Source organism: Rahnella sp. P4_A8 (genome assembly GCF_056402435.1).
Genome location: NZ_JBFUHK010000001.1, coordinates 115,344 through 173,014, shown reverse-complemented (window position 1 = coordinate 173,014; position 57,671 = coordinate 115,344). Strand labels below are relative to the sequence as shown.

The 57,671-nt window shown below is 55.2% G+C and carries 47 protein-coding genes (2 of these 47 cut by a window edge); 30 read left to right on the top strand and 17 right to left on the bottom strand.

The annotated features are described in order from the left end of the window. The 4 genes from AC1DUO_RS00750 to araC all read left to right on the top strand — a co-directional run. Positions 1–374, top strand: partial view of an arabinose ABC transporter substrate-binding protein gene (locus AC1DUO_RS00750; RefSeq protein WP_013575452.1) — the 3' end only. It extends 613 nt beyond the left edge of the window; 374 of the gene's 987 nt are visible here — the last part of the coding sequence; its start codon lies off the left edge, out of view; its stop codon occupies positions 372–374. A 251-nt stretch (positions 375–625) separates the two neighbouring features. Further along, a complete protein-coding gene (araG, locus tag AC1DUO_RS00745) occupies positions 626–2,212 on the top strand; it encodes an L-arabinose ABC transporter ATP-binding protein AraG (RefSeq protein WP_477986190.1) in 1,587 nt (528 codons plus the stop codon). Positions 2,213–2,230: 18 nt separating this feature from the next. Next, complete coding sequence (gene araH, locus AC1DUO_RS00740; protein ID WP_013575455.1) at positions 2,231–3,235, top strand: L-arabinose ABC transporter permease AraH; 1,005 nt, start codon at positions 2,231–2,233, stop codon at positions 3,233–3,235. Between the two features lie 176 nt (positions 3,236–3,411). After that, the gene (gene araC, locus AC1DUO_RS00735) at positions 3,412–4,347 is read left to right on the top strand and encodes an arabinose operon transcriptional regulator AraC (RefSeq protein WP_013575456.1); all 936 of its coding nucleotides are present in this window, start codon (positions 3,412–3,414) and stop codon (positions 4,345–4,347) included. A gap of 185 nt (positions 4,348–4,532) precedes the next feature. Here the strand turns inward: araC and uxuA are convergent, their stop codons facing one another. Further along, entirely contained in the window at positions 4,533–5,717 is a 1,185-nt protein-coding gene (gene uxuA, locus AC1DUO_RS00730; RefSeq protein ID WP_013575457.1) for a mannonate dehydratase, read from the bottom strand. 205 nt (positions 5,718–5,922) lie between these two features. On the opposite strand from uxuA, the gene AC1DUO_RS00725 reads away from it, so the two are divergent. Beyond that, positions 5,923–6,621: a FadR/GntR family transcriptional regulator gene (locus AC1DUO_RS00725; protein WP_013575458.1), complete on the top strand. Its 699-nt coding sequence runs from the start codon at positions 5,923–5,925 to the stop codon at positions 6,619–6,621. 174 nt (positions 6,622–6,795) lie between these two features. Here the strand turns inward: AC1DUO_RS00725 and bcsG are convergent, their stop codons facing one another. The 3 genes from bcsG to bcsE are packed head-to-tail and all read right to left on the bottom strand — an operon-like array spanning position 6,796 to position 10,276. Further along, positions 6,796–8,442: a cellulose biosynthesis protein BcsG gene (bcsG, locus tag AC1DUO_RS00720; protein ID WP_013575459.1), complete on the bottom strand. Its 1,647-nt coding sequence runs from the start codon at positions 8,440–8,442 to the stop codon at positions 6,796–6,798. Then, positions 8,439–8,672: a cellulose biosynthesis protein BcsF gene (bcsF, locus tag AC1DUO_RS00715; protein ID WP_013575460.1), complete on the bottom strand. Its 234-nt coding sequence runs from the start codon at positions 8,670–8,672 to the stop codon at positions 8,439–8,441. Before bcsF ends, bcsG begins: the two co-directional genes overlap by 4 nt. Before the next feature lie 5 nt (positions 8,673–8,677). Then, positions 8,678–10,276: a cellulose biosynthesis protein BcsE gene (gene bcsE / locus AC1DUO_RS00710; RefSeq protein ID WP_379670819.1), complete on the bottom strand. Its 1,599-nt coding sequence runs from the start codon at positions 10,274–10,276 to the stop codon at positions 8,678–8,680. Positions 10,277–10,478: 202 nt separating this feature from the next. Here bcsE and bcsR point away from each other — a divergent pair, with 202 nt between their 5' ends. From bcsR to AC1DUO_RS00685, 5 genes are read left to right on the top strand one after another with little or no spacing between them, the layout of a single operon-like run. Beyond that, entirely contained in the window at positions 10,479–10,679 is a 201-nt protein-coding gene (gene bcsR / locus AC1DUO_RS00705) for a cellulose biosynthesis protein BcsR (RefSeq protein WP_013575462.1), read from the top strand. Position 10,680: 1 nt separating this feature from the next. After that, positions 10,681–11,424 carry a cellulose biosynthesis protein BcsQ gene (bcsQ, locus tag AC1DUO_RS00700; RefSeq protein ID WP_477986184.1) on the top strand — a complete coding sequence of 248 codons (744 nt, stop codon included), beginning with the start codon at positions 10,681–10,683 and terminating at the stop codon, positions 11,422–11,424. Beyond that, positions 11,421–14,036 carry a UDP-forming cellulose synthase catalytic subunit gene (bcsA, locus tag AC1DUO_RS00695; RefSeq protein WP_477986182.1) on the top strand — a complete coding sequence of 872 codons (2,616 nt, stop codon included), beginning with the start codon at positions 11,421–11,423 and terminating at the stop codon, positions 14,034–14,036. The genes bcsQ and bcsA overlap by 4 nt, the downstream gene beginning before the upstream one ends. Further along, entirely contained in the window at positions 14,033–16,372 is a 2,340-nt protein-coding gene (gene bcsB, locus AC1DUO_RS00690; protein ID WP_448311518.1) for a cellulose biosynthesis cyclic di-GMP-binding regulatory protein BcsB, read from the top strand. The genes bcsA and bcsB overlap by 4 nt, the downstream gene beginning before the upstream one ends. Positions 16,373–16,376: 4 nt before the next feature. Next, positions 16,377–19,667, top strand: coding sequence for a cellulose synthase subunit BcsC-related outer membrane protein (locus AC1DUO_RS00685; protein WP_477986181.1), 3,291 nt, complete (start codon positions 16,377–16,379; stop codon positions 19,665–19,667). Between the two features lie 623 nt (positions 19,668–20,290). Here the strand turns inward: AC1DUO_RS00685 and hutG are convergent. From hutG to hutC, 3 genes are all read right to left on the bottom strand, one after another. Beyond that, on the bottom strand, positions 20,291–21,127 hold the full coding sequence (gene hutG, locus AC1DUO_RS00680) for an N-formylglutamate deformylase (RefSeq protein WP_121019356.1): 837 nt from the start codon (positions 21,125–21,127) through the stop codon (positions 20,291–20,293). Next, complete coding sequence (gene hutI, locus AC1DUO_RS00675; RefSeq protein ID WP_013575468.1) at positions 21,124–22,386, bottom strand: imidazolonepropionase; 1,263 nt, start codon at positions 22,384–22,386, stop codon at positions 21,124–21,126. Before hutI ends, hutG begins: the two co-directional genes overlap by 4 nt. A 170-nt stretch (positions 22,387–22,556) precedes the next feature. Next, positions 22,557–23,375 carry a histidine utilization repressor gene (gene hutC / locus AC1DUO_RS00670; RefSeq protein WP_013575469.1) on the bottom strand — a complete coding sequence of 273 codons (819 nt, stop codon included), beginning with the start codon at positions 23,373–23,375 and terminating at the stop codon, positions 22,557–22,559. A gap of 250 nt (positions 23,376–23,625) precedes the next feature. On the opposite strand from hutC, the gene AC1DUO_RS00665 reads away from it, so the two are divergent. The 10 genes from AC1DUO_RS00665 (at position 23,626) to AC1DUO_RS00620 (ending at position 35,569) form a co-directional block, all read left to right on the top strand. Then, positions 23,626–24,999 (top strand): formimidoylglutamate deiminase, encoded by a 1,374-nt coding sequence (locus tag AC1DUO_RS00665; RefSeq protein ID WP_013575470.1) that lies wholly within the window; start codon positions 23,626–23,628, stop codon positions 24,997–24,999. Beyond that, positions 24,996–25,577, top strand: coding sequence for a HutD/Ves family protein (locus AC1DUO_RS00660; protein WP_217192439.1), 582 nt, complete (start codon positions 24,996–24,998; stop codon positions 25,575–25,577). The genes AC1DUO_RS00665 and AC1DUO_RS00660 overlap by 4 nt, the downstream gene beginning before the upstream one ends. Before the next feature lie 247 nt (positions 25,578–25,824). Then, positions 25,825–26,805 (top strand): ABC transporter substrate-binding protein, encoded by a 981-nt coding sequence (locus AC1DUO_RS00655; RefSeq protein ID WP_013575472.1) that lies wholly within the window; start codon positions 25,825–25,827, stop codon positions 26,803–26,805. Between the two features lie 17 nt (positions 26,806–26,822). After that, positions 26,823–27,704 carry an ABC transporter permease gene (locus AC1DUO_RS00650; RefSeq protein ID WP_013575473.1) on the top strand — a complete coding sequence of 294 codons (882 nt, stop codon included), beginning with the start codon at positions 26,823–26,825 and terminating at the stop codon, positions 27,702–27,704. Next, positions 27,704–28,489, top strand: a complete 786-nt coding sequence (locus AC1DUO_RS00645; RefSeq protein ID WP_013575474.1) for an ABC transporter ATP-binding protein — start codon at positions 27,704–27,706, stop codon at positions 28,487–28,489. The genes AC1DUO_RS00650 and AC1DUO_RS00645 overlap by 1 nt, the downstream gene beginning before the upstream one ends. A 123-nt stretch (positions 28,490–28,612) precedes the next feature. Continuing rightward, on the top strand, positions 28,613–30,163 hold the full coding sequence (gene hutH / locus AC1DUO_RS00640; RefSeq protein ID WP_217192438.1) for a histidine ammonia-lyase: 1,551 nt from the start codon (positions 28,613–28,615) through the stop codon (positions 30,161–30,163). A gap of 57 nt (positions 30,164–30,220) precedes the next feature. After that, entirely contained in the window at positions 30,221–31,909 is a 1,689-nt protein-coding gene (hutU, locus tag AC1DUO_RS00635) for a urocanate hydratase (protein WP_015689922.1), read from the top strand. 174 nt (positions 31,910–32,083) lie between these two features. Then, entirely contained in the window at positions 32,084–33,250 is a 1,167-nt protein-coding gene (gene hisC / locus AC1DUO_RS00630; RefSeq protein ID WP_119261619.1) for a histidinol-phosphate transaminase, read from the top strand. After that, complete coding sequence (locus tag AC1DUO_RS00625) at positions 33,247–34,398, top strand: alpha-hydroxy acid oxidase (RefSeq protein WP_013575478.1); 1,152 nt, start codon at positions 33,247–33,249, stop codon at positions 34,396–34,398. Before hisC ends, AC1DUO_RS00625 begins: the two co-directional genes overlap by 4 nt. A 76-nt stretch (positions 34,399–34,474) precedes the next feature. Beyond that, positions 34,475–35,569: an iron-containing alcohol dehydrogenase family protein gene (locus AC1DUO_RS00620; RefSeq protein WP_477986174.1), complete on the top strand. Its 1,095-nt coding sequence runs from the start codon at positions 34,475–34,477 to the stop codon at positions 35,567–35,569. Between the two features lie 232 nt (positions 35,570–35,801). On the opposite strand, the gene AC1DUO_RS00615 is transcribed toward AC1DUO_RS00620, so the two are convergent. The 7 genes from AC1DUO_RS00615 to AC1DUO_RS00585 all read right to left on the bottom strand — a co-directional run bounded on the left by AC1DUO_RS00615 (position 35,802) and on the right by AC1DUO_RS00585 (position 43,092). Continuing rightward, on the bottom strand, positions 35,802–36,572 hold the full coding sequence (locus AC1DUO_RS00615) for an SDR family NAD(P)-dependent oxidoreductase (RefSeq protein ID WP_121019351.1): 771 nt from the start codon (positions 36,570–36,572) through the stop codon (positions 35,802–35,804). Continuing rightward, positions 36,572–37,894, bottom strand: a complete 1,323-nt coding sequence (locus AC1DUO_RS00610) for a hypothetical protein (RefSeq protein ID WP_013575481.1) — start codon at positions 37,892–37,894, stop codon at positions 36,572–36,574. The genes AC1DUO_RS00615 and AC1DUO_RS00610 overlap by 1 nt, the downstream gene beginning before the upstream one ends. A gap of 2 nt (positions 37,895–37,896) precedes the next feature. Continuing rightward, on the bottom strand, positions 37,897–39,237 hold the full coding sequence (gene hisD / locus AC1DUO_RS00605; RefSeq protein ID WP_013575482.1) for a histidinol dehydrogenase: 1,341 nt from the start codon (positions 39,235–39,237) through the stop codon (positions 37,897–37,899). Positions 39,238–39,253: 16 nt separating this feature from the next. Beyond that, entirely contained in the window at positions 39,254–40,024 is a 771-nt protein-coding gene (locus AC1DUO_RS00600) for an ABC transporter ATP-binding protein (RefSeq protein ID WP_121019350.1), read from the bottom strand. Then, positions 40,024–40,833, bottom strand: a complete 810-nt coding sequence (locus AC1DUO_RS00595; RefSeq protein ID WP_013575484.1) for an ABC transporter permease — start codon at positions 40,831–40,833, stop codon at positions 40,024–40,026. The genes AC1DUO_RS00600 and AC1DUO_RS00595 overlap by 1 nt, the downstream gene beginning before the upstream one ends. After that, the gene (locus AC1DUO_RS00590) at positions 40,830–41,837 is read right to left on the bottom strand and encodes an ABC transporter substrate-binding protein (RefSeq protein WP_013575485.1); all 1,008 of its coding nucleotides are present in this window, start codon (positions 41,835–41,837) and stop codon (positions 40,830–40,832) included. Before AC1DUO_RS00590 ends, AC1DUO_RS00595 begins: the two co-directional genes overlap by 4 nt. 274 nt (positions 41,838–42,111) lie before the next feature. Beyond that, entirely contained in the window at positions 42,112–43,092 is a 981-nt protein-coding gene (locus AC1DUO_RS00585) for a LysR family transcriptional regulator (RefSeq protein ID WP_013575486.1), read from the bottom strand. Positions 43,093–43,281: 189 nt separating this feature from the next. On the opposite strand from AC1DUO_RS00585, the gene argH reads away from it, so the two are divergent. The 9 genes from argH (at position 43,282) to AC1DUO_RS00540 (ending at position 52,632) form a co-directional block, all read left to right on the top strand. Continuing rightward, complete coding sequence (gene argH, locus AC1DUO_RS00580; RefSeq protein ID WP_121019348.1) at positions 43,282–44,709, top strand: argininosuccinate lyase; 1,428 nt, start codon at positions 43,282–43,284, stop codon at positions 44,707–44,709. Between the two features lie 18 nt (positions 44,710–44,727). Beyond that, positions 44,728–45,600, top strand: a complete 873-nt coding sequence (locus AC1DUO_RS00575; protein ID WP_013575488.1) for an amino acid ABC transporter permease — start codon at positions 44,728–44,730, stop codon at positions 45,598–45,600. Between the two features lie 13 nt (positions 45,601–45,613). After that, entirely contained in the window at positions 45,614–46,378 is a 765-nt protein-coding gene (locus AC1DUO_RS00570) for an amino acid ABC transporter ATP-binding protein (protein WP_013575489.1), read from the top strand. 38 nt (positions 46,379–46,416) lie between these two features. Then, on the top strand, positions 46,417–47,238 hold the full coding sequence (locus AC1DUO_RS00565; RefSeq protein WP_013575490.1) for an ABC transporter substrate-binding protein: 822 nt from the start codon (positions 46,417–46,419) through the stop codon (positions 47,236–47,238). 21 nt (positions 47,239–47,259) lie between these two features. Beyond that, positions 47,260–48,114 (top strand): polysaccharide deacetylase family protein, encoded by an 855-nt coding sequence (locus AC1DUO_RS00560; RefSeq protein ID WP_126124879.1) that lies wholly within the window; start codon positions 47,260–47,262, stop codon positions 48,112–48,114. After that, positions 48,107–49,009, top strand: coding sequence for a polysaccharide deacetylase family protein (locus AC1DUO_RS00555; RefSeq protein WP_314522991.1), 903 nt, complete (start codon positions 48,107–48,109; stop codon positions 49,007–49,009). The genes AC1DUO_RS00560 and AC1DUO_RS00555 overlap by 8 nt, the downstream gene beginning before the upstream one ends. Continuing rightward, positions 49,002–50,357, top strand: coding sequence for an MmgE/PrpD family protein (locus AC1DUO_RS00550; RefSeq protein ID WP_126124881.1), 1,356 nt, complete (start codon positions 49,002–49,004; stop codon positions 50,355–50,357). The genes AC1DUO_RS00555 and AC1DUO_RS00550 overlap by 8 nt, the downstream gene beginning before the upstream one ends. 129 nt (positions 50,358–50,486) lie before the next feature. After that, positions 50,487–51,533: an oxidoreductase gene (locus AC1DUO_RS00545; RefSeq protein ID WP_013575494.1), complete on the top strand. Its 1,047-nt coding sequence runs from the start codon at positions 50,487–50,489 to the stop codon at positions 51,531–51,533. A gap of 79 nt (positions 51,534–51,612) precedes the next feature. Then, positions 51,613–52,632 (top strand): bile acid:sodium symporter family protein, encoded by a 1,020-nt coding sequence (locus tag AC1DUO_RS00540; protein ID WP_013575495.1) that lies wholly within the window; start codon positions 51,613–51,615, stop codon positions 52,630–52,632. A 64-nt stretch (positions 52,633–52,696) separates the two neighbouring features. On the opposite strand, the gene add is transcribed toward AC1DUO_RS00540, so the two are convergent. The 3 genes from add to malX all read right to left on the bottom strand — a co-directional run bounded on the left by add (position 52,697) and on the right by malX (position 56,751). Continuing rightward, positions 52,697–53,695 carry an adenosine deaminase gene (add, locus tag AC1DUO_RS00535; RefSeq protein WP_013575496.1) on the bottom strand — a complete coding sequence of 333 codons (999 nt, stop codon included), beginning with the start codon at positions 53,693–53,695 and terminating at the stop codon, positions 52,697–52,699. A 207-nt stretch (positions 53,696–53,902) separates the two neighbouring features. Further along, complete coding sequence (locus AC1DUO_RS00530) at positions 53,903–55,078, bottom strand: MalY/PatB family protein (RefSeq protein WP_119261627.1); 1,176 nt, start codon at positions 55,076–55,078, stop codon at positions 53,903–53,905. Positions 55,079–55,137: 59 nt separating this feature from the next. Next, on the bottom strand, positions 55,138–56,751 hold the full coding sequence (gene malX, locus AC1DUO_RS00525; protein WP_119261628.1) for a maltose/glucose-specific PTS transporter subunit IIBC: 1,614 nt from the start codon (positions 56,749–56,751) through the stop codon (positions 55,138–55,140). Positions 56,752–57,005: 254 nt separating this feature from the next. Between malX and malI the strand changes: the two genes are divergently transcribed. Beyond that, on the top strand, positions 57,006–57,671 hold the 5' portion of the coding sequence (malI, locus tag AC1DUO_RS00520) for a Mal regulon transcriptional regulator MalI (protein ID WP_119261629.1). Its footprint extends 366 nt past the window's final position; 666 of the gene's 1,032 nt are visible here — the first part of the coding sequence; the start codon lies at positions 57,006–57,008; the stop codon falls past the right edge of the window.

Below are 57,671 nucleotides of genomic sequence, written 5' to 3'. Positions count from 1 at the left end.
GCGCACTGGATGCCGGTAACTCCCTGCTGGTGCAACATCCTGAAGTGAAAAACTGGCTGATCATCGGCATGAACGACAACACCGTATTGGGTGGCGTGCGTGCAACCGAAGGTCAGGGCTTTAAAGCGGCTAACGTGATCGGCATCGGCATCAACGGTGTGGATGCAGTGAATGAGTTGTCAAAAAGCGCCCAGACTGGCTTCTACGGTTCCCTGTTACCTAGCCCGGATATCCACGGTTACAAAAGTATTCAGATGCTGAATGAATGGGTTACCAAAGGCGTTGAACCACCGAAATTTACCGAAGTGACGGATGTTGTCCTGATTACCCGCGACAACTTCAAAGAAGAGCTGAAGAAAAAAGGTCTTATGTGATCTTCAGATGTGGTTGAAACAAGCAATACCCCTAAATAATTCGAGTTGCAGGAAGGCGGCAAGTGAGCGAGTCCCGATGAGCTTACATAAGTAAGTGATTCGGGTGAGTAAGCGTAGCCAACGCATCTGCGACTTGAAGTATGAAGGGGAGAGACGCTGCTGCAGAACGGACGACAGTTTTAAATAGTTTGAACTGTTTTCTGCTTTGCAGTGGCGTGCATCCATACTTACTCAACTTCCAGGTAGCCACTATGACTCAGCAATCTTTCGATAATAAGACGCCTTTGCTGACACCGTCACTGACGGAGTTTGATGCGGCCAGGCCGTATCTGGAATTCCATGACATTGGCAAAACTTTTCCGGGCGTGAAAGCGCTGGACGGTATTTCATTCAATTGTTACGCCGGACAAATTCATGCGCTGATGGGCGAAAACGGAGCGGGGAAATCCACCCTGCTGAAGATCCTCAGCGGGAACTATCAGCCTTCCCAGGGCAATATTCATATCAAAGGCCAGCCGGTCGCGTTCAGCCATACCACGGATGCGCTCGATGCCGGTGTGGCGATCATTTATCAGGAACTCCATCTGGTGCCGGAAATGACGGTAGCAGAGAACATTTATCTCGGGCAGTTGCCGAGCAAACACGGTTTTGTAAACCGTAAATTGCTGCGTTACGAAGCCAAACTTCAGCTTGAACATCTCGGGCTGGATATCGACCCCGATACACCGCTGAAATATCTCTCCATCGGCCAGTGGCAGATGGTGGAAATTGCCAAGGCGCTGGCGCGCAATGCCAAAATTATTGCATTCGATGAACCTACCAGTTCGCTTTCTGCACGCGAAATTGAAAAATTGTTCCGTGTTATCCGTGAGTTACGGGCGGAAGGGCGTGTGATTTTATATGTCTCACACCGTATGGAAGAGATCTTTGCATTAAGTGACGCCGTCACCGTTTTCAAAGACGGACGTTACGTTCGCACCTTTGACGACATGACACAGGTGGATAACAGCAAGCTGGTGCAGGCGATGGTTGGCCGTAATCTCGATGACATTTACGGTTACGCGCCGCGTCCGCACGGCGAAATTCGCCTTGAACTGGATGAGGTGAAAGCACCGGGCGTGAGAACGCCGGTCAGCCTGACGGTACGTCAGGGCGAAATCGTCGGCCTGTTCGGGCTGGTGGGTGCAGGGCGCAGTGAGCTGATGAAAGGATTATTTGGTGGTACGCGTATTACCGGCGGTACCGTCCGGCTGGACGGTGTAGCGCTGAATATTCGTAAACCGGCAGATGCGATCCGCCAGGGCATCATGTTGTGTCCGGAAGACCGCAAAGCTGACGGCATTATTCCTGTGCACTCGGTGCGCGACAACATCAACATCAGCGCCCGTCGCAAAACGGTGAAGGCAGGGTGCCTGATCAACAACGCCTGGGAAGCGAAAAATGCGCGTAAACATATCGATGCGCTGAATATCAAAACCCCCAGCGACCAGCAACTGATCATGAACCTTTCAGGGGGCAATCAGCAAAAAGCCATTCTGGGCCGCTGGTTGTCGGAAGAAATGAAAGTCATTTTGCTGGATGAACCAACGCGGGGTATCGACGTTGGCGCCAAGCATGAAATTTATAATGTGATTTATTCACTGGCAAAACAAGGCATTGCGGTGCTGTTTGCGTCCAGTGATTTACCGGAAGTGCTGGGTCTGGCCGACAGGGTGGTGGTGATGCGCGAAGGCGCAATCTCCGGCGAACTGTTGCATGACGACGCCACCGAAGAAAAAGCGCTGGGTCTCGCTATGTTGCGCACGCCAGTTCTTGATTCTGCCCATGACGCTGCCTGACTGAGGAGCAAAAATATTATGTCGAGTATGACAACCAATTCAGCCAAACCGGATCAACCTTCAGCAGCCTCACGCGGCGGCCAGGGTCTGATGCGTATCTGGGACAGTTACGGCATGTTAGTGGTGTTCGCCGTGCTGTTTATCGCCTGTACCATTTTCGTGCCAAACTTCAGTTCTTTCATCAACATGAAAGGGTTGGGGCTGGCGATTTCGATGTCCGGCATGGTGGCCTGCGGGATGCTGTTCTGTCTGGCTTCCGGTGACTTCGATCTGTCTGTTGCATCGGTGATTGCCTGTGCGGGCGTTACCACCGCCGTGGTGATCAACATGACCGAAAGCCTGTGGATCGGCGTTGCTGCCGGTTTACTGCTCGGGATGCTGACCGGTTTGCTCAACGGTTTTGTTATCGCCCGTCTGAAAATCAATGCGCTGATCACCACGCTTGCCACTATGCAGATTGTGCGCGGTCTTGCGTACATCATTTCTGACGGTAAAGCGGTGGGCATCGAAGACGAACGTTTCTTCACCCTCGGTTATGCCAACTGGCTGGGGCTGCCTGCACCTATCTGGCTGACGGTCGGCTGTCTGATCATCTTTGGTCTGTTGCTGAACAAAACCACCTTCGGGCGTAACACGCTGGCGATTGGCGGTAATGAAGATGCGGCGCGTCTGGCCGGTGTGCCGGTGGTGCGTACGAAAATCATCATCTTCGTGCTGTCCGGGCTGGTATCAGCGGCGGCGGGGATCATTCTGGCGTCACGTATGACCAGCGGCCAGCCGATGACCTCACTGGGCTTCGAGTTGATCGTTATCTCTGCCTGCGTATTGGGTGGCGTTTCCCTGAAAGGCGGTATCGGTAAAATTTCCTATGTGGTTTCCGGGATCCTCATTCTGGGTACCGTGGAAAATGCCATGAACCTGCTGAACATTTCTCCGTTCTCGCAATATGTGGTTCGTGGCTTGATCCTGCTGGCGGCAGTTATCTTCGACCGCTACAAACAGAAAGCGAAAAAGACCGTTTAATCTGGTTTTGTGATAACGCTTTCACGCAATCATCACGCGGCATTTAACGCTATTACGGGTTAAATGCCGAAAAAACGCGTGGTTGTTCACAATTTAGCAACCTTTACTGGCAGCGTTTTCACTGCCGATTAGAATAGATGAAAAGTCCATAGTCCAGTGAAGTTTCAGGAGGTTCGATGTATCACCGTATGATTCAGGATCAGCAGCAAAATCCGCTGTTACCGGGTTACAGTTTCAATGCCTATCTGGTCGCCGGTATGACACCTATCCTTGCTGACGGGCCACTGGATTTCGCCATCGACCGTCCGGGTGGAATGAAAGGCTACATTCTTAATTTGACGGTGAAGGGGCAGGGTAAAGTCTTCGACGGCGAAGACACGTTCTACTGCAATCCCGGTGATCTGCTGTTATTCCCACCGAAAGCCCGCCATCTTTACAGTCGTTCTGCCAACGCCGACTCCTGGTATCATCGCTGGGTGTATTTCCGCCCGCGCGCCTACTGGGCAGACTGGCTGGAATGGCACACCAAAACCCGCGATGTCGGGCGTCTTTCTTTACCGAATAATACCTTGTTGCTGGAATTTGACCGTCTGTTTGCCAACATCGAACAAACGCAAAAATCGGGGCGACGTTTTTGCGAAGAGCTGGGGATGAATCTGCTGGAACGTCTGTTGCTGCGAGCCATGGAAGAAGATCCGCAGAGTCCGCAGAAAATCATGGACCCACGTGTCATCGAAGCCTGCCAGTTTATTACCGGCAATCTGGCGGGTGAGCTGCGTATCGATGAAGTCGCGCGCCATGTTTGCCTCTCACCATCGCGGCTGGCGCATTTATTCCGCGAACAGGTCGGGATCAACATCCTGCGCTGGCGCGAAGATCAGCGGGTGATCCGCGCCAAACTTTTATTACAGACGACGCAGGAATCCATCGCGACGATTGGTCGTGTGGTGGGGTATGACGATCAGTTGTATTTCTCGCGAGTCTTCCGTAAACGGGTGGGGGTCAGCCCGAGTGATTTCCGCCGCCGGAGTGTGGAGATTAACTATCCGGCCAAGCCGTATAAATCACATCCGTGGCCTGAGCATGAAAATGCCGTGGCGTATCATTTTTGAGTTTTTGCCTTGCTCTTCTCCCATAGCAGGGGAAAGTCAAAGCACTGAACTGCTCCCTCCCCTGCGAAGGGGAGGGTTGGGGTGGGGTATTAAGGTCAAATAAATAAGTTGAAGTTTGCTTTGGTATAGGTGTTAGCCTTTAAAACCCCCTCCCGTCCTCCCCCTTCGCAGGGGGAGGTGCAAAATTATTGATTAAAAAAACTCTGTTTCAAAGCCCGCTCCACACCCCGCAGTTCTGCCAGTCCCCGCAGACGTCCAATCGCCGAATACCCCGGATTGGTTTTCTTATGCAAATCATCCAGCATCTGATGGCCGTGATCCGGACGCATCGGGATAGCGCGCAGATTGCCAGCGCGGCGACGTGTTTGTTCTTCCGTCAGAATCGCTTTGATAACCGCCACCATATCCACATCACCATCTAAATGATCGGCTTCATGGAAGCTTTCCGGCACGTCTTCGCGCTGGGTGGCGCGCAGATGGATGAAGTGCACGCGGTCGGCGTAAGTGGTCATCATTTTCACCAGGTCATTATCTTCACGCACGCCGTAAGAACCGGTGCAGAAGCAAAAACCGTTGTGGATACTGTCGACCGTTTCTTTCAACCACTGCATATCTTCAATGGTGGAGATAATACGCGGCAGGCCGAGAATAGGGCGCGGTGGATCGTCCGGGTGAACTGCCAGACTTAAACCGCATTGCTCGGCAACCGGCACAATGCTGCGCAGGAAATGCGCCATGTTTTCGCGCAGTTTGGCTTTGTCGATACCGTCGTAAGTCGCCAGACGCGCACGGAACTGATCCAGCGTGTAGCCTTCTTCCGCACCCGGTAAACCGGCAATGATGTTAGACACCAGCTGATCTTTCTCCGCCTGCGTCATCGCCGCAAAGTATTCGGCTGCCTGTTTTTGCTCATCCGCGCTGTAATAAGACGTCGCGCCTTCGCGTTTCAGCAGATGCAATTCAAAGGCCGCAAATGCGATATGGTCAAAGCGCAGGGCGCGTGAACCGTCCGGCAGCAGATAGCCGAGGTCCGTGCGTGTCCAGTCGAGAACCGGCATGAAGTTATAGCAGACCGTATAGATGCCGCATTCCGCCAGATTACGGATAGATTGCTGATAGTTAGCAATGTGCTTTTCAACATCTCCGCTGCGGGTTTTGATTTCCTCATGCACCGGAATGCTTTCCACTACGGACCACACCAGACCTTTGGCTTCAATTATCGCCTTACGTTTCTTTATCTCTTCTACCGGCCAGACTTCACCGTTAGGAATATGGTGCAGGGCGGTAACCACGCCGGTTGCGCCAGCCTGACGCACATCATCAAGTGAAACCGGATCGTTCGGGCCGTACCAACGCCATGTCTGTTCCATGTGTTTTCCTTAAAATTGTTAACTGACTGTCTGAATGTAGTTGACGCAGGGCCGGTGATAAGTTCAATCTTAATGCGCGGTCTGGTCAGGTGGTCAGGTGGTCTGCTGGTCAGGCCATCAGACCGACATATGATTCAGCATCAAACCGAACATTAATGTGACCGGGATAACAGATCTGGGATTCAGCATGAACACGGAGAAAATAATGGCATTACCCACCCTTAAAGTTGAACGGCTGTATCGCCAGATTTCTAATGTATTGATTAACTGCATTAATACCGGACAGTTTGCCCCGGGCGCGATGATCCCGTCTGAACGGGATTTGTCTAAACAACTTGGCGTCAGTCGTTCATCTATCCGTGAGGCATTGATTGCGCTGGAGATCACCGGCTGGGTGGAAATCCGTACCGGCAACGGCGTGTACGTCAGCGACCCGTTGCCGCAGGCCACACCTGCGGTGCAAACGGTAAGTACCGAAGAGGAATTCAGCCTGCAATCGCTGGTGAAAGCGCGTCAGGTTTATGAATCTATGACAGCAGAACTGGCGGCGATTAACGGCACCGACGAACAGCGTGAAAAACTGAGAGCTATCGCCCGGGAATTAAACGAACTGAATGCTAATAACGACGCTTTTCTCGAAGCTGACCGCCGTTTCCATATGATGATCAGCGAAATGACCGGCAACGAAGTGCTGCACGATATGATGGGATATTTGTGGGATAAACGTCGTTCACGTCGGTTTATGCGTCTGGAGAGTCATTACACCGAAGTGGATTTTGCCCGTGAAATGAATGCCGATCATCAGGGGATTTTAGACGCGATTCTGGCGCAGGATGGCGCAGGGGCGAAGGCAAGAATGAGCCGGCATTTACAGCATGTGTATGACCAGTTATTTGCGGAATAAATGCAGAAAGACGGACAACTCCCTCCCCTGCGAAGGGGAGGGTTGGGGTGGGGTATTAAGGTCAAAATCTAAACCTGAGGTTTACTCTTACCCGGTTCTAGCCCTTAAAACCCCCTCCCGTCCTCCCCCTTCGCAGGGGGAGGAGCAAACCAAAACCTTGCTTACCGGTTTCATTCAGCTCGGATACGGCACCCATCCCCCGCCATTCAGGCGAATATAGATTTTCCCCTGATATTCCATCACCACTGAGTTCTCATTTTCAGATACCAGCGGCGTTTGTGGCAGGTTCGAACCGAAGGTTTTCCAGTCCATCGTCGGGCTGGTAAACACTTTGCCATCGACTGCGCGGGCGACCATTTCTGAAATCGCCTGATAGCTGCTCTGGCCGTCAATTTTCATTGGTGATGGCGCGTGCGGTGCCTGCATCCCAAAGAATTTCACCCCGACAGGAATGTGGGTAATGCCCGGACTCGGGATATCACGCAGACCCGAGATTTGCATCTTGTCGCCCACCAGCGCGGCGCCGTGTTCAGGCACCACCACCAGCATCACTTTGCGGCCGGATTTATCCAGCTGATCCATAAAGATATTCAGCTGATTCAGCAGAGTTTGCGCACGGTTATGATAATCAGCGCCCTTATTGCTGCCCACGTAACGGTTGCCGTCATGCAGCGGAATCAGGTTAAAGAAGGTTGCGGTGCGTGCGGTACCGGCTTTCTCCTGATTCTCCAGCCAGCGGGAGAACAGTTGTCCGTCGTTGAAAATCGGTGAGCCATCAAAGGACGTCAGCTCATAACCCAGACCGGCCTGGGACATCAGCGGAACTTTCATGTCAGCATCATCACGCAGGTTACCGATGTAATTACCGAACACACCCGTATGGTCCATTGCCAGCTGAGGCGTGAAGCCCAGACGCGCGAGATCGTCAAACAGATAACACTGCTGACCGGCAGGCTGATACAAATCATGATGCGATGTCTGACCGCAACTGGCGCGCAGCAGACGGATGGATGCCGGGCCGCTGTAGGCTGTGGCTGAATTGAAATTGCTGAACACAAAATCAAAACGCGACCACAGCGGTGAATTCGAAAGATTCACGGCGTCCAGATCTGACCAGGCCAGCGAACAGATGTTGATCACCAGCAGGTCAAACGGCTGTGCATCGGCAGGAAGTGCGTCGGGGAACTTCGTCGCCTTACGCCGTTCGTTTTGGTAGAACTGCTCTAAATAAGCGTTCAGGTTGGCATTGGTTGGCGGGCCGTTCACGGTGTTATCAGTGGCTGATGGCGCAACGGTCACTGGTGTCGTTACGGCATTTTGGGCGATAGCCGGTGGCGGCGAATGTGCGAAAAACGGTGTGATCAGCCCGCTGAGGTTAAGCCACAGCAGCGCAATGACGGTAAACGTGGTCAGCCGGATCCACTGGGATATAAACAGATAACCGACCAGCAAAGCGAAACCGATGGCAATCCACTGCCAGTTGATAAAGCGATCGGCCAGTTCGAGCAGATAACTGAAACTGAAGCCTGCTACGTCCGCCCCCTGATTGACAATTGAACGCCAGCCGGGCAGCCAGGTATCGTGATACAGCAACGCCAGCCCGAAAGGCAGGGCAATCCACTGTCTCCAGCGGTGCAGGCGCAGCGAACGTAACGGGAATAGCAACACGGCGGCAAAGACGACATTGCTCAGGGCATCAAAATTCAGATAACCCTGTGAAAGCAGAACAAATTTGAGTAAAAAATAATAGTTCCAGGCACCGAGGCCGCGCCAGGATTGCCAGATCCGCAAACGCGGCGAAGAAGATTGCGATTCGTTCATAGTGAAGTTTTGGATTTTCCTGTAGCCGCAGAAGTTTCAGGCAAAGTAGCGGAGCGTTTGCGGTTCTTATTGATGCTGCTGATGGTCATGGGGGTTAAATAACGCGGCGACAGAAATCGCGTCGCAAAGCGGTTTTTCCAGCGCGGCAAACGGCTACGCAGGGCATATCCCAGCGGGATAAAAATCACCGCCGCCAGAATAAAGATTTCGATAATATCCTGAATATCCATCTCTTTTACTCCTGCGCCTGAATAACTGGCGTATCGCTCACGGCCAGCGTGATGGGAACGGGCTGATGAACCTGGGCACGTTTTAAAGGTTCAGTTTTATGCGCCACAAAAGGCTGCGCTTCAGACACCGGATTTGCCATCGGCGGCCTGGCGGCCAGACGCAAAACTTCCGTGCGGATATCCAGCTCCTGACTCCAGAACGTCTGGCTGGTGAACACTTCTTTGACCGGCAGATTAAACAGAAACGCCAGCACATTTTCGACGTCGCTGACCTGACAGTTCGACAGGAAAAGATACAGATGACGTCCGGTAACGGTCAGAATATCGCCGTCGCGGCGCAGCGAACACAAAGACATCGCCTGCTGCGGGCTGATCCCGGCGGCAGGGCGCAGCGAAATTAAAATGCCCCGGGATTCCGTCGCCAGCGCGGCGTGATTCCAGATATCGTGCATGACTTCGCAGAAAACCGGCAGTGGCAGATAACCCTTATGATGCGTGGGCAGGCGGCTGTCGAGCAGCAGCCCGATATCATCCGGCACATGGCGGGTATAAGTGAGATTTTGCAGGTCATCGAGCAAGGTCAGAAAGTTGGAGAGGCGCGCTGCTTGTGGCACAACCAGATTCGCACCACAGGCCTGGAGCAGACGCTGATCGACATAGCGCAAAGAAGAATTCATTTCGCGCACGACAATTTTTAAACCATTGCCACGCTGCATGCGTAAACGATGAACCTGACGGGCCAGCACTTCCACTTCGTCATTACCGGTGAGGGCGAAAATGACCGTCGCCGATCGCGCATGTGCCGCGCGCTCGCTCAGCGCCTCATTATCATCGAACAGGAACCAGCGTTCTGAAAGTGCAGGTGCGCCTTCAAGCACTGAGCGTTCGGCCAGCAGCATCCACTGATCATCGCCGGTTTGTTCGGAAACAGCGGCAGAGGCGTTCTTTTGAATTTCCCAGCCGGTCAGGCGGCGCGTCAGTGGATAAAGCGTATTAGCTTCTGCCCCCAAATTGTCATGCCACCAGGAAACGCCCCACTGGTTCGGTTCAACATCTGTTTTCAAATCCGCAAGACCGCATATATTGCGATGGTATAAATGAAGCTGAGTTTTAACCGCATTAATACCGGCTCCATAGCAGATAATAAGGATAGTTGCACCTTTATTATTGACACATGCGCTCATTTCACTCAGCCAGCGGACCCATTGTTTATCATTTACTGCCTGCCAGGTACTGACCGGAAGTAATAGAATCATTAATGAGGCTGAGTGAGCAGGCAAACGATTAATATCCGCTGCAAGAGAGAGAAATGCTTTCTTCCCATTCGCTAACAGGTAATAAAACGTTTTTTTCTGATATTTTTTTAAATAAGTGAGAAGGATATCATCGTCAGATAGCCTGTTTTCTTGTGCAGTGCAAATTAAATTGTGCTGTGGGAAAAAAACGTTGACCGGAACTTCACCTTGCTGAGCCTCAACCGTTTGTCCGCAAAGATGATAAGCGGCTTCCTGACTTTCGGTGTTAACCCAGTAAAGCCCCTGAGCCTGCATCCGGGCTAATCCATTCCAGAATTGCTTCATGCCCAATGAAAAGGAGAGTGCCATATAGTTAATCTGCTTGTATCGTTTTTGATTAAAAGTCTGCTTGGGACACACTGAGAAATGTGAGTATAATAAATTCTATCATTGCTACATTAAATAATCATAATACTTCACAATAATGTTTGATACTAAAAAGCCCAGACAGGTAAGCGCATTTTGGCTGTCGTGGTATCAGTATTTAGATTGAAGCGGGGAGAAAGAATCGGTGGGAGCCAATATTGTAGACCCGGAGGAATCCGAACCGACGAAAGATGATGATTTCTTTGCACTGAGTCACCTTTTTTCTTTGTCAGAATTAAATTATGTCGATATAGCCCGTAAAGAAAAGATTCCGCAACTAATGTCCCGCTGGCCGCTACTGGCTGAGCTGGCGCAATACGGTGAACGCGGCGCGGAGAAAAAATAATATGGCTGTCATTGCCTTACAGGGAATTCGTGGCGGTACGGGCACCACTTCAGTCACGGCTGCGCTGGCCTGGGGTCTTGCGCAATTAAATGAAAAGGTTCTGGTCATCGACTTTTCACCGGAAAACTTACTGCGATTGCACTTTGGTATGCCTTTCGCTCAGGCTCGCGGATGGCGCTATGCGCACAATACAGGAGAGCCGTGGCAAAACTCCGCACTGCGTTACCACTCTCATCTTGATTTCCTGCCTTACGGGCATGCCACGACCGGCGACGCCAGTCAGCCGGATTTTGACTGGCAAAAGGCGATCACTCAGCTTAAAAATACCGGCGTATATGACTGGATCCTGATCGACTCTCCGGCAGCCGATCCGCTTACCGCGCAAAAAATTGCCGACAGTACGGTAGTGCTTCTCCACGCCGATACCCAGTCACACACCCGTTTACATCAGTATGTGCTGCCAGCCAACGGGCGCTATCTGCTCAATCAGTTCATTCCTTCCAGTCAGTTACAGCAGGATATTTTGCTGTTATGGCAGGAAACTTTACCCGTTTTGATTCCGGTGATTTTACACCGCGACGAAGCCATGGCGGAGTCACTGGCGGCGAAACAACCGGCAGGGGAATGGAATAGTAACAGTAAAATCAGTCGCGAAATTAACACGCTGGCGAACTGGTTCCTGCTGCATTTGCGCCATTCAGGGGATGTGCATAGCCAGACAATGGGGTGGAGTCCGGAAAAATGAACCGCGTGCTCAACCTGTTTCTGGTGCCGCCGGTAGTTTTCGAATTACAAAACCGCTACCGGTACTATCGCGCCAGCCACTCCTCACGGACCGCCGCTGGCGTAATGATTTTCTGCGTGGCGCTTAGCTGGCTGTTTTTGCGTTTTGAATCCCCAGTCTGGCAGCGTGTTAAAGCACAACGCACCCGCTGGTATCCGCAGATTTCGCCGTCGCGCCCGCGTCTGGCCGATCCGCTGCGCTATATCGTGCAAAGCCTGTGGTTGCTGATCATCCTGCCTGCTGAAAGCCGGCGCGGACGTGTGATTCACACCCGCTGGCCACAGCAGTTGCGCAAAAAAGTCCATTTGTGGCTCGAATTATTGCCTGAACAGGTCACACACAGTCCGCTGGAAATTAAGGTCACGCGCCGTATCGGCAAAATGAGCCGTCTCGGTAAACGTATTCTGGTCTGGATGACCGCACTGGTGGCGCTCACCCTGGCGATGTTCTGTATTTCTCAGCCTTTTAGTTACATCGCACAGTTCGTCTTCGTGGTGCTGCTGTGGAGCATTGCGATGATTATTCGCCGTATTCCGGGCCGCTTCCCGGCGCTGATGATGATCGTGTTGTCGCTGACCATTTCCTGCCGTTATTTATGGTGGCGCTACACCTCAACGCTGAACTGGGAAGATCCGCTGAGTCTGATTTGCGGCCTGCTTCTGTTAGGTGCCGAAACCTATTCCTGGACGGTGCTGGTGCTGGGCTATATCCAGACCCTCTGGCCGCTCAACCGTAAACCGGTGCCGATGCCTGCGGATGTCTCGACGTGGCCGACGGTGGATCTGCTGATCCCGACGTATAACGAAGATCTCAGCGTCGTGAAACCGACGCTGTACGCCGCGCTGGGTCTCGACTGGCCCCGGGACAAACTGACCATTTATCTGCTTGATGACGGCAACCGGCAGGAATTCGCCGATTTTGCCCATGAAATTGGTGTGAAATACATCGCCCGTGAAACGCGTGAAAATGCCAAAGCGGGCAACATCAATAACGCACTGAAACAGGCGAAAAGCCAGCTTGTGGCGATTTTTGACTGCGACCACGTGCCGACCCGTTCTTTCCTGCAACTGACGGTCGGCTGGTTCTTTAAAGATAAAAAACTCAGCATGTTGCAAACGCCGCACCACTTTTTCTCGCCCGATCCGTTCGAACGTAATCTGGGCCGTATGCGCCGCACGCCAAACGAAGGCGAACTGTTTTACGGACTGGTGCAGGACGGCAACGACCTGTGGGATGCCAGTTTCTTCTGTGGATCCTGCGCCGTATTGCGCCGCGATGTGCTTGATGAAATCGGCGGTATCGCCGTAGAAACGGTCACTGAAGATGCGCACACGTCTCTGCGGATGCACCGCCACGGTTACACGTCGGCGTATATTCGTATTCCGCAGGCGGCGGGGCTGGCGACAGAAAGCCTCTCTGCTCACATCAGCCAGCGGATCCGCTGGGCGCGCGGCATGGTACAGATATTCCGCCTCGACAATCCGATGTTTGGTAAAGGGCTGAAGCTGGCGCAACGGTTGTGTTACGCCAACGCCATGTTGCATTTTCTGGCCGGTATTCCGCGCCTGATCTTCCTCACAGCGCCCCTGGCGTTTCTGCTGCTGCATGCTTACATCATTTATGCACCGGCCGTTGCCATCGCACTGTATGTCTTGCCGCACATGATCCATGCCAGCCTGACCAATTCCCGCGTACAGGGCAAATACCGCCATTCGTTCTGGAATGAAATCTACGAAACCGTGCTGGCCTGGTATATCGCCAGGCCAACCACCGTGGCGTTGTTTAATCCGCATGCCGGGGCTTTCAACGTCACGGCCAAAGGCGGCCTGAATAAGCACGCTTACGTTGACTGGAAAATCAGCCGCCCGTATCAGATCCTGATGTTGCTCAATCTGGCCGGTTTATTCTTCGGTGCTTACCGCATTGTTTATGGCCGCCCGGATGAAATCCTGACGGTGCTGGTGAGTATGGCGTGGGTGATTTACAACATGATTATTCTGGGCGGGGCGATTGCCGTGGCGTTCGAATCCAAACAGGTGCGTCAGGCACATCGTGTAGAAGCCAGAATGCCCGCGTCACTGTTAAAACCCGACGGACACATTTATGTCTGCACCATTCAGGACTACTCCGACAACGGTGTCGGACTGGAAACCCAGAGCGCAAGCCAGTTTCATGCCGGTGACAACGTCACGTTACTGCTTCACCGTGGACAACAGGAATATACCTTCCCGATGCAGATCAGCCGCGTGTTTGGTGAAAGCATCGGCATGCAGTTACTGCCATTAACCACCCAACAACATATCGATTTCATCCAATGTACGTTTGCCCGGGCCGACAGTTGGGTATTACGCGAAGACAACTTCCCTGAAGACAAACCGATGGAAAGCCTGCGTGAGGTGCTGGGGTTGGGGATCCGTGGCTATCTGCGGATGCTGGACATCGCCCCGCAACGCTACCGTCCGCTGGCGTCCGGAACCCGAACGTTTGGCCGCTGGCTGCTGTCTTTCGCTCCGCGTAATCCGCCGCTTGCCGTTCAGCCTGATGAATACAACCTGATGATGACAAAACAATGAAAAGACTTCCGTTAACCACTTTTATGGCATCTGCCTTGATGACATTGGCGTTGGGTTCTGTGGCTCCGGCCTTCAGTGAACAGACGCCTGCACCGGTTGTACCGGGCAACGCCACGCCTGCGCCTGAAGTGACCCTGCCGATGGTGGCGCCTGCGGTAAACCCGATGATTATTCCGGGTGCGCCGGTGCGCAGCGTGACATTACCTTTTGCCGATGTGGCACCGCGGCCGGGTGCCATCACCTTGCGCGGTATTCAGCCGAACGGACAGATTGAGTTCGGTGTGCGCAGTGACGAAGTGGTGACACAGGCCACACTGAATCTCGAGTTCACGCCGTCGCCATCGCTGATCCCGGTTCAGTCGCATCTTAAGGTGTATCTCAACGACCAACTGATGGGCGTTGAAGTGATTGATAAAGACCAGCTCGGCAAGAAAAATCACCTGCAGATGACCATTGACCCGCGTTATGTCACCGACTTCAACCGCATCCGTCTGGAGTTTATTGGTCACTACCAGAACGTCTGTGAAAACCCGGCGAACACCACCCTGTGGCTGGAAATCGGCAAGGGCAGTTCGCTTAGCCTGCAATATCAGAAACTGCCGCTGAGCAACGATCTGGCACATTTCCCGGTACCGTTCTTTGATGCGCGCGACAGTCGTCCGCTGAGCCTGCCGATGGTCTTTGCCACGTCTCCGGATGCCGGCCAGCAACAGGCAGCGGCGATTCTGGCCTCCTGGTTCGGTACCAAAGCCCAGTGGCGCGGGCAATCCTTCCCGACGTTGTATAACCAGTTGCCGGACAGCCACGCGGTGGTGTTTGCAACCAATGGCAAACGCCCTGATTTCCTCAACGAATTGCCGCCGGTGAAAGGGCCGGTGGTGCAGATGATCAGCCGCCCGGATAATCCGTACATCAAAATGCTGCTGATCCTCGGTCGTGATGATCAGGACTTACTGACGGCAGTAAAAGGCATTGCGCAGGGGAATATCCTGTTTCGTGGCGAAACGATCGGCGTCGATAAAGTGGACAGGATCCAGCCACGCCAGCCGTATGACGCGCCAAACTGGGTGCGTACCGATCGCCCGATGAATTTTGGCGAACTGAAACAGTATGCGGAACAGTTACAGTCTGACGGCATCCAGCCGAATCCGATCACGCTCAACATTAATCTGCCGCCGGATCTGTTCCTGATTAACAGCTCCGGTATCGATATGCGGCTGAAGTACCGTTATACCTCGCCACAGCTGAAAAACACTTCTCGCCTGAGCATCAGCCTGAATAACCAGTTTGTGCAGGATCTGACCCTGAAAACCGGACACGATGAGGATTCACAATTACTGCATCTGTCCCTGTTACAGGGGCTGCTGGATGGCAGCAAAGACCTGAATATTCCCGCGCTGAAACTGGGTGCGGTTAACCAGATGCGCTTCGATTTTGACTACACCTCGCTGCTGGCGAGCGGCACCGAAGGGCGCTGTGAAACCTATAACACCGTGCCAAATCATGTGGTGATAGATGACAGCTCCACTATCGACTTCTCCGGTTACCGCCATTTCATGGCGATGCCTGACTTGCGCGCCTTCGCCAACGCCGGTTTCCCGTTCAGCCGCCTGGCGGATTTATCCCAGACGTTGCTTGTGGTTCAGCCGCAACCGCAACCGGTTCAGTTAACCACGCTGCTTGATACGATGGGCAATATTGGCGCACTCACCGGTTATCCGGCGCTTGGCGTGGGGCTGACCGAAGATGCGGCAAAAGCAAAATCCACCGACGCTGATCTGCTGGTGATCGGCAATCTGCCTGCGGATTTGCGTGACGACAGCATGCGCGATGAGAAAAAGGCCAGCTTACTGATCGAGGCAGCGCGCGATGCGGTGAATACGCCAGTCCGCCAGACGTCGTTACCGGATAACACGGCACCGGCCAGCGATGCGCGGGTGGATGCCAGCGCGCAAATCAGTGCGCAAGGCCCGATTGCGGCGGTTGTCGGGTTACAGTCGCCGTACTTTGATCAGCGCAGCGTGGTCGCGCTGATGGCAAACGGTCAGCAGGGCTTCGAAATGCTGAACAAGTCGATGCAGGATAGCAAACAGAGGGCGCAGGTCTTTGGCTCGGTGGCGGTGGTGCGTGATTCCGGCGTCAGCAGCCTGAAAGTCGGCGATACCTATTATGCTGGCCATTTGCCGTGGTGGGAGCGGGTATGGAACGCCCTGGCGAACCATCCGGTATTGCTGGCGGTTATGGCGGTGATCGTGGTGATTCTGGCAGCAATCCTGTTGTGGACCGGTTTGCGTTCTCTGGCCCGTCGTCGTCTGTCTGATGATGACCAGGAATAAGTCCGTGAACACACAGCGCACAAACCTGCTTTTGCGCAGCAGACTGGCCCTGACGATCGGACTGGCCTTGCTGGCTGCGCCTGCGGTTGCAGCCCCCGTTGTTTCACCGGAACAATGGTTACTGGAACAGGTGCGGGTCGGTGAAGCCAGTCATCAGGACGATCTGGTGCGTCAGTCCCTGTTTCGCCTGGAATTAATGGATCCGCAAAACCCGAAAGTCATGTCCGCCCGTTTACGTTTGCTTCTCCGCGAAGGCGATCAGGCCAAGGCACAGCAGCAACTGGAAAAAATTAAACAGGTTTCGCCTGGTTCGGATGAATACCGGCAGGCGCAGCTGAGCCTGAAAATCGCCTCCCCGGAAATGCAGCAAAAACTCCAGCAGACGCGGTTACTGGCAACGGCAGGGCGGCTCGATGAAGCCAAAGCGCAATATGATGAGTTGTTTGGTGGCCAGCCGCCAACGCTGGATCTGGCAGTAGAATACTGGCAACTTATTGCGCGGCTGCCGGGGCAAAAAGCCCGTGCGCAGTCACAGCTTCAGGCGCTGAATAATCAGTATCCGGGTGATGTGCAGTTACGTCTGCAACTGGCGCAGATGGCGTTTGATGAAGGGGATAACGCCAAAGCTGTCGGGCTGATTAAGCAAATCGCCGCCACCAATGAAGGGCGTTCTCCGGCCGCTGATTTATGGCTGCAGAAGATTAAAGACCAGCCTGTGGGCAACCCGAGCGTCGATGCCTTGCAACAGTTTATCGCCACGTTCGACACCGGTCCGCAGGTGATTGCCGCGCAGCAGGAACTTCAGCGCCAGCAGGCGTTACTGGCCGATCCGCGTTATCAGGCGCGACTCCGTGGTCTGGCGCAGATTAATAATGGTGGCTCCACCGGCGCGATTGCACCGCTGAAGCAGGCATTGCAGGCGCAACCTGACGATGCTGAAGTCCTCGGTGCGATGGGGCTGGCTTATTCCCGCGCCGGTAACCGCCAGCAGGCGCTGACTTTGTTTCAGCGGGCGAAAGCCGCCGAAACAGATGGCTATAACGCGGGTAAATGGAACAGCCTGATCCGGTCCAACAGCTACTGGCTGAAAATCGAACAGGGCGATAAGGCATTGAAAACCGGGCTGCTTGATCAGGCCGAAGCGGCTTACAACCAGGCGCAACGTCTGGACTCCCGCGACCCGTGGGCGCAGATCGGGCTTGGGGATGTGGCGGTTGAGCGCAAAAATGACACGCAGGCGGAGCAGGCTTACCGCCGCGCACTGAAGCTGGAGCGCGATAACAGTAGCGCCCAGCGCGGGCTGGCGAATATCTATCAGCGTCAGTCACCGCAAAAAGCGCTGGATTACATTAATTCATTGCCTGGTGCATCGCAGGCGAAACTCAGCGATAAACAGCGTGGACTGCAAAGTGACGTTGTCACTGCGCAGGCGCAAAAATATGCCGCCGAACACAACTGGAATCAGGCTGCGAACCGCTATGGCGAGGTACTGAAACTCAATCCGGACGATGTCTGGACGGCCTACCATTATGCCAGTGCCCTGCGTGAGGCGGGTGAAACGGCGCAGGCGGATGCGGCTTTTGCACAGCTTGCGGCGAAGCGTCCGGTGGATCCGCAACAGGTTTACGCTTATGCGTTGTATCTGTCCGGTTCCGATCGTGACGACGCCGCACTGCGCCATCTTAATACCTTGCCGCAGGCGAAATGGGACGACAACATGCGCGAAATGGCGCAGCGCATTCAGCTCGGTAAAACCCTGACCGCCATTGATACTTCCCTTGCTGCCGGTAATACCTCGCAGGCGAAACAGCAGTTGCAGCAGGCTGATCTGCATGAACTCAGCCTGAATCAGCAACGACAGGTCGCCATGGCCTGGCGTGATGTCGGTGAAACCACCAAAGCGGCGGCGCTGTTACAACCCTTGAAAACGGCTGCGCGTTCACAACCGGACGGACAAGACAAGGCGCTGATTTATCGCAACGCCGCCAACCTTGAGCAGCAACTCGGACAGCCACAAACGGCGCGTCAGGATTACGCACAGGCGATGGTCGCCAGCGGCATCACCGGTAAAGTGCCAGAAGATAACGACAGCTATACGCGCCTGACCCGCAACAATGCCACGGATGACTGGCTGAAACGCGGTATCCGTTCAGACGCGCATGATCTGTACCGTCAGCAGGATGTGAATTTCACGCTGGACACCGATTCGTGGACATCAAGCGGCACGCCGGGGAAATCTGATCTCACGGCCAACACCACCATGTTGCAGGCGGATATGCCGGTTTATCAGGGGCGCGGATTCCTGCGGGCCGACTGGGTGCGGATGGATGCCGGAACCTTTGATAACGAAGACGGTAATTACGAAGCCAGTTTCGGGACCTGTAGCGATCAAAACTGCCGCCGTTACCGCAGCCAGAACGCCAATGGCGTCAGCCTTGGCGCAGGATGGGAAAATGACAAGTGGAAAGGCGATTTAGGCACCACGCCACTGGGTTTCCCGGTTGTAGACTGGGTCGGCGGGCTGGCTTACAGCGGTGACTGGGGCGATATCGGCTGGACGACCACGGTGTCGCGCCGTCCGGTTTCCAGTTCGTTACTTTCTTTCGCGGGCGCAAAAGATCCGGGTACCGGCACCACCTGGGGCGGCGTTCGCGCGACCGGTGCCAGCCTGGGATTAAGTTACGATCAGGGGCAGGCTAACGGCGTGTGGGCTGATCTCAGCGCGCATCAGCTGACCGGTGAAAATGTCGAAGACAACACCCGCGAACGCCTGATGGGGGGCTATTACTACAAAGTCATTAACGAAGATAACCGCCGCGCCACGGTGGGGCTCAGCTCCATGCTCTGGCATTACCAGAAAGATCTCAGCGGTTACACGCTGGGACAGGGCGGTTACTACAGCCCGCAGCAATACTTCTCACTCTCCGTACCGGTCAGTTATCGCCAGCGCACGGAGAACTGGTCATGGCAGCTTGGCGGTTCGGTCTCCTGGTCGCGCTCCTCAACCAGCGATCAGAAACGCTATCCGATCCAGAATCTGATCCCGGATTCATTACCGGATAAAAATGCCATCGAAACCGGCAGCAGTGGATCCGGTTTTGGCTATACATTGCAGGCACTGCTCGAACGGCGTGTCAGTTCTCACTGGACCGTCGGCGGGGGGATTGATATTCAGCAGGCGAAGGATTACACGCCAAGCCACTTTCTGCTCTACGCGAGATATTCGATGAGCGGCTGGCAAGGGGATCTGGATATGCCGCCGGAACCGTTAGTGCCGTATGCGGACTTTAAATAATGCCAGACCGGGCATTAGGGCGGTTTCTCGCTTGCAGCGAGGGCTTGATCGAGACAATTTCGGTTTATTAATAACGGCTATCACTCTGCTTTGATCGCCGAAACCGACCAAAAGGGGCCATGACGGGCCCCTCTTGGATCTCCCACGTCTTAAACTGCGCGCTATCGCGGGCACGACGGACATGTTCATTAGCAACAGTGAGTGGCGTAAAATGTCATCGCTGCGCGATTCCCGAGTTTCAGGTTTCGAGCCTCGGGTCTCGAACCATTCACTCGGTGCCATTTTTGAGCACGCCAATCAACTTATTAAAAAGACGAAAAACAGGCTGTCTTTGAATTTAAGATCGTGCGGGCGTTTCAGAAAGCTTGCTGAATGAGAGGTTGCAGACCTGAGGCTGCAATCCCGAAATGAAGGCACCGCGTAGCGGCAAGATTTCCAGCCTGTCACTGTGATACCTGAAACATGATTTACTAGCGATAGCGCGCAGTGAAAAAGCGCGGAGTCCAGAGGCCCGCGCGTTACCGGGTCTCTGGTCGGTGTGGGCCGACGCCCACGGTCTTGACCTTAAGCCTAGTCTGGGTGGCAACCCAGGTTTTACCCTTAGCGGCCAGCGAAAAGCGAAATTAAACAGCGCTTTGTTTATACCTGTCCGTCCCCCATCTCACCATCCCTTCCAGCAACTGTTTCAATAACACCTGCAATTCAGCCGCCTTATCAGGCGAGTAGGCAAATGGCTCCATCTCCTCCATGTAATTCACCTGCGCCAGCTCAAGCTGAACAGCGTGAATATCCATATCAGGCTGGCCGTAAGCCCTCGTGATATATCCGCCCTTAAAACGGCCATTAAGCACATGGCTGAAGCGGGTTTGTTGCTGGCAGGTTCTCTCAAGGATTTCACTCAGCGCCGGTGAACAGCTTGCGCCGCTGTTGGTGCCGAGGTTGAGATCCGGTAACTGGCCGTCGAAAAGACGCGGGATCACCGATGCAATGGAATGCGCATCAAACAGCAGTGCATAACCGAATTCCTGTTTCATGCGCGCCAGTTCTGACTGGATTTTCTGGTGATACGGTTGCCAGATTTGATCCAAATATTGCTGGCGTTGGGTATTTGTCGGCGTCATGCCTGGTTTGAAGGTCGCGCGACCATCAAATAACGTCTCGGGATACAAACCCGTGGTGGCAGTGGTATACAGCGGTTTATCGTCGGAAGGCCGGTTGAGATCGATAACGAACCGTGAATACTGGCCGACCAGAATGCTGGCACCCAGTGAGCGCGCAAAATCGTACAGTTGCGGGATATGCCAGTCGGTATCGGAAAGCGGCAGGGCGGCTTCGCTCAGACTGCTGGCGACTTCTGGCGTCAGATGTGTACCTGCGTGAGGGATACTGATCAGTAACGGCGCTGTCCCCTGGATAAAATGGTACGGTTCAGCGATAACATTGGCAGTTGAAAGGCTCATGAACGGAACTCTCCTCGTACTTCTCCACGAAAAACAACAGTGCAGGGCAACTGACCGCCCAGCCAGTAAACCAGCCCGGCAGGACGCGACAGTGGCCAGTGTATAAAGTCAGCGACTTTGCCCGCTTCCAGCGTGCCGTGCGTGTCCTGTAAACCCAGCGCACGTGCACCATGGCAGGTGATCCCGGCCAGCGCTTCTTCAGGCGTCAGGCGGAACAAGGTACATCCCATGTTCAGCATCAGACGCAATGAAAGCGCAGGCGATGTGCCCGGATTGGCATCACTGGCCAGCGCCATCGGCACCCGATGTTTGCGGAACTCATCCACCGGCGGGCATTGTGTTTCGCGCAGCAAATAATAGGCCCCCGGCAGTAATACGGCGACGGTGCCGCTGGCGGCCATTGCCTGAGCATCTTCTGCTGTGGCGTATTCCAGATGGTCGGCTGACAGCGCATGATGTCGTGCAGCCAGGGCGCTACCATGCAGGGAAGACAGTTGTTCGGCGTGTAATTTAACCGGTAAACCTAAGGTTTTTGCGGCATTAAACACCCGTTCAACCTGTGCCGGTGAGAATGCCAGATGTTCACAAAAGGCATCGACGGCGTCGGCCAGATTTTCACTGGCAACCACCGGTAATAATGTGTCGCAGATGAGGTCAATATAGTCATCAGCGCGTCCTTTGAATTCCGGCGGCAGGGCATGAGCGGCAAGGCAGGTGGATTTCACCTCGACTGGCAGCATGACACCTAACCGGCGGATCACCCGCAGCATCTTCAGCTCGCTCTCTACACTCAGCCCGTAACCCGATTTAATCTCAACACAGGTTACGCCTTCGGCCAGCAGGGGTTGTAAGCGGAACAACGCCTGAGCCAGAAGTTCATCTTCGGTGGCCTCGCGCGTGGCATTGACGGTGGAAAGAATTCCCCCACCGGCTGCGGCGATTTCTGCGTAGCTGACGCCGTTCAGCCGCTGTTCAAATTCTGCGCTGCGGTCGCCGCCAAATACCAGATGCGTATGGCAGTCAACAAAGCCCGGCGTGATGATCCCGCCGCTGAATTCATGCTGTGTGGCGCCTGCGAAAACCGGACAATCTGCGGCAGGGCCGGTCCAGACGATTTTCCCGCCTGCGACAGCAATCGCCCCGTTTTCAATCAGGTTGTAATGGCCGTCCTGCATGGTGACCAGCGTGGCACCGCGCCATACGCTGTCACAACGGGAAGGGGGTTCGGAAGAAAAAGAAGGGGATATCGCTACCGGCATGACAGGCTCCAGGCTGAATTCATCTTGTATAGACAACTAAAGTCAACCTAACGCATAACCGTTAAACCGGCAAGGCGCCCGGCGATAGTTTTTTCTTATTACGAGACGTCTTCCAAAATTTGAACGAAGAGATAGCGGCCGTACAAAGCCGCCATTAAGGTGTGCCGGAATCAGCCGTGGCTGGTGAAACGTCCAAATAATTGATAGCGGGAACCCGGGTAAATCAGGCGCGCGGAAGTCACTACGCGGCTGCCGCTCCAGGTCCGGCGGTGGATCAGGAGACAAGGCTCATGTTCATTCAGTTGCAACAGCTCGCGTTGCTCATCGCTGGCACTGATGGCTTCAACGCGATGTTCACCCGCCGTCAGCGGCGCGATTTCCATCAGGTACGTATAGGGCGTCTGCTTGTTCAGCACCTGTTGCAGATAATCGGGTGCGGTTTCCGGGTTCACAAAACGGTCTTCAATCTGCACCGCGACGTTGTTTTCGTAATGAACAATTTGCGAATAAAACATCATCGTGCCAGTGGCGATACCCAGTTGCAGCGCCTGATCGGCATCCGCCAGCCGCGCTTCACACACCAGAATCTTGCTGTCATGGCGATGACCGCGCTGGGCAATTTCATCGGCAATGTTGTGCACTTCCAGCATCGGCGTGTAGGCCTTGGCTTCGGCCACAAACGTGCCGACTCCCTGCATGCGGATCAAAAAACCTTCGCTGGTCAGTTCACGCAAAGCACGGTTGATGGTCATACGGCTGACGCCAATTTCATTGACCAGCTCACTTTCAGAAGGTACCCGCTGATGCGGTTTCCAGACACCGGCGCGGATCTGGCTGATGATCGCCTGTTTCACCCGCTGATAAATCGGTGCGGGTGTATCGCTCATCGCGGCCGCCAGTTCGGACAATGTCTGCTGCGACACGCCCTGTTGTTGTGTGACCTGATGTGGCGCGGCACCATTTTGAGAAAGTGGTGTGGGCTCCGACATGTCTCTTACCTCACTCAATGAAATTCCAGAAATATTGGGAAAGCTTGCCTGTTCGCCCGGCATTTTCCATCAGTGGAAAGTAAACGGAAAGGGCGTGACGGAAAACTAAATTTATAAAAAAAAGGGTTGTTGCAAGTTTACAGCGCAATCAGGCATATGTATATGTATAGACAAGTCGGTTAAAAGTTTTGCAATTGTTTCCGTAAAATTGCATTTATGTTTCTTCTTACTGTTCAGGAATGATGCTGTTATGCCTGCTTATTTTGCTTCACGCGCCTTACTTTCAGATGGCTGGGCGCATAACGTGCGGCTGGACGTCGATGCAGCCGGAATGCTGACTGCGGTGACCCCGGACAACGATGCGCAGGGGTGTCTTCCCCTTTCCGGTCCGGTGGTTCCGGGCATGCCGAACCTCCATTCGCACGCCTTTCAGCGGGTGATGGCCGGGCTGGCGGAAGTCGCCGGTGATCCGCAGGACAGCTTCTGGACCTGGCGTGACCTGATGTATCGCATGGTGCAGCGCCTCACACCTGAGCAGGTGGGTGTCATTGCCCGTCAGTTGTATATCGAAATGCTCAAAGGGGGTTACACGCAGGTGGCTGAATTCCACTATCTGCATAACGACATCAGCGGTCAGACTTATGCCGACCACGGTGAAATGACTGCCCATCTGAGTGAAGCCGCGTCACAAACCGGCATCGGACTGACCATGCTGCCGGTGCTTTACAGTTACGCCGGATTTGGCGCGCAACCGGCACAGGCCGGACAGAAACGGTTTATTCAGGATACGGACAGTTACCTCAAACAACAGGAAATTATCCGCAAACAACTCAGCGGTAAAAGCCTGCAAAATCAGGGATTGTGCTTCCATTCCCTGCGCGCAGTCACGCTGGAACAAATGCAGCAGGTGTTGCAGTCCGCAGATAAAAACCTGCCGGTGCATATTCATATCGCCGAACAACAGAAAGAAGTGAACGATTGTCTGGGCTGGAGCGGGCAGCGCCCGATTTCCTGGCTGTATGACAATCTGGATATTGATTCCCGCTGGTGTCTGATCCACGCCACGCACGCTGACCGTTTCGAGCTGGCGAGCATGGCAAACAGCGGGGCGGTCGCGGGGTTGTGTCTGACCACCGAGGCTAATCTGGGCGATGGCATTTTCCCCGGCGTCGATTATCTGGCGCAGTCAGGTCGATGGGGGATCGGTTCCGACAGCCATGTCTCCCTGAACGTGGTTGAAGAACTGCGCTGGTTTGAATACGGGCAACGCCTGCGTGACCAGCGACGTAACCGGCTGACGACCTCTGCGCAAAATTCTGTAGGCGATGTGCTGTATACGCAGGCATTACAGGGCGGTGCACAGGCTTGCGGCGCGGCTATCGGGCAGCTTTCTGCGGGGTATCGTGCCGACTGGCTGGTGCTCGACGGGCAGGACCCCTATCTTGCCGCCGCAAAAAACAGTGAACTGCTCAACCGCTGGCTGTTCGCCGGTAATACCGGGCAGATCCGTGATGTGTATGTCGGCGGTATTGCGCGCATTGTGAACGGCCAGCATGAACAACAACAGGCTGCGGCGGCGGATTTCCTCGCGCTTCTCCGTCAGCTGGCGGGGGACGTTGCATGATTGCCTGGCAACATTTCACCTTCGATGACCTGCCGGTCAGCCCGTGGCGTAACGGCGGTGGCGAAACCCGCGAAATCTTCAGTTTCCCTGCCGGTGGCCATGATTTTGACTGGCGCGCCAGTATTGCCACCATCGCACAGGATGGCCCGTTCTCGGCATTTCCCGGTATTGACCGTTCCATCACCTTGCTGAGCGGGGAAGGTGTGCATTTGCAGGCACAGCCTGATGTCGATCACTTACTCGTTGTCGCTGGTGAGCCTTTTGCCTTCAGCGGTGATACTGCGCTCCATGCCCGCCTGATGGGAGGAGTGACAACTGATTTTAACATCATGACGCGACGTACTGAATGTGCCGCACGGGTGATTGCCGCACGCGAGCACCTGACGGTGACGCGGGAAAAAGGTGGCGTGATTTATGTCATCAGCGGGATGTGGCAACTGGCGGATGGCCCGCTGCTGAGGGCGGGCGAGGGATATTGCTGGTCTGAGACAGCGGCACAATCGCAACAGGGTTCCGTGAGTCTGACCCCAGTTGCTCAGCAACAGAGATGCCTGCTGTTGTGGGCGGCGATCACCTGATAAATACCTTACAGGATTGCGCTAAAAGGGAGCATGGCGCGCACCTAATTGATTCATCAGCCCGCGCAAAACGTCCCATAACCGGCGCTGAATGTTGTAAAAGTGCATGTGCAGAAACTGGCATAAAGCTTGCTTAAATATTGTCGACTGACTTGTATAGACAAGAATATACAGTAGCGTAATTTGCCTGCGGCTTTCACTGCCACAGGCATTTCCCCCGAGACAGATACTTTGGCAGGAGTGGCAGATGAGCAACATGATTTCCAGGGCTGTACTGAAGCGTTCGTTGTCTTTGTTAGGGCTGGCAGTGGCGCTGGGTAGTGTGACAGTCAGCGTGGCGCAAGCGGCGAATACGCCGGTTGCTATTGGTATTTCTGGCTGGACCGGTTTCGCACCACTGACCCTGGCAGACAAAGCGGGCATCTTTAAAAAGAACGGTCTGGATGTCACGCTGAAAATGGTGCCGCAGCAGTCGCGTCATCTGGCCATCGCTTCCGGTTCCCTGCAATGTGCGGCGACCACCGTGGAAACCTATTTAACCTGGAACGCCAGCGGGGTGCCGATCAAACAAATCGTACAGCTGGATAAATCTTACGGCGCAGATGGTATCGCGGTGCGTAGCGGTATCAACAAGATTACCGATCTGAAAGGCAAAACCATCAGCGTGGATGCACCGGGTACGTCTTCTTACTTCCTGCTGGCGTGGATCCTCGATAAAAACGGCATGACGATGAAAGACGTCAAACTCGCCACGCTCGGGCCGGATGCCGCTGCGCATGCCTTTATTGCCGGACAGAATGATGCGGCAGTGACCTATGAACCCTATCTTTCCAACATCCGCCAGAGCCCGGATAAAGGGAAGATTCTGGCAACCACGCTGGAATATCCGATGGTGATGGACACGCTGGGCTGTACGCCAGACTGGCTGGATAAAAATCCTAAAGCCGCTCAGGCGCTGGTGAACAGCTACTTTGAAGCGCTGGATATGATCAGGAAAGAACCGGAGAAATCCAACGAGATCATGGGCGCAGCAGTGAAAGAGACCGGCAAACAGTTTGCAGAAGAATCCAGTTATCTGCGCTGGCAGGATCGTGAGGCCAATCAGAAATTCTTCAGCGGTGAAATTGTGACCTTCACTAACGAAGCTGCGCGCCTGCTGACTGAGATGAAAATTCTGCGTAAAACGCCGGATATCAATACGTTATATGACGCGAAGTACGTGAAATAGCCATGAAGGACCGCGATATGAACAGCCCTGTCAGCCAGACAGCAGAACAACATATGACTTCGCAGTCAGCCTTACGCGAGCCGGCACCGTTGCCGGCAAGCAAAAAAGTCTGGCATAACCCGATGATGGTGCCTTTGCGTCCGGTCGCGTCGCGGCGTCGCTGGTTTCTCGGGTTCTGTTTCTTTGTGCTGTTTTTTGCTGTGTGGGCGCTGGTGACGTTTACCGGCCTTGTTTCCCCGACATTCCTCGCCAGCCCGGCGAGCATGTTGCAGGAAGGGATTTTACTCTTTACCGATTTTGATTTTACGACTGATATAGGCATGACGGTGATGCGCGTGCTGGGCGGCTTTATTCTGGCCTGCGCCATTGCCGTTCCGCTCGGCATCCTCATGGGGTCTTACAAACTGATCGAAGCTTTTTTCGAACCGTTTGTGTCCTTTTGCCGGTATCTGCCTGCGTCAGCGTTTGTGCCGTTGCTGATCCTGTGGGCGGGTATTGGTGAAATGCAGAAAGTTCTGGTGATTTTCATCGGCTCTTTCTTCCAGATCACCCTGATGGTGGCGGTAACCGTGGGGGCAGCGCGGCGTGACCTGGTGGAAGCCGCGTATACGCTGGGCGCCACCAACCAGAGTGTGGTGCGCAGGGTGATCATTCCCGGTGCGGCACCGGAAATTGCTGAGTTGCTGCGCCTTGTGCTCGGCTGGGCATGGACTTATGTCATTGTGGCGGAGCTTATCGGATCCTCGAGCGGTATCGGACACATGATTGTTAACAGTCAGGCACTGCTCAATACCGGGCAAATGATCTTCGGCATTATTGTGATTGGTTGCATTGGTTTGCTCTCCGATCTGTTGTTCAAAGCGGCCAACCGTCGGCTGTTTGTATGGAGTTCATTGTGATGAGCCATCCGAAACTGAGTGTCCGTCAGGTTGAACGTATTTTTACCGGCCCGAAGGGCGAGAAAACGCAGGCGCTGTTGCCGGTGGATTATCGGGTTGATGAAAACGACTTCATCACCATTCTCGGGCCTTCCGGCTGTGGTAAATCCACGCTGTTGCGCATTGTCGCCGGGCTGGATCAGCCAACGCGTGGCGAAGTGTGGCTCGATGGTGAACAGGTAGACGGCCCCGGTGCCGATCGCGGCATGGTCTTTCAGAGTTATACCTTGTTTCCGTGGCTGACCGTTGAACAGAACATCCGTTTCGGTTTGCAGGAGCGTGGCGTGAGTAAGGCAGCGCAAAAAGAGCGCAGCGACTACTTTATTAATAAGGTCGGGCTGCGGGGTTTTGAGCAGCACTTCCCGCGTCAACTTTCCGGGGGGATGCAGCAACGCACCGCCATCGCCCGCGCACTGGCGAATGACCCGAAAATTTTGCTGATGGATGAGCCTTTTGGCGCCCTGGATAATCAGACCCGCGTGATGATGCAGGAACTGCTGTTATCGATTTGGGAATCCTCGCGCAAAACCGTGTTGTTCGTGACACATGATATCGACGAAGCGATTTTCATGGCTAATAAGGTGGCGATTTTCAGTGCCCGGCCGGGGCGGATCAAAACCGAAGTAGCGGTTAATTTCCCGCATCCGCGGGACTACACCCTGAAAACGTCGCCGGAATTTATGGCGCTGAAAGCGCGGGTTACCGAAGAAATTCGTACCGAAACGATGCAGGCAATGGACCACTGATTTCACCGCCCCGCATCTGTACAGAATAGATTGTAGATTCGTCATGTAATGCGTAAATGCCCGGCGGGCTGCGTCCTTAGCCGGGTTTACTTCCGGTTTCACTTGTCTATACAGGAATAGATTATGGCTTCTTCATCCAATGCGTTAACCCTTTGCCGCCTGCAACCAGGTCATGTTGATCTGCCGATGCTGCGCAAGATTTATCAGGGCAATGTCCGCCTTGAACTGGCTGAGGAGGCGCGTGCAGGCGTGCTGGCGTCGCAGGAAACGGTCACCCGCATTGTTGAGTCGGGGAAAGTGGTCTACGGCATCAATACCGGTTTCGGCAAGCTGGCACAGACGCGTATTCCGGCGGCGCGTCTGGCGGAACTGCAACGCAATCTGGTGTTGTCGCACAGCGTCGGTATCGGCAAGGATCTGGCGGATAACGTGGTGCGTCTGGTGATGGCGACCAAAGTGCTGAGCCTGTCTCGCGGCCATTCCGGCATCCGCATTGAGGTGATCGATGCACTGATTACCTTGTTCAATGCCGGTGTTTATCCGTGTATTCCTGAGAAAGGCTCCGTGGGAGCATCCGGTGACTTAGCGCCGCTGGCGCATCTCTCCCTGATGCTGATTGGTGAGGGGCAGGTCACGGTGCAAGGCGAAAAAATGTCGGCGACTGAAGGTCTGGCGACGGCAAGCCTGAAGCCATTTGAACTTGGGCCGAAAGAAGGGCTGGCCCTGCTTAACGGCACACAGGTTTCCACCTCGCTGGCGTTGTCCGGTCTGTTTGAAGCCGAACGCGTATTTTCTGCCGGACTGGTGGCGGGCGCATTGTCGCTCGAAGCCATCAAAGGTTCCGTAAAACCGCTGGATGCACGCATTCACGAAGCCCGCGGCCAGCAGGGTCAGATTGGGGTGGCGGCGGCACTGACCGAGATCCTTCGCGGGAGTGACATTGTCACGTCTCATGCGGATTGCGGCCGCGTACAGGATCCGTATTCCATCCGCTGTGTACCGCAGGTGATGGGGGCTTGTCTGGATAACCTGCACCACGCTGCCCGTATCCTGCGCATTGAAGCCAATGCCGCTTCTGATAATCCGCTGGTGTTTTCCGAAAACGGTGACGTGATTTCCGGCGGTAACTTCCATGCCGAACCGGTGGCTTTTGCTGCCGATATCATCGCGCTGGCCGTCGCTGAGATCGGCGCGATTTCCGAGCGTCGTATGGCGTTACTGCTCGATACCGGGCTTTCCGGTTTACCGGCGTTTCTGGTCAATGACGGCGGTGTGAACTCCGGCTTTATGATTGCGCAGGTAACCGCAGCGGCACTGGCGTCGGAAAACAAATCGCTGGCGCATCCGGGCAGCGTTGACAGCCTGCCGACCTCGGCGAATCAGGAAGATCATGTATCCATGGCAACCTACGCCGCCCGCCGTCTGGGTGACATGTGCTTTAACACCAGCGTGGTCGTGGGCATTGAAGCGATGGCCGCCGCACAGGGTATTGATTTCCTTCGTCCGCTGCAAAGTTCAGCGACGCTGGAAAATGAAATGAAAGCTATCCGTGAAAACGTGGCGTTTCTTGAAAAAGACCGCCTGATGGCACCGGACGTTGAAATGATGCGTCTGTGGGCTTCCCGCGAGCATTGGCCTGCGGCGATTGAAGCGCTGCTGCCAAGCTTTGCCTGATGACTTTTGTCCTGTAAAGATTGATTCAAACACCCTATTTCAGAGAAGGAAACGATGATGAACGCTCCACAAAAAACGGCCATTGCCCGCGTTGTTCGTGCGCCACAGGGCACGGAACTGAGCTGCCAGAACTGGCTGATTGAAGCGGCATACCGCATGATCCAGAACAACCTCGATCCGGATGTCGCTGAGCGCCCGGAAGATCTGGTGGTTTACGGCGGCATTGGTAAAGCCGCGCGCAACTGGCCGGCGTTTGAAGGCATTCTTGACAGTTTACGCAAGCTGCGTGAAGACGAAACGCTGCTGGTGCAATCCGGCAAGCCGGTTGGCGTTTTCCGCACCCATACCGATGCGCCCCGCGTGCTGATTGCCAATTCCAACATTGTGCCGCACTGGGCAAACTGGGATCACTTTCACGAACTGGATAAAGCTGGCCTGATGATGTACGGCCAGATGACCGCCGGTTCCTGGATTTACATCGGTGCGCAGGGCATCGTGCAGGGTACTTATGAAACCTTCGCGGAAGCGGGACGCCAGCATTACAACAGCGACCTGCGCGGCAAATGGATCCTGACTGCCGGTCTGGGCGGCATGGGCGGCGCCCAGCCACTGGCGGGCGTGCTGGCCGGAGCCTGCGTACTGGCAATTGAATGTCAGGAATCGCGCATCGATTTCCGTCTGCGCACCCGTTATCTCGATTACAAAGCACACAGCATTGATGAAGCGCTGGCCATGATTGAAAAAGCCTGCGCCGAGAAAAAAGCCATTTCCGTGGGACTGCTGGGCAATGCCGCAGAGGTGATGCCACAACTGGTTGCCCGCGCAAAAGAAGGCGGTCTGCGTCCGGATATCGTCACTGATCAGACCTCGGCACATGACCCGCTGAACGGCTATCTGCCGGAAGGCTGGAGCCTGGAAAAATGGCAGGATGCGCGACTGTCAGATCCGCAATCGGTGGTGAAAGCTGCCCGTGCGTCGATGGCCAAACACGTTCAGGCAATGCTCGATTTTCATGCGATGGGCATTCCGACGGTCGATTACGGCAATAACATCCGTCAGGTTGCCAAAGACGAAGGCGTGGAGAATGCCTTTGATTTCCCGGGTTTTGTGCCTGCCTATATCCGTCCGCTGTTCTGTGAAGGCAAAGGCCCGTTCCGCTGGGTGGCGCTTTCCGGGGACCCGGAAGATATCTACAAAACCGACGCCAAACTGAAAGAACTGTTCCCCGACAACGCAAACCTCATTAACTGGCTGGACATGGCGCGCGAACGTATCGCTTTCCAGGGGTTACCGGCGCGTATTTGCTGGCTGGGGCTGGGAGAGCGCCATATTGCCGGTCTGGCATTCAATGAAATGGTACGTAACGGCGAACTGAAAGCGCCGGTGGTTATCGGCCGCGACCATCTCGACACCGGTTCTGTTGCCTCACCAAACCGTGAAACGGAAGCCATGAAAGACGGTTCTGATGCAGTTTCCGACTGGCCGCTGCTGAACGCTTTGCTCAATACTGCGGGCGGCGCAACGTGGGTCAGTCTGCATCATGGTGGTGGCGTCGGGATGGGCTTCTCGCAACACGCCGGAATGGTGATTGTGGCTGACGGTACCCGGGAAGCCGATGCCCGCCTTGACCGCGTGCTGTGGAACGACCCGGCAACCGGTGTGATGCGTCACGCAGACGCTGGCTATGAACAGGCAAAAGACTGTGCTGAACGTCATCACCTGAATTTGCCAATGCTCGCAAAGTAATAATGGTAAGTGATTAATTCATTGAGACATTAAATTGAACAAACCTCACGGGCAGTGGCGCAGGCCGTTGCCCGTTTTGTTTCAAAAACATTCGGAAAATGCTGCAAAAAGTGGCGTAAAAATCCGCTGATTTACGGCATACTCGGGAGCATATCTACTAGTGTGAGGTAAGTAATGGCTTCAGATCTGGCAGTTCTTGATTCGGCATTTAAAAAGCAGCAACAGCTTCTGAAAAATCTGGCAAGGCCCGGGGCGCGGTCACTGAGCGTTTATAACGCCGGGCTTTCGGCTGATGCGGTGCAAAAAAAATACGGCGTGACTCATATTGCCAAACTGGCCAGTAATGAAAACCCGCTTGGTGCCAGCCCGCAGGTGGTGGTGGCGTTAGAAGCGGATGCCCGTTTCAGTGCGATTTATTCTGATGCATCGAGTGCGGTGCTGCGTGACGCGCTGGCAGCGGATACCGGCGTGGCAGCCGAAAATATTGTTATCGGCAACGGTTCCGAAGACATTCTGCATATGCTGGCGCTGGCGTTTCTTAACCCCGGCGACCGTGTTGTGACGCTGATCCCCTCGTTTGGTTTACACGAAATCTTCCCGCGCATGATGGGGGCGGATGTCACGATGGTCGGCGTGAATGCACAGCAGGAATTTGATGTTGAAGCCTGGGAAACCGCACTGCGCACACCGGCCAAAATGTTGATTTTCAGCAACCCGTCCAATCCGGTGGGCTGCATGCTTAACCGGGAAGGATTCACCCGTATTATTAATGCTGCGCCAGCGGATTGCGTGCTGGTGATTGACGAAGCCTATTTCGAATATTGCGAAACCGACGCTGCCTATCCGGACAGTCTGCTGGTGCTGGCTGAGCAGCCACGACCGTGGATTGTGCTGCGGACTTTCTCGAAAGCGTACGGGCTGGCCGGGCTGCGGGTGGGGTATGGTTTAGCCAGTCACCCTGAACTGGTGAATTTGCTGGACAGGGTGCGGACACCTTTCAACATCAACCGTTCGGCGCAGGTGGCTGCCGTGGCGGCATTGCAGGATAAACAGCATGTCCGCGACAGCATTGCGCTGGTCACCGCACTGCGTGAGGACATGGCGGCCGAACTTACCGCGCTCGGTTTTAACGTCGCCTCATCCTGTGCCAACTTCCTGTTCTTCGATTGCGGCCGCCCGGCTACGGAACTGGCACAACGCTTGCTTACTTATGGCGTGATTATCAAACCCTGGCGTGAAACCGGTTATGAAAACTGGATCCGCGTGTCCATCGGTAATGAACAGGATAACCGGCAGTTTATCGACAGCCTGAAACGTATCCTGACGGAGGAGGCGGAGTGAAACGTGCTGCGCTGAACATTGACGATCTGCGCCGGCAGGCGAAATGCGCCTTGCCCCGTTTTGCGTTTAGCTATGTTGAAGGCGGGGCGGATGATGAGCAAACGCTGCAGGATAACCGTGAGGTTTTTGGCCGCTGGCGCTTTATTCCGCCGGTACTGAACGATTCAAGCCAGCGCGATTTGTCCGTCACGGTGTGCGGGCAGCGGCTTTCTGCACCGTTACTGATTGCACCGACAGGCTATAACGGCATGTTGCGTTTCGGCGCGGATACCATGCTGGCCCGTACAGCGAAACGCGCGGGTATCGCCTATATCCAGAGCACGGTTTCAACCGCTTCGCTTGAAGAAATCGCGGCACAAAATCTGCCACAGCACTGGTTTCAGTTGTATGTGCTCAAAGACCGGACCGTCACCACCAGCCTGCTGGAGCGGGCCAGAGCAGCCGGTTGCACCACGCTGGTGGTCTCGGTTGATGCGGTGCATTTCGGTAACCGCGAAAAAGATAAGCGTAATTACCGGCGGCCGATGAAGCTATCGGTGCTGAGCATGATTGATGTCGCGCTGCATCCGGGCTGGGTCTGGCGAACCTTAAAACCGGCAGGAATGCCCGGTTTCGGCAATCTCAAACCCTACGTTCCGGCAGATAAACAACGGGGAGCGGGCGGGGCGAGCTACTTTTCAGCGCAAATGGATACCCGTCTGAACTGGGAAACCCTGCGCTGGATCCGCAGCCAGTGGCAGGGCGCATTGTTGATCAAAGGGATCCTCGCGCCGGAAGATGCACAGCTCGCTTTTGCGAGCGGAGCCGATGGCATTGTGCTGTCAAATCACGGCGGGCGTCAGCTCGACGGTTCGGTAAGTGCACTGGAAGTGCTGCCGGAAATCCGCAAGCTGTGTGGTTCGCAGGCGACGATCCTCATCGACAGCGGTTTTCGCCGTGGCACTGACGTGGTGAAAGCCCTGGCGCTGGGCGCGGATGCGGTGCTGCTCGGCAGACCGATGTTATATGGTGTCGCCGCAGCCGGTGAGGCGGGCGCGCAACGGGCGCTGGAGATTATTTTGCAGGAAGTTGACCGCACGATGGCGCAGCTTGGCTGCACGTCGGTTCGCCAGCTTGGGCCGCATTTGTTGCGTCAACAACCCTATTGATTTGAAGTAATAACAAAAGCATCTTCAGAGAATTTTCATCAGACCCGTCAAATACAAAAATCACGGAGAGGCAGTTATGCAGGCACAGAATATTATCTTCCCGGCGCAAATCCTGCGCGGACCCGGCGTTATCTCTCAGCTTGGTGACATTTGCGCACTGCTGGGTACGCGTGCGCTGGTGATTGGTGGCCATCAGTCGCTGGCCGCCGTGGGGGATAAAATCCGCCACCAGCTTGAGGGTTCCGCCGTGGAACTGGTTGGCAGCGAATGGTTCGGCGGGGAAAGCAGTGAGGGCAATATCAGCCGCCTGGCTAAAATCGTTAAAGATAAAAAAGCCGATATCGTGATTGGTGTGGGTGGCGGCAAATCTCTTGATACCTGCAAAGCCGTTGGCGTGGAAACCAGTGTGCCGGTTGTGACGATTCCGACGATTGCCGCGACCTGCGCCGCCGTCACGCCGCTGACCATCCGTTACCATGACGACGGTCATTTCCGGGATTTATTCCCGCTGCCACAGGCACCGGCTTCGGTGATCATCGACAGCGAAATTCTGGCTGTTGCCCCGTTGCGCTGGCTGGCTGCAGGCCTTGGCGACACGCTGGCAAAATGGTATGAATTCCGTGCCATCAGCGGTCATCACGGCCAGCTGAGCGGCGTCGCACGTTCTTCCAGCGCCAACAGCCGGATCTGCTATGACCWGATTGAATCTTACGGCCCGGCGGCCTGCGACGCCGTGCGCGCCGGTAAACCGAACGCCGGGCTGGATCAGGTACTCGATGCTATTTTCATGTTTGCGGGCCTGACATCGCTGATGAGCAGCGGGGCACATGCCGCTGCTTCCCACGCCATTTATGAAGGTTTCACGGTCTGTGATAAAACCCGTGAATTCGGCCACGGTCTGCTGGTCGGCTTCGGCAACCTGTGCCTGCTGGCGCTGGAAAACCGCAGTGATGAGGAACTGCTGGAAGCCGTCAGACTTGCGCAAGCCTGCGCTGTGCCGCTGCGTCTGAGTGAGATAGCCGATCTTAATGAGGATGAGCTGGAAAGTATTGTGCAGGCATCACTGCATGCGCCGGATATGGCGAATATGCCGGGACACGTGACGGCGGAGGCGCTGTATGCGGCAATTGCAAGGGTGGAGGAAATGGGGGCGAGAATTAAGGATTTTTAGAGTTTCAGGTGTGTCGTGCAAGCTTTAACTTATTGGTTTTTCATTAATACCCCCTCCCGGCCTCCCCCTTCGCAGGGGGAGGAGCAAAAGCCAATCCCACAAGCAACCCGGTCGGCTCCCTCCCCTGCGAAGGGGAGGGTTGGGGTGGGGTATTACAGACAAAACAGTAAATTATGTACACTCCGGTTGAACGCCAAGCTTGCACGGGGCCTGAGCCAACCCGTGTCTGACATCAGATCCCCGCCAGATATCCCCCGTCCACATAGAGCACCTGCCCGGTGATATACGCTGCGGCCGGGCTGCTCAGAAATACCGCTGCGCCGATCAGATCTTCCAGTTCGCCAAATCTTCCCAGCGGGATCTTTGCCTGCATCTGCCGGCACCAGGCGGCGTTGTCATAAAACTCAGCGGTCAGGTCTGTTTTGAAATATCCCGGTCCGATGCCGTTTACCCGGATGTTTTTACCGGCCCATTCTGTTGCCAGAGTATGTGTCAGGCCGACCATCGCCGATTTAGATGCGCCGTAAGCAGCAGCGCCGGGCACGCCGACCTGGCTGGTCAGGGAGCACAGATTCAGGATGCTGCCACCGCCATTTTCAGCCATCAGCCGTGCTGCGGCCTGGGCGCAGAAAAATGCGCCTTTAAGATTGGTGGTCAGAATGCGGTCCCACAGCACTTCGTCGACATCCATCGACGGGCATAACTGTTCAGTACCGGCATTGTTAACCAGCACATCCGGCGGTGCGGGCAGGGAGGCGAAAGCGTCGGCAAAAGTGGCGGGCTGCGTGACGTCCAGTACCAGCGGCGTGGCGTCACCGCCTTGCTGGCGGATTTGTTCGCAAACGGCATTCAGCGTGGTGATATCACGCCCGCAGACAATGACGCTGGCTCCGGCTTGTGCCATACCTGAAGCCAGGGCCTGACCAATGCCGCGTGAACTGCCGGTGATCAGTACCCGCCTGCCTTGCAGCGAGAAACGTTGCAGGGAGAAAGGAGAGGCCATCAGGGTCTCCCCACAGGGCTTATCCGCGCCAGCCAGTCGCTGAACTCATCGGTATCTTCGACCGGTTCGCTGCCGAGCATGACGGCCATTGCCAGCCCGAGGGCGGAACTGGTTGGCGTATGGCCGCTGAAACCCCCGGCGCGTAAATCAAGCACCAGCGTCGGGCAGCAGAACATGGCGAGCCGGAAGATCCGCTGCCAGTGGGGTGGCAGCCAGCCGTGGCGGGCGAGTTGCGTCAGTAACGGCTGCCAGTATTCCTCGCCTTTGTCGCGTAAAAACGCTGCGCGCAGCGGGGTTAACTGCCAGTTATGATCGACATATAACGTGTCGCCGCGACGCATCACGGTCACTTTGTAAAGTTCGCCGCAGCGTGAAGGTTCATACAGCCACAGCGGATGGGCAAAAATGTTGTGGAATGTGGCTTTGATTTCCGCCAGTAGCGCCGGAATATTGCGACCGGCAAACGCCGGGTCGAAGCTGACCAGTTGCGGGATTTCCTCCGTTGTGTCGTACCAGACGTTGGCATTATGCGCGTCACCGTGCGCGGTAATCACCCCGTGATCGGCCAGTGCCGCCGGTGCCAGGCGGACGCCTGCTTCACTGAATAGTTGGCGTAAACTGTGCTGATAAGCCACGCCGTTGATTACCCATCGCAGGTTGCTCAGCGTCTGCCATTCCAGTTCCTCATCTTCCAGCCGGAAGGTTTTACCGACGTAAAAACGGGCCACGCGCCCACCAAAACCCGCGGTGATTTCCGGGTTTTCCGGAGAAATTAGCCGGTGATAGAACAACTGATGGACAGGTTCGGCCGCCACCGCACTGACTGAGCCGGGTTTCAGCGTCGGCAGGGTATGGGTCAGAATATCGCGGTCAGCGCGGCGCTGTGCCTCTTCGATTTCCGCTTCCTGGTCCCACGCCTGCTGCTGTTCGATATCGCGGCAGATGTCCGCCATGCGCCGGTCATGGCGCAGGGTGTACATCAGAATCTGCCGCCCCGGCTCGCCGCAGGCATAGACAGGAACATCCACGCGAAAGCCGCTTTCACGCAGCAATTCTGCGTTGTAATACTCCTCGATGGTTTTATCTTCGCCTTCTTCATTGTGATATTTGAAGAACAAGGCTCGGCCATCCTCAAGGGTCACGGTGCCGTTGAGAGAGTTGAGGCTGTACTGATCGCGGTTGATGGTGAGCTGACCGGCAGCCACGCCGGTGACTTCGCCGATAAGCTGGCGCAAAACGTCTGCCGCCTGCTGCCATTCTCCCGCCTGCACTAACTGACGCGCCTGCGCGGCCAGCGGTTCACTGCCCGTCATATTGCTCATCGTTACTGGCCTTTTTTGTTGATGATCTCAGTGCGTAAAGCCGATACCGCCAGCGCGTGGCCGGGGAATCCTTCATACAATGCAAAGGCGTGTGCTTTATCGGCCAGCGGCTGATAGCCTTCGCGGGTGACATAGCCTACGGAGATCCGTTTCATGTAATCGAACACAGACAGCGGCCCGACGGTTTTCGCTGCGCCATTGGTCGGCAGAACTGCGTTCGGTCCGAGGACGAAATTCCCCAGCGTGATCGGTGTGTAATTCCCCAGCAGGATTTCACCGGCATTGCGGATTTTGCCCATCACGGCCATCGGCTCTTCGGCCAGAATTTCCAGATGTTCCGGCGCGTACTGATTAACAAATTCAACGGCTGCGGTGAAATCTGCTGTCAGCACCACGCCGCCGTGGGTTCCGCATAATACGGCCTGTGAGAATCCGGCCCGTTTTTCATCGAGCTGCGCCCAGTAACCGGGCAGTGCGGCGATGGCCTGTTCAGCGACCCGACGGCTGCTGGTGACCAGATACGCCGAAGAATCCGGGCCATGTTCTGATTCGATGATCAGATCCAGCGCTGCCAGCGCACCGTCCACGGTGTCATCGGCGAGGATCAGGCTTTCGCTTGGACCGGCAGGAATGCCGGGGTCGATCAGATTCGAGAGTTGACGCTTGGCGGCCACCACCCACGGGCTGCCGGGGCCGACTATCTTCAGGCACTTCGGCACGGTTTCCGTGCCAAATGCCACGGCAGCGACACCCTGTGCGCCACCGCATTTGTACACTTCGGTAATGCCAACCAGACGAGCGGCCACCAGCGTGGCGTCATCGACTTTGCCGTCGGGGCCTGGCGGGGTGATGACAATGGCGCGTTTTACACCTGCGACCACCGCCGGAATGGTGGTCATCAGTAACACGCTTGGGAATGAGCCTTTGCCGCGTGGCACGTAACAGGCTACGGAATCGATGGGCACATGGCGGTCACCGGCAAAGGCACCGGGGCGGATTTCTTTCATCCACATGTCTTCCGGTTTTTGTGCTTCATGGAAGGCGCGGACGTTTTCGACGGCGAAACGGATCGATTCCACCACCTGCGGATCGAGGCGTTCAAACGCCGTTTCGAATTCCGTATCTTCCGCCAGAATGCTCATATGCGGCGCGGTAACGCCGTCGAAATCGCGGGCAAAACGGCGCAGGGCGGCATCGCCTTCGGTACGCACCGCTTCAATGATCGGCGCAACGCGCTCAGTGAAAAACGACAAATCGGCTTCCGTGCGTTTGAACAGCTCCGCTGGCAGTTCAGACGAATCACTCAAATCATGAAAAGTTACGGCTTGAAAAGGTGCAGACATGGTCAATCTCCGGTTATCAGGCCAGTGCAGCGCGGGGATGGCCGCTGCGGATAGTGTGCAGGACCTGGCGTTGCAGATCAGTGAATTCAGGGCTGGCGGTCAGTTCCTCACGGCGCGGACGCGGTAACGGCACGTCGTAAGTCGCCGCAATCGTGCCGGGACCCATCACCACAATGCGGTCAGAAAGGTATACCGCTTCTTCAATATCGTGGGTGACGAACATGACGGTCAGCCGGTGTTGCTCCCAGATGCCGGTCAGTAATTCCTGCATCTGATGGCGGGTCATGGCATCCAGCGCGCCAAAGGGTTCATCCATCAGCAGGATTTTAGGGCGGTAAGACAGCGCACGGGCGATGGCGACACGCTGTTTCATGCCACCGGAAAGCTCCGCGGGCCAGGCATCAGCAAACTGCGTCAGTTGCACCAGTTCGAGATGCTGACTGGCTTTTTCACGGCATTCCGCGCGGCTGAATCCGGCGGCTTTCAGCGCAAACTCAATGTTCTGGCGCGCTGTCAGCCAGGGCAACAGGGTGTATGACTGAAACACCACGCCACGGTCAATGCCCGCGCCGAGAATGGTTTTGCCATCCACCTGAACGTCGCCGCTGTCGTAATCCTCAAGCCCGGCTGCAATCGACAATAAGGTGCTTTTGCCACAGCCGGATGTGCCAACCACCGAAACAAATTCATTGTCCGCCAGTGTCAGGCTGATGTCGTGCAGCACTTCGCGCGTTTGTTTGCCAACCTGAAAACTTTTGTGCAGATGGGAAATGGTTAACACCGACATCAGGCGCGCCTCTTGTTGTAGCGGAACAGCACGCGCTCAAGTGCACGCATGATCTGATCGCTGATTAAACCCAGAATACCCAGCAGCAGGATGTAGCCGATGATGGTGTCAGTCTGGAAGAAACGTTGCGACACCACGATGCGGTAACCGAGCCCGGACGTGGATGCCACCAGTTCGGCCAGCACCAGCCACGTCCACGCCCAGCCGAGACTGATGCGCAGTGCGTCCCAGATACCCGGCAGTGCACCGGGTAAAACGATGCGGAACAAGATTTTGCGATCCGGCATGCCTAACGTGCGGCCTAAACCGACAAAATCGCCGGGCACCCGTTTCACGGCGTCGATCACCATCAGAACCTGCTGGAAGAATGTACCGATCCAGATAATCAGGAATTTCTGCACATCGTCGGTGCCGGTCCACAGAATGGTCAGCGGCACGAACGCCACCACCGGCATGTAACGGATAAAGTCCACCAGCGGTTCGGTCAGCGCTTTGAAGAAACCGTAACAGCCTGCCAGCACGCCAATCACAATCGACATCACTGAGGAAATCGCGAAGGCGATACTGATGCGGTACAGGCTGCTTTTAATGTCGCTCCATAGCGTGCCGTCCTGCGCCAGACTGACCATTTTCAGCCAGACATCGGTCAGTTTGGGCAGGAAAATCGGCGGGATCGCGCCGCTGCGGGTTGCCAGCCCCCAGGCAAGAAACAGAATCACGAACAGCGTGACCGCAATGCCGACGAACACTTTGCGCGACGGCAGGCGGCCAATCACCATCAGATTGAGCGGTTTACGACGCGAACTCATGGCAGGCTGTTCACGAAGCTGGCGTCAATCACCCCGGCGGCGGTTACCGGTTTAGGAATAAGCCCGGCGGCGGTGGCGGCTTTGAGCACGTGGGCGAAGGTCTGGTCGGAGAAGGAATGGCTGAGCACCTGTTTGTTTTCCGCCAGCGAGTAATATTTCACGCCGTCAAATGCGGTTTCCAGATCTGCAGGCGTTGCGCCAACTGCTTTGGCGATGATGGCGCGATCCGCTGTGGTATTGGCCTGGTAGTGGGTCAGGGCGGCGTCCCAGCTTTTGATCAGCGCAGCGATTTGCCCCGGTTTTTCTTTCAGTACGGAATCACGGACCACCAGCACATCGCCAATCAGGCCGGGATCGGAAGAGCCGCTGTAGAGCATTTTCAGCGACGGGTCCTGTTTTTTCGCGGCAGAAATATAGGGTTCATAAGTGACGGCAGCAGTGACGCGTTTGGCAATCAGCGCGCTGCCCGCAGAATCGGCTGGCATCGGCACCGGTGTGATATCACTCCATTTCAGACCTGCAGAATTAACGGCGCTGTGCAACAGAATGTCGCTGGTGGTGCCTTCTTCAAAGGCCACCTGCTTGCCTTTCAGATCTTTCAGCGTGGTGATGTCTTTGCCCACCAGCAGGGCGTCTGCGGTTTCACTTTGATCCAGTAACAGCACCACTTTGATCGGCAAACCGGCAGAGACCATCGCCATCGCGGTATGTGTGGCAATGTTTGCGCCGTCGATCTGGCCGCTGGCTAAGGCGGCGTTGATGTCTTTATCTTCGGCGAAGTTAATGATATCGACCTTCTCCAGCCCCTGTTGTTTAAAAATGCCCTGACTTTGTGCGACGTGCCACTGGCCGTAACCCAGCCAGGGTTCAATGCCCATTTTGAACGTGCCCGCTTCGGGTGCAGCGGCGGAGGTGCTCAGGCTGAATGTGCTGAGTGCGCCAAGACAACAGGCCAGAGCCAGTTTGTTTTTGAAGAAACCCGTAAAGGTCTGAGAAGGTGACATAATTTCCTCGCTTGGTGTGGGAAGAGAAAAAGACGGCCAATAAAAATCCTAATGTGCAACCCTGTATAGACAAGTGGGTGAAGCAATTACTGCGCCACAGTTGAAATCGCAGAAGGAAATCATGCAGGGCTTTGATGTTATACATTTTTAGATAATTAATGAGAAGAAGGTAAATGAACTTATAATTAAAAGTGATAATCCGCACCACAACATGACTTTCTTTGCACCTTCAGGGTGCAGAAAAACAGTGATATGCAAAGGGTGCATAAGCCGGTCAGCTGGCTCTGGCTTCAGGAACGGGGATTAATGCCTGTTTAAGGGCGTTGTAAAATAACGTCATCACCGAATTAAACGGTGCGCCTTTTTTCAGTACAAGGCTGAACGGTGTGGCAATTTCAATATTCTCCGGCATCAGTGCGCGGAGTTTATTTCCGCCCATAAATGCACTGGCGTAATGTTCAGGCAGAAATCCGAGATAATTTCCCGTCATCAGCAGCATGGTGACGGCTTCGACTTGTACCGCAATGGCGTGCGTGGAAGTGACATCCGAAAAGATATTTTTTTTACTGTGATTGGCGTAAAAATGATTCACCATGTGCGACGATTTGATCTGTGATTCTTTTATTTCAGCGGCAGGGACGCTGAACAGCGGATGTTTGTCGCCGCAATAAAGATAAGCCATTTCATGATAGAGGAAATAGTAATCAAACTCCGGTTTTTCCTGATACACCGGCATGATGCCACAGGTAAAACGTCCGTCGATAATCCCGCGTTCAATCTCGTCCAGCTGAGTGGCGTGCAGGCGAATACTGACCTTCGGTGCCTGACGGTAAATCTCACCCAACGCACTGACTACGGGCGATTGCGGGTCAGTGATGGTGTTATCGATGATGCCAATATTCAGCTCGCCAAACAGTTCATGACGGGCGTGATTGAGTTTGTCGCGAAACTGATTGATGGATGAAAATAAATCAAGGCAGGCCTGATAAGCCACTTTACCGTGTTCGGTTAAATAAAATCCTTCGCGTCCTCGGGTGCAAAGTTTCATGCCAAAACGGATTTCGAGATCAGAAATTTGTTTACTGATCGCCGCCAGGCCAATATTCAGTTCATTGCATGCGGCGGTAAAGCCACCGGCTTCCACAACGGTTTTAAAGACGCGCAAAAGTTTTAAATCGGCGACGCCAAGGCTGTGCTGGTTAATATCACTTTTTGCGGGTGATGTGTTTCCTGATTTGGAAAGTGGACTTTCCATAATTAATATTTACCCCCGCCTTTAAAATCTACACCATCAAATTCACGTAGCCTCACTCGTTATTACCTTGCAAGCCTCAGATTGTGCAGTGTCATTTGTCATGTTGCCGGAAGGGTTTTATTTTCTCTTACCGTCAGACATGCCACCGGATCCAGGTTTGCAACATTTATGCCATACAAGGAAAAAATTATGTCGCAACAGCCAGAATTACTGTGGGGAGCACGCTTCAAACACGGGCCAGCCGCCGCATTAAGCGCATTATCGCGCAGCCCGGAATATTATTTTTCCCTTGCCGAATATGATCTGGAAGGGTGCCGCGCCCATGCGTATGAATTAAGCCGCGCCGGTTTACTCGACGAAAATGAAACCGTCCTGATGGTGGAGGCTATTAAACAACTGGCGAAGGATTTCCGTGCCGGGATTATTCAGCCGGTTCAGGGGGATGAAGACGTTCACACGTTTATCGAACGCAGCCTGACCGAGCGGCTGGGGGAACTCGGCGGCAAGCTGCGGGCAGGGCGTTCACGTAATGATCAGACCGCTAACGATTTACGCCTCTACCTGCGCGACCACGCCCGCAAGATTGTGGCGGCATTGCTCGAACTTCAGACTGCACTGGTGAAGCAGGCGGAACAGCATATTCATACGCTGGCACCGGGTTTTACCCATCTTCAGCAGGCGCAGCCGATTGTGTTCGGGCATCAGCTGATGGCGCATGCGCAGTCCTTTTGCCGTGACATTGAACGCTTTCAGGACTGGGATAAGCGTTGCGCACTGTCGCCTCTGGGCGCGGCGGCGATGGCGGGTTCTGCGATTGCCCTGCACCCGGAACTCTCCGCCAAAGATCTCGGTTATGACGGTGCCTGCGAGAACTCGATTGATGCCGTAGCCAGCCGGGATCACGTCGCAGAATTCCTGTTTGCGGGCAGTATGCTGAGCGTCAATCTTTCCCGCATCAGTGAAGAAGTGTGTCTGTGGGCATCGCGCCAGTTCCGCTGGGTTGAACTGGACGACGGCTACGCCACCGGCAGTTCCATCATGCCGCAAAAGAAAAACCCGGATATCGCTGAACTGACGCGCGGCAAAAGCGGACGGCTGATTGGCAACGTCACCGCCATGCTGACCACCATGAAAGGCCTGCCGCTTTCCTATAACCGTGACCTTATCGAAGACAAACGTAATGCGCTGGATACCGTCGAACAGTTGCTGTTAGTGCTGCCTGCGATGGCGGGCATGATCGATACCATGACCGTCAATGTTGAGCGTTTACGCGAACAGGCACCGGAAGGCTTTACGCTGGCGACTGAAGTGGCCGACTGGCTGTCGCGCCGTGGCGTGCCGTTCAAGGAAGCCCACGAAATCACCGGCAAACTGGTGCAGGTGTGTGAGCAACATAATCTGGCGCTGCACGAAGTCAGCGACGCGCAGTTACTGGCAGTAGATGCCCGCCTGAGCGCCGACGTGCGTGAATGCCTGACGCTGGAAGCGGCGATCAACGCCCGCAGCGGCAAAGGCGGCACGGCGCCGGTGCGGGTGGCGGAGCAAATTGCGCGGCTGAAAATTCGTCTGCAGGCGCAGGCGAACTGGGCTACAGGCTACGCTGGCTTGTCTTTATAACCGGGCGGGAGAAGGCTTATGACCCCTTATCAGAAAATGTCGGAAAGCGCGAAAAGCGCAGAGATTGATCTCAGCGAATATCACTACGTGCCGCAACGTTATTACGGCCGGATTTTTGCCTCGGTGGTGATCCTGCTGCTGCTGGCGTTGCTGGTGAATGCCTTTGCGCACGGCAAAATCGAATGGCAGTACGTGGCGCAGTTCCTGACCGCCAAAGCCATTCTGTTCGGGCTGGGCAATACCATTGTGATGTCGGTGCTGGCGATGGCGCTGGGGATCGTGTTCGGGGTGATTATCGCCGTGATGCGCATGTCGCAAAACCCGGTCCTGCGCAGCGTGGCGATGGGGTATACGTGGATTTTTCGCGGCACCCCGCTGATTTTACAACTGTTGCTGTGGTTTAACCTGGCGCTGATTTTCCCGGTCATCGCCATTCCCGGCGTATTCAGCATTCAGACCGTCGATATCATGACGCCGTTCACCGCCGCGCTGCTCGGCCTGAGCATTAATCAGGGCGCGTACACCTCGGAAGTGGTGCGTGCCGGGCTGATCTCGGTCGATCTCGGGCAGTACGAAGCCGCGAAATCCATCGGCATGACCCGTCTGCACGCGCTGCGGCGGATTATTTTGCCCCAGGCAATGCGGGTGATTATCCCGCCCATTGGTAACGAATTCATCAGCATGGTGAAAACCACCAGCCTTGCCAGCATGATCCAGTATTCCGAAGTGCTCTATAACGCGCAGACCATTTACTTCGCCAATGCGCGGGTAATGGAACTGCTGTTTGTGGCGGGCATTTGGTATCTGGTGGTGGTGACCGTGCTGTCGCTCGGGCAGAACCGTCTGGAACGTTATTTTGGCCGTGGCACCCGCCGCCGCACCAGCCACTGACAGGAGCCTGACCATGAAAAGTATTATCAAAGCCGTCAACGTTAATAAGTACTTTGATCAGTTTCAGGCGCTGAAAAACGTCAATCTTGAGGTTAAACACGGCGAAGTGATGTGCATCATCGGGCCTTCCGGCTCAGGGAAAAGCACATTTCTGCGCTGCATCAATCAACTTGAGCGCATCGACAGCGGGGGTGTCTGGGTCGATGACGAACTGGTCGGTTACCGCATGGACGGCAAAAAGCTGTATCCGCTTAACGACCGGCAGATTGCCCGTCAGCGGCTGAAAACCGGCATGGTATTCCAGCGTTTCAATCTGTTCCCGGATAAAACCGCGCTGGAAAACATCATCGAAGGGCCATGTCAGGTGCTGCTGCGTCCGGTGAAAGAGGCGACGCAGGAAGCGATGGCGCTGCTTGAACGCGTCGGGCTGGCGCATAAGCGTGATGCTTATCCGCTGGAACTTTCCGGCGGCCAGCAACAGCGCGTGGCGATTGCCAGGGCGCTGGCGATGAAACCCAAAGTGATGCTGTTTGATGAACCCACCTCGGCGCTCGACCCGGAGATGGTGGGCGAAGTGCTGGCGGTGATGCGCGGCCTGGCGGCAGAAGGCATGACCATGATTGTGGTTACGCATGAATTAGGTTTCGCGCGGGAAGTGGCAAACCGCGTGGTCTTCATGGACGAGGGCGGAATTATAGAAAGTGGTAATCCGGAAGACATTTTGCTCAACCCGCAAAATCCACGGACGCAGAACTTTATTTCTGCCGTCCTGATCTGACCCTTTTGACGTTAACTTTTGACTATGGGAATGCCTTCATGAAAAAAACATTGTTGTCCCTCATTACCGCTGGCGTGCTGCTGAACGGCGCTGTTTCTGTCGCCAGCGCGGCGGAGCTGAAGCAAAAAGACGAAATTAAAGTGGCGATGATGCCGAACTATCCGCCGCTGGAATTCAAAGATCCGGCCACCGGTAATCTGACCGGCATGGATTACGATCTGGGCATGGAACTCGGCAAACGCCTGAACCGCAAAATCAGCTGGCAGGAAATCGGCTTTGAACAGATGGTTAACGCCGTCGCCACCCATCGTGTCGATATGATTTTATCCGGTATGACTGACACCAAACCGCGTCAGGACATCGCCACGTTCGTCGATTACTACAACAGCGGACCGCAGTTCTATACCACCGTCGCGCACAAAGAAATCAATACCATGCTGGATTTGTGCGGCAAGAAAGTCGGCACCAGCCGCCGTACCACATTCCCGGCTGAAATTGCGGCCTGGAGTGAAGCTAACTGCGTTCCGGCAGGTAAGCCCGCCATCGTGGTGATTGGCGCGGAAGGCACGGCGGATGCGCGCACCCAGTTGCGTCAGGGGCGTATTGAAGGCGTGGTGCAGGGCAGCGAAACCCTGCCGTACATCATGAATCTGGAGAAAGACACCTATAAACCGCTGGGCAAAGCTTTTGCCTATCAGGTGACCGGTATGGGGATCAGCAAGGACGACCAGCCGCTGATTGACGCGGTAAAAGGCGCGCTGACCGACATGATCGCCGACGGTACCTATCTGAAAATCCTCACCAAATGGGGTTTGCAGGATGGTGCAATCCAGGAAGTGACCATCAATAAAGGCAAATAACCTCAGGTGACGGACTGACTCATGACGATTTCACAACAGGCGGCCAGTTTATGGCCGCAAAACAAACGCGGCTGCATGGCGCTGGCGTTTGACCTCGACGGCCCGACCGGCGATGCGATGCTTAACGGCACCCTCTGGCAGAAAGCGGATTACTTTACCTTCGGCGCTTACGGACCCTACCGCGCGCTGGAGCGCATTCTTGATTTGCTTGATGATCACCGGCTTCCGGCGACATTTTTCATCCCCGCGTGGGTCGTGGAGAACTGGCCGAAACAGTGTCAGGCGATTGTCGGACGCGGCCATGAAGTGGCGTATCACGGTTACCGTCATGAGTCTTTTTACGCCATCAGCGCGGAGAAACAGTTGTGGGTGATGCAGAAATCCCGCGAGATTTTCTGGCAGTTTCTCGGCATCCGTGCCGAGGGTTTTCGCACGCCTTCCGGTGACTGGCATGCAGAAACCCCCGCCATGTTACTGGAGGCGGGCGTGACCTATTCCAGCAGTATGCGCGGCGACGACCGGCCTTATCTCATCAGCGTTGCGGGGCATGATCGCCCGCTGGTGGAAATCCCAGGCCGCTGGGAAATGGACGATTACGCTTCTATTGCCTATACCCGCGAGCCGAATTTCCCCTCAGGCTTAGACCGCACCGCCAGCTATGAACTGACGCTGGATAACTGGTGTCGTGAATTCGATGGCGCGATGGATGAAGGGCTGAGCCTGACCACGTTGTTCCATCCCAAAATCAGCGGAAAACCCGGACGCATTATGCTACTTGACGCATTTTTTGCTCACCTGAAAGCGCGGGATGACGTGTGGTTTGCACGTTGCCGGGACGTCGCACACTGGTGGATGCAGGAGCATGCCAATGACTGAACAAAACTGGCCCGCAGGTTACCGCTCTGCGGTGGTGATTACTGTTGATTTCAATGATATTCACGGCATTCTCAGTCAGGTGCCTGCGGTGGCCGGACGCGAAAAAACGCTGTCCGTCTGGCGTTATGGCACGCTGCGCGGCATCGACAGGCTGCTGGGTTTGCTGGAGGAGAAAAACCTGCGCAGCTCGTGGTGTGTGCCGGGCATTGTGGCGGATGAAAACCCGCAGAAGATCCGTGATATAGACGGTGCCGGTCACGAGCTGGCGACCTGTGGCTATGAATTCGTCCATTTTGACGGCCTGTCGTTGCATCAGCAAACTGACAGCCTGCAACGGGGTAAAGCGGCGCTGAAAGCGCTGACGGGTAAAGTGCCACGCGGCTTTCGTTTGCCCGCCGGTAACTGGGCGACGGGTTTTGCGGATGTGCTGGCGGATGAAGGATTCAGCTGGACATCCGGCTGGCGCGGTGATGATTTACCCTATTTCCAGCCGATGCAGGATGGTCTGGCGTCGCGGCTGGTGGAACTGCCGCTGCATTATGAAATGGAAGACGAGCCGTATTTTGCCTTCAACCTCAGCCCGGCGGTGCCTCCGGCGCAGTCGCGGATTGCCTCTTACCGCCATACCCTCGGCAATATGAAGATGGATTTCGACGGTTTCCACCGTTTTGGCCTGTGTTACGTGCTGCGCCTGCATCCGGAAGTGATCGGCACGGCAGGGCGCATTGGTGTGCTGGCGGAACTGCTGGATTACATCACTTCGCACCCGGACGTCTGGGTGGCGACGGCCGGGGAAGTCGCGGACTGGTGGTCGCAGAATCAGCCGCAAAATGAGGCGTCGCATCCGGCGCAAATCTGGATGCAACACACTGCGCCGGGAGTCAGCCATGAGTAATGTTTCACAACAGCAGGTTCTGGCCGGATTTGTGGTGAATACCCGTTTTGAGGATTTGCCGCCACGGCTTGTTGAACGCGCCAAACGGCATATCCTCGACACGCTCGGCGCGGGGCTGGTGGGATCCGCCAGCGATGTTGCAAAACAGGTGGCGGCGATGATCCTCGGTGAAGGCGCATTGCCGCTTTCGCCGGTGTGGGGCTGTCGCGAACTGACGTCGCCGCGCAACGCCGCGCTGCTTAACGGCGTGGCGGCGCATGCGCTGGAACTTGATGATACCGGCGGTTGCGATCATTCCGGCGCGGTGGTGATTCCGGCTTTGCTGGCGGTACTGCCGTTATGCCCGCAGCCGGTCAGCGGAAAAGCGTTTATCACTGCGGTCGTGATCGGTTATGACGTGGCGCGCCGCGTGCTGGAAGCCTGTGGCGGATATTCACCACATAACGGCGCAGGCTGGCATTCGACATCCACCTGCGGCGTGTTTGGTGCGGCGGCGGCAGCCGGAAAATTAATGGGGCTGAATGCGGCGCAAATCAGTTCGGCGTTAGGCATCTCAGGCAGTTTCAGCGGCGGCTTGTGGGCGTTTATCCACGACGGTTCGCAGAGTAAAAAACTGCACGCCGGACGTGCTGCCGAAGGCGGTGTGCTGGCCGCGCTGAGCGCCAGGCAGGGCATCAGCGGCCCATCGCAGTTATTCGGGGATAAATGGGGAGGATTCCTTTCCACGCTGGCTCCTGCCAGTGCAACGCCGGAAGCGCTGACCGCGCAACTGGGGGAAATCTGGAAGCTGGAACGTTGTTCCATCAAGCCTTACGCCTCCTGTCGTGGCACGCATTCAGCCATTGACGCCACCGGCATTTTGCTGGAAAGACTGAATGCCAGCGCGGGGGATATCGAAAAAATCGTTGTGCGCTTGTGTCCGTTCCTCAACGGCATGTGCGGCGACAACGAAATCGCCACGCTGGCCGCCGCGCAGATGAGTATCCGCTACGCTATCGCCGCCCGCGTGGTCTTTGGACACGCAGGGCTGGCGGCGTATGACGCTGATAAACGTCAGGATCCGGCCTTGCTGGAGATGATCCGCCGGATTGATTTGCGGGAAGACGACACCCTGAGCGCCGACGGCGAGCCGGATGTCACGCTCTTCACCCGTTCTGGCCAGTCGCAAACCCTGCGGGTTGATGTCGCGCTAGGTGCGCCGGGTAATCCGGTTTCTGATGAGCAACTTAAACAGAAGTTTATCTCGCTGGCGACACGGGTGATGTCGGAGGAAGGGGCAGAGAGGATATGGGAGCAGGGGATGCGGCTGGATCTGGCGCGAGATATTAATGCGTTCATCGGGCGGTAACTCCTTCCCCCTTCGCAGGGGGCGGTGCAAAGAGACAGGGCAAATTTTTCACTTGTTCATCCTGCGTGGCTGGTGTCAAATCAGATGATTAGCCTCCAGCGGGTAAGACCGTTAAATAAAGGAAATCCTATGACTCAGACCCTGCGTACCGGCCTCGTCGGCTACGGCTTCGCCAGTAAAACCTTTCATTCACCCCTGATTGATGGCACGCCCGGCCTCGAGCTGGCGGTGGTTTCCAGCAGCGATGCGGGCAAAGTCCATGCGGACTGGCCCAATGTGGAGGTGGTAGATTCGCCGGAAAAGCTGTTTGCCGATGCGTCCATTGATCTGGTGGTGATCCCGACGCCCAATACCACCCATTTCCCGCTGGCGAAACTGGCGCTGGAAGCGGGTAAGCACGTTATCGTGGATAAACCCTTTACCGTAACACTTGAGGAAGCCCGCGAGCTTGACGCGCTGGCGCGTGAAAAAGGCAAGGTGCTGTCAGTATTTCATAACCGTCGCTGGGATTCGGATTTCCTCACGGTTAAAACGCTGATTGAAGAAGGCGCGCTCGGCGATATCGTCTATTTCGAATCCCATTACGACCGTTACAAACCGCAGGTTCAGCAGCGCTGGCGTGAAAGTGATGCGCCGGGCAGCGGCATCTGGTTCGATTTGGGTTCGCATCTTCTGGATCAGGCGCTGCAATTGTTCGGACTGCCGGAAACGTTGCAGGCGGATCTGGCTGTACTGCGCCCCGGCGGTAAAGCCGTGGACTATTTCAACGCGGTGCTGACCTATCCGCGCCGTCGCGTGGTGCTGCACAGTACGGTGTATGCGGTTGCCGAAACTGCGCGTTTTATCGTGCAGGGCGAAAAGGGCAGCTACGTGAAATTCGGGCTGGATCCGCAGGAGGACCGCCTGAAAGCCGGTGAACGTCTGCCACAGCCTGACTGGGGATTCGACAAGCGCGATGGTGTGATTACGCTGAGCCACGACGGCGTACTGGCGGAAAAATCGCTGCTGACCATTCCGGGCAATTACCCGGCTTATTATGCCGGGGTGCGGGATGCCATTAACGGACAGGGCGACAATCCGGTTCCGGCGGCGGATGCTATCCGTGTGATGGAAATGCTCGAACTGGGGATGCAGTCCTCAGAACAACAGGCGACCCTGAAAGTCATCAAGAACTAACACGTCGTCTACGCTTCTTAAGTGTCACTTTGGTGGCACTTTTATTTTTCATTTGTTATTCACTTTGCAAGGAAGGTTCATGTCCTGGTTACAACGTTTGAAAATCGACAAGTTTTTGCTGATCCTGGTTTGTGTTGTCGTGGTCGCCTCATTTTTCCCGTGTGAAGGGATTTATAAAACCTTCTTCGGTTACCTGACCACGGCCGCTATCGCGCTGCTGTTCTTTATGCACGGTGCGAAGCTTTCCCGTGAAGCGATCATGGCGGGTATCAGCCACTGGCGTCTGCACGTAGTGGTGTTCCTCAGCACCTTCGCGTTGTTCCCGCTGCTCGGTCTGGGCATGAAATGGCTGGTGCCGGTGGGGATCCTGACGCCGACGTTGTACTACGGTTTCCTGTATCTCTGCGCACTACCTGCGACCGTGCAGTCTGCGATTGCTTATACTTCGGTGGCGGGTGGTAACATTCCGGCGGCTATTTGCAGCGCGTCGGCATCCAGTATTCTTGGCGTGTTCCTCTCGCCGGTGCTGGTCGGCCTGCTGATGCATACACAGGGCGGCACCACTGACACCCTGCACGCCATCGGTTCTATTGTGCTGCAACTGATGGTGCCGTTTATCATCGGGCATCTTTGTCGTCCGCTGATTGGCGGCTGGGTACAGCGTCACAAGAAAATCGTCAACGTCACTGACCGTTCATCGATTCTGCTGGTGGTATATGTGGCGTTCAGTGAAGCGGTGGTGCAGGGGATCTGGCATCAGATCAACGGCTGGTCGCTGCTGGCGATCCTCGGCTGTTCTGTTGTTCTGCTCACTATTGTGCTGATCATCAACACTTACGTGGCGCGTCTGTTTGGCTTTAACACCAAAGATGAAATCACCATTGTGTTCTGCGGGTCGAAGAAGAGTCTGGCGAACGGTATTCCGATGGCGAACGTGCTGTTCCCGGCTGCCGCCGTAGGCGCGATGGTGCTGCCGCTGATGATTTTCCACCAGATTCAGTTGATGGTGTGCGCGGTACTGGCCTCACGCTATGCCAAACGTGTGGCACGTGAAGAAGCCGCGGCACTGCTGAAGAAAGAAGAAGTAAAAACGGTTTAACAGGTTGAATCGAAAAGAAAAGGGCGGAAATTATTTCCGCCCTTTTTTATTGTCACAGAAAGCGTTACGCCGATACTTTGTCGCGAATGGCCTGCTTTTCAGCGTCGGTCAGGAACGCCATGGTCAGGCCGTTTTCCTGTGCCTTGCGGATCTCGTCTGGCGTCAGCCCGGCAGCCGGTGCGGCGACGTTATATTCGTTAGCAATCTCAATGCCCTGAACCGCCGGGTCATCGGTATTGATTGAAGCCAGCACGCCGTGACGCAGGAAAATCGCCAGCGGATGCTGTTCAAAAGAGGCAACGGTGCTGGTCTGTATGTTGGAAGTCAGGCAGGATTCGATACCAATCTGATGCTTCGCCAGGAAATCCATCAGTTGCGGATCCTGTGCGGCTTTCACGCCGTGACCGATACGCTCTGCGCCCAGCTCGCGGATCGCCTGCCAGATGCTTTCCGGCCCTGCGGCTTCACCGGCGTGCACGGTAATGCGCCAGCCTGCGTCACGCGCACGGTTAAAGTGGCTGAGGAACAGACTGCCGGGGAAACCCAGTTCATCACCGGCCAGATCCAGTGCGGTAATGCCGTCGCGGTGCGCCAGCAAACCCTCAAGCTCTTGCTGGCAGGCATCTTCACCAAAGGTACGGCTCAGAATGCCAATCAGACGCACATCGATATTATGATGTTGCTGACCTTCGCGGATCCCTTCAATCACCGCTTCCACCACGCCAGCGACCGGCAGTTTGTGGTTCATCGCCATGTAATATGGGGAGAAACGCAGCTCGGTATAATGCAGACCGGCACGCGCCGCATCTTCAACGTTTTCTTTGGCGATACGGCGGCAGGCATCAAGATCGCCCAGCACTTTTACGCCCCAGTCGAGTTTCTGCAGAAAACTCACCAGATCCGGTTCGGTATGCATCACCTGGACATGCGGGCGCAGGGCTTCAAGTTCATTGGCAGGCAAGGTCAGGTTAAACTGACGGCCTAAATCGAGAATGGTTTGAGCGCGGATGTTGCCATCAAGGTGGCGGTGAATGTCGGTCAGGGGAAGGCGTGTGTCGATCATGGTGTGCACTCATTATTATTGAAATGTGCGGGGCATTATAACTGTATTTAGTTGCGCAACAAGAAGGGTTTTGAATTTGCTCCCTCCCCTGCGAAGGGGAGGGTTGGGGTGGGGTATTAAAGAAATATCAGGAGGTTGAAGTGTGAATCGACCAGGTGTTTGCCCTTAAAACCCCCTCCCGTCCTCCCCCTTCGCAGGGGGAGGAGCTTAGACCAACTCCCTGATGGCATTGATTAATTTTTCAACACCCGCTTCCACCTTCGATCTCGGACAGCCAACATTCAGGCGCAGGAAGCCGTTGCCTTCTTCGCCGTAGGTATAACCCGGCATGATGGCGACTTTTTGATGTTCGATCAGCTCATTTTGCAGTTGATTATCGTCAAGCCCGAGCGGGCGCAAATCAATCCAGGCCAGATAGGTGGATTGCGGCGGCTGCCAGTTGAGCTGCGGGAAGGCGGCGTTCAGTTGTTCCGCAACGTATTGCAGATTGCCCTGTAAATATTCCCGCAGCGCGTCAAGCCAGGGTTCACCGTGATGATACGCGGCAACGTGCGCATGAATGGCCAGCACTGCCGGAGACGATAAGCCATCGCAGGATTTTAGCTGCTGCAGATACGCCTCGCGCGGGGCCTGATGGCTGATCAGGCCGTAAGCGCCGGTCAGCGCCGGGATGTTGAAACTTTTCGAACCGGACGTCAGTAACGCCCATTCACCGCGTGCGACTTCATTCCACGGCGTATGGCGGTTTTCGCCCCAGACCATATCCATGTGGATTTCATCACTGATCACCCGCACGTTGTGGCGTTCGCAAAGTTCTGAGATGAGCGCCAGTTCTGTACGCGTCCAGACTTTACCGGTCGGGTTATGCGGGCTGCACAGCAACAGCAAAGTGCAGGCCGGTTGCGCCAGCAGACTTTCCAGATGTTCTGCGTCCAGCGCCCAGTCGTTAGCGTTTTTAATCAGCGGACAGGCCAGCATCTGGCGCTGATTGCCATCCACAACTTTGAAGAAGGCGTCATAGGCGGGCGTAAATGTCACCACGCCGTCGCCCGGCTGGCTCCACTGGCGGATCAGTTGCGCAACCATGTAAATCACTGACGGGCCGTAAACCACCATTTCGCGGTCAATCTGGCTGTTAAAACGTTGCTGATACCAGTGCGCCACCGCGCCGAGAAAATCATCGTGATGCCAGCGGCTGTAACCGAGCACGCCGTGTTGCAGACGTTTTTGCAGCGCATCGAGAATGCAGGGCGCGGCGGGGAAATCCATGTCGGAGATGGTAAATGGCAGTAAGTCTGCACTGCCGAAACGGTCAGCAACGTAATCCCACTGGGTGCACCAGGTGCCATGACGGTCGGTAACGGTGGAGAAATCAAAAGTCATTCTTTTCACTCCCTGAATAAAGCAGAAAAGGGCGACCGGAGTCGCCCTGTTAATCATAGTTACCCGATAGCCGGTTCCGGCACGGGCTGACTCGCCGCGGTGCGGATCAGGTAATCAAGTTCATCTTTCACTGATTGCACCTGCGGACCAATCACCACTTGCAGATTGTGTTCGTTAAGATGCACAACACCGATGGCGCGGTTGGCTTTCAGCGTGGCATCGTCGACCAGCGACATATCTGCCACGGAAAGACGCAGGCGGGTGATGCAGTTATCCAGAGAAACGATATTACCGGCACCGCCCAGCGCGCTCAGAATAACCGGCACGTTGTAGCCAGATTTACTGGAAGACGGCACCGCTGCGGCAGCAGGCATGTTCTCAGATTCCCGGCCCGGGGTTTTAATGTTAAAGCGGGTGATGGAGAAGCGGAAGATGGCGTAATAAGCCGCGAACCAGATAGCCGCCACAACCGGCACCAGATACCACTTGGTGGCAGTGCCGTGCAGGATACCGAAGACCACAAAATCGATGATGTTGCCGTCAGTATTGCCGATGGTCACACCCAGAACCGACATGATGGTGAAGCCCAGGCCGGTCAGAATGGCGTGGATCACGTACAGAACCGGCGCAACAAACAGGAACAGGAATTCGATCGGTTCAGTGGTGCCGCCAACCACACAGGCAACCACGCCGGAAATCAGCAGACCTTTAATTTTATGACGGTTTTCAGGTTTCGCGCAGTGGTACATCGCCAGTGCAGCACCCGGCAAGCCGCCGAGGAACGCAGGCATTTTGCCCTGAGAAAGGAACTGTGTCGCGCTTTCAGAAAAACCGTGCGTGGTCGGGCAGGAAAGCTGCGCCTGGAAGATGGTCAGCGCGCCGCTGACTTCGCGACCACAGACATCCAGCGTACCGCCAGCTTCGGTGAAGCGGATCAGTGCAACCAGAATGTGATGCAGACCAAAAGGTAACAGCAGACGCTCGCCGGAACCGAAAATCATCGGACCAAATACCCCTGCGCCCTGAATCAGACGGCCCAGACCGTTAATGCCAGCGGCGAAGAAAGGCCAGATCAGCGGGATAAGCAAACCGACCAGACCGAGCACCACCGTGGTGACAATCGGGACAAAACGCGTGCCGCCGAAGAAGGCCAGCGCATCCGGCAAACGGATCGTGTTGTAGCGCTCGTGCAGGATGTACACGATGATACCGACAATCACTGCGCCCAGAATACCGGTATCGATAGACTGAATGCCGAGGATCATCTGGATATTATTGGCTTTCAGCACCATCGGGTCGACGGTCGGCAATGTGCCGTTGGCGGTCAGGAAAAAGTTAATCGCCAGATTCAGCACGGCGAAACCGACGAAGCCGGAGAAAGCCGCCACACCTTTGTTTTCACGCGCCATGCCCAGCGGGATAGCGACCGCAAACATTACCGGCAGGAAGCTGAAGGCAAACGATCCGACTTTGCTCATCCAGACGAAAACCAGTTGCAGGATCGGATTCCCTAATGCGGGGATCAGCGTCACCACATCATGACTGCTTAACGAACTGCCGATGCCCAGCATGATGCCGCAGAACGACAGCAGGGCGACCGGAAGCATGAAAGTTTTCCCCAGGCTTTGGAAGAATTCCCAAAGTGTGACACGTTGTTTTTTATTTGCAGGCATACCCGCTCCATGAGTTGTTTTATTAAGCTGCTTTTGATGGCGGCTAAGATAAAACGTTTTACCTAAATAATACGTGTCGTACCTCACAATATTTAATGATGCTTGCACTACGCTGGTGAAATTAAGGTTAAACGTTTTACTCAAAGGGTGGAATTAGGTATAACTGTCTGACCACGCTAATTATTCCAGCCTTCGAGTAAAGCGGGCGGGCAGGGATCCTGTTTCATGGCATTTCAAATCAACGGCAACACCCGATGAACCCTAAAAAAATCACGATCGTAGATGTGGCGCAGCACGCGGGAGTGTCCGTGACCACGGTTTCACTGGTGCTCAGCGGCAAGGGACGGATTTCCCAGACAACCGCAGAACGGGTTAACCGGGCGGTTGATGCGCTGGGTTTTGTGCGCAACCGGCAGGCGAGTACGCTGCGCGGCGGAGAATCCGGCGTGGTCGGGCTGATAGTCCGCGATATCTGTGAACCGTTTTATGCCGAAATGACCGCCGGTCTCAGTGAGATGTTTGAAGCGCAGGGCAAAGTGTTATTTCTGCTGCAAAGCGGACCGTCCGGTAAAGGGCTGATGCGTTGTTTCGATACGTTGCTGACCCACGGCGTGGACGGCATTGTGATCGCCGGTGGCGTGAATACCCTCGGTGGGTTGAGAGAAAAGGCGGAAGAACATGGCGTCCCGCTGATTTGTGCCGCGCGCTCCGGGGGTATTGAGGGGGTTGACGTTGTCCGTCCCGATAATATGCTTGCGGCGAAAATGGCCACGGAATATCTGATCAAACAGGGCCACAAACAAATCGCCTATCTTGGCGGATTGAGCAATTCGTTAACCCGCGCCGAACGCCTCGGCGGCTTCTGCGCCACACTGCTGCAATACGGTCTGCCATTTCGCACTGAATGGATTATTGAATGT

Coding starts and splice junctions, on each gene's coding strand:
- araG (WP_477986190.1), top strand. CDS start 626: ATGACTCAGCAATCTTTCGATAATAAGACGCCTTTGCTGACACCGTCA.
- araH (WP_013575455.1), top strand. CDS start 2,231: ATGTCGAGTATGACAACCAATTCAGCCAAACCGGATCAACCTTCAGCA.
- araC (WP_013575456.1), top strand. CDS start 3,412: ATGTATCACCGTATGATTCAGGATCAGCAGCAAAATCCGCTGTTACCG.
- uxuA (WP_013575457.1), bottom strand. CDS start 5,717: ATGGAACAGACATGGCGTTGGTACGGCCCGAACGATCCGGTTTCACTT.
- AC1DUO_RS00725 (WP_013575458.1), top strand. CDS start 5,923: ATGGCATTACCCACCCTTAAAGTTGAACGGCTGTATCGCCAGATTTCT.
- bcsG (WP_013575459.1), bottom strand. CDS start 8,442: ATGAACGAATCGCAATCTTCTTCGCCGCGTTTGCGGATCTGGCAATCC.
- bcsF (WP_013575460.1), bottom strand. CDS start 8,672: ATGGATATTCAGGATATTATCGAAATCTTTATTCTGGCGGCGGTGATT.
- bcsE (WP_379670819.1), bottom strand. CDS start 10,276: ATGGCACTCTCCTTTTCATTGGGCATGAAGCAATTCTGGAATGGATTA.
- bcsQ (WP_477986184.1), top strand. CDS start 10,681: ATGGCTGTCATTGCCTTACAGGGAATTCGTGGCGGTACGGGCACCACT.
- bcsA (WP_477986182.1), top strand. CDS start 11,421: ATGAACCGCGTGCTCAACCTGTTTCTGGTGCCGCCGGTAGTTTTCGAA.
- bcsB (WP_448311518.1), top strand. CDS start 14,033: ATGAAAAGACTTCCGTTAACCACTTTTATGGCATCTGCCTTGATGACA.
- hutG (WP_121019356.1), bottom strand. CDS start 21,127: ATGAGCCTTTCAACTGCCAATGTTATCGCTGAACCGTACCATTTTATC.
- hutI (WP_013575468.1), bottom strand. CDS start 22,386: ATGCCGGTAGCGATATCCCCTTCTTTTTCTTCCGAACCCCCTTCCCGT.
- hutC (WP_013575469.1), bottom strand. CDS start 23,375: ATGTCGGAGCCCACACCACTTTCTCAAAATGGTGCCGCGCCACATCAG.
- AC1DUO_RS00665 (WP_013575470.1), top strand. CDS start 23,626: ATGCCTGCTTATTTTGCTTCACGCGCCTTACTTTCAGATGGCTGGGCG.
- AC1DUO_RS00660 (WP_217192439.1), top strand. CDS start 24,996: ATGATTGCCTGGCAACATTTCACCTTCGATGACCTGCCGGTCAGCCCG.
- AC1DUO_RS00655 (WP_013575472.1), top strand. CDS start 25,825: ATGAGCAACATGATTTCCAGGGCTGTACTGAAGCGTTCGTTGTCTTTG.
- AC1DUO_RS00650 (WP_013575473.1), top strand. CDS start 26,823: ATGAACAGCCCTGTCAGCCAGACAGCAGAACAACATATGACTTCGCAG.
- AC1DUO_RS00645 (WP_013575474.1), top strand. CDS start 27,704: ATGAGCCATCCGAAACTGAGTGTCCGTCAGGTTGAACGTATTTTTACC.
- hutH (WP_217192438.1), top strand. CDS start 28,613: ATGGCTTCTTCATCCAATGCGTTAACCCTTTGCCGCCTGCAACCAGGT.
- hutU (WP_015689922.1), top strand. CDS start 30,221: ATGAACGCTCCACAAAAAACGGCCATTGCCCGCGTTGTTCGTGCGCCA.
- hisC (WP_119261619.1), top strand. CDS start 32,084: ATGGCTTCAGATCTGGCAGTTCTTGATTCGGCATTTAAAAAGCAGCAA.
- AC1DUO_RS00615 (WP_121019351.1), bottom strand. CDS start 36,572: ATGGCCTCTCCTTTCTCCCTGCAACGTTTCTCGCTGCAAGGCAGGCGG.
- AC1DUO_RS00610 (WP_013575481.1), bottom strand. CDS start 37,894: ATGAGCAATATGACGGGCAGTGAACCGCTGGCCGCGCAGGCGCGTCAG.
- hisD (WP_013575482.1), bottom strand. CDS start 39,237: ATGTCTGCACCTTTTCAAGCCGTAACTTTTCATGATTTGAGTGATTCG.
- AC1DUO_RS00600 (WP_121019350.1), bottom strand. CDS start 40,024: ATGTCGGTGTTAACCATTTCCCATCTGCACAAAAGTTTTCAGGTTGGC.
- AC1DUO_RS00595 (WP_013575484.1), bottom strand. CDS start 40,833: ATGAGTTCGCGTCGTAAACCGCTCAATCTGATGGTGATTGGCCGCCTG.
- AC1DUO_RS00590 (WP_013575485.1), bottom strand. CDS start 41,837: ATGTCACCTTCTCAGACCTTTACGGGTTTCTTCAAAAACAAACTGGCT.
- AC1DUO_RS00585 (WP_013575486.1), bottom strand. CDS start 43,092: ATGGAAAGTCCACTTTCCAAATCAGGAAACACATCACCCGCAAAAAGT.
- argH (WP_121019348.1), top strand. CDS start 43,282: ATGTCGCAACAGCCAGAATTACTGTGGGGAGCACGCTTCAAACACGGG.
- AC1DUO_RS00575 (WP_013575488.1), top strand. CDS start 44,728: ATGACCCCTTATCAGAAAATGTCGGAAAGCGCGAAAAGCGCAGAGATT.
- AC1DUO_RS00570 (WP_013575489.1), top strand. CDS start 45,614: ATGAAAAGTATTATCAAAGCCGTCAACGTTAATAAGTACTTTGATCAG.
- AC1DUO_RS00565 (WP_013575490.1), top strand. CDS start 46,417: ATGAAAAAAACATTGTTGTCCCTCATTACCGCTGGCGTGCTGCTGAAC.
- AC1DUO_RS00560 (WP_126124879.1), top strand. CDS start 47,260: ATGACGATTTCACAACAGGCGGCCAGTTTATGGCCGCAAAACAAACGC.
- AC1DUO_RS00555 (WP_314522991.1), top strand. CDS start 48,107: ATGACTGAACAAAACTGGCCCGCAGGTTACCGCTCTGCGGTGGTGATT.
- AC1DUO_RS00550 (WP_126124881.1), top strand. CDS start 49,002: ATGAGTAATGTTTCACAACAGCAGGTTCTGGCCGGATTTGTGGTGAAT.
- AC1DUO_RS00545 (WP_013575494.1), top strand. CDS start 50,487: ATGACTCAGACCCTGCGTACCGGCCTCGTCGGCTACGGCTTCGCCAGT.
- AC1DUO_RS00540 (WP_013575495.1), top strand. CDS start 51,613: ATGTCCTGGTTACAACGTTTGAAAATCGACAAGTTTTTGCTGATCCTG.
- add (WP_013575496.1), bottom strand. CDS start 53,695: ATGATCGACACACGCCTTCCCCTGACCGACATTCACCGCCACCTTGAT.
- AC1DUO_RS00530 (WP_119261627.1), bottom strand. CDS start 55,078: ATGACTTTTGATTTCTCCACCGTTACCGACCGTCATGGCACCTGGTGC.
- malX (WP_119261628.1), bottom strand. CDS start 56,751: ATGCCTGCAAATAAAAAACAACGTGTCACACTTTGGGAATTCTTCCAA.